Below are 57671 nucleotides of genomic sequence, written 5' to 3' on the forward strand. Positions count from 1 at the left end.
CGGCCAGAAAGCGCCGTTACGCGGCACTACGCGGTAATGACCACTGAAAATGCGCGTATCCCTGAAGCTGCCATCCGGCTTGGCAGGAATATTATAGGGCGCGGGCGTGCTGCTCCAGCTGAGTTCTTCCAGCTGTACCTGGAAGCCGCCGGTTTCCGTGAGCAGATTTTTGCCCGTTACGCTGTTGATAAGGTTCCCGGAGAAAGTCGCATCCGGCCCTGCATAATTGTCCTTTTTGGAACAGGACGTTGCCATACAGCACATGGCTGCAACGAGGAGGCCGTTTATTAATCGTTTCATAATGCTAAAGTTTAAAAATTAGTAACCGGGGTTATTGGGATAGAGGTTAGGATTCTTACCCAACTCGCCTCCCGGCAGCGGCTCGTAATACCATTTCTTTTCAAAAAAGAAGCTGCGGTGCCCCATCTCTTCCTGCTTCAGCAGGATGTACTTGTTTTCGTTTTCTATCCAATAAGGGTAGATGCCATAGAAACGGGTATTATCCAGCACCTTGTCGGCTATACGCCATCTGCGGAGGTCCCACCAGCTATGGTGTTCAAACGCGAGTTCTTTCATGCGCTCGTTACGCACCGTATCAATGGTGATGTTGGCGCCTGCCGGCGCAGCGCCGGCGCGGTCCCGCAGCTGGTTGATCACATTGAGCGCGTCCGCCGTCTTGTCCGCCGTGCCCAGCTCCATCGCCGCTTCCGCCCTGTTGAGCAGCACCTCGGCATAACGCATGTCTATCCAGCTTTGCACGCTTTGGTATAATCCGCAGGTAGCCTGGTCCGCCTTATAGTTGATATACTTTCTAACGTAGAAGCCTGTACGCGTTCGGCTATCGTTGCCGGCAGTGGCAAACATACCGGCCAGGCCCATCACGCGGCGGCCATTGTACAGCTGGTTGATATCGCCGGACACGATGAGGTTATCCGGCTGGTCCCATACGGAAGTATTGTTGTTGGCCAGTTCCTCCGCGGCGGTGCCATTGAATTTTTTATAAATACCCCGCTGGATATCGAACTCCTTACCACGGAGCGTAGCGCCCGGGAAATAGATGCTGGCCAGCAAACGCGGCTCCAGCCCCTGTTTGAGGGCAGCGCGGTCGTCAAATCGTTTAGGCGTGCCATCGGGATTGGTGATCGGTAAAGGACCGGTGAATTTTTCCACCAGGTCCAGCGTGGGGTAACAGGCAGCGTCACCGTCCGCCGTCATGTACCGGCAGGTCATGGTCGCGTCCCAGCTATGCGCCGTACCGGTAGACATCGAGTAGTCCTTCACGTACATGGATTCCGGGCTGCTCTGGTCCAGGAACAGGTCCACATAATTCTGCTCCTTGTTATCGTTTTTACGATACAGGCTGTAATGCCCTTCCACCAGCTTCGCCGCGTCATACGCTGCCTGGAAGTAGCGGGTAGCCTGGTCCGCCGGGATGCCGGCCAGCCCTTTCTGCCGCGCTTCCCCGTCTACATAATTCGTTGCGCCGTATTTGGCAATAGTGCCGGCATACAGCATGGCGCGGGATTTATAACCGGCCGCTACATACTTATTTGCCCGCGCGCGGATGTTGGCGTCGCCCATCAAAGCAATGGCGCTGTCGAGGTCGGAACCAATGAAATCATAGACTTCCTGCTCCTTGTTGCGCGGCACGCTCAAATCGGTTATACTTTGCTCCGGGTAGCTTTGCAGCGTTTTCACAATGGGCACGCCGCCATAACGCTTCACCAGCGCAAAGTAGAAGTAGGCGCGGCAGAAGTAGGCCTCCCCCAGTAACTGGTTGAATTTATCCTGCGTAAAAGCCCCGGCATATTTCGGGAAGTTGACGATCATGTAATTGATCGTACGGATTTTGTCGTACGGCCAGAAGCCGAAGCCCTGCGCCGCATCGCCCACGTTGTACCGCCCCACCATTTCGCCGGTGAGGTTACCCGGCTGCATGAAGTTCTGCCACCTTTCCCCGTCGCCATTCATGAAACCTCTCTCCGGGCGGTAGATGAAATCCTCTATTGGCATGCTGCCGTAGATGCTGGCCAGGTAGGCATTCACTCCTGTTTCGCTGGTGAAGATGTCCTGGTCCTTGATGATATTGAGCGGCGCTACATCCAGCTTATTACAGGCGCCAAAGGCAAGCCCTGTAAGGATCAGCACCAAGTATTTCAGTTTCATATTGAAGTAGTTTAGAAGGTTACGGAAGCGCCTACACTATAAGTCCTGTTCTGCGGATAGAGGTAACCAGCCTGGCCATAGTCCCAGTTTTGGTTGCCGCCGGATTTACCGGGATGCTCCGGATCTGAATATTTCAAGCCCGTGATGGTAGCCAAATTATAGCTGTTGCCGTAGATGCGCAGGTTTTGCACCCCTACCCTTTTCAGCAGTTGATGCGGCAGGTTATAACCGATCTCCAGTGATTTCACCCGCAGGTAGCTGGCGTTCTGCACCGCCTTATCGCCCTGGGCCCGCGGCCTGCCCGTGATCGGGTAATTGCCGGCCACCCATTCCGTTTTCGGATCAAATACATTGGCCTTCGGGTCCGCCGGATGCCACCTGTCCAGGAACTGCACCAGCGCGCTGCGGCCAAACATCAACGGCTCCGCATACTGTTCGTCGTACTCCACGTGGAAGTTCGCCGCGCCCTGCAACAGGACGTTCAGGTCAAAGCCTTTCCAGCTGGCGCCAATGGTCATACCGAAGTTCACCATCGGCTTATCACGGATCGCGATAGGTACCTGGTCCTTATCATCAATCACCCCATCCTCGTTGATATCCTGGTAGTAGTAGTCGCCCGGCAATACCGCCTGGTTGCCGCCACCGGTATTTATGGGATAATTGTATATCTGGTCGTAACTGGTGAATTGCCCGCCGTATAAAGGCCCCCACCACATGTTGGCAATGCGGTTGTTCAGGTTGTTCTTATAATTCAGGTAGGAATTGCCCTGGCGGGTTTGCTCCGCATAAATATTTTTTGCGCGGGTAAAGGCCACATTACCGGAGATGTTGTATTGTATCCCTGCCACCTTGCTGCGATGCCCCAGCACGATTTCAAAACTCGTATTCTGATCGCTGTTGAGGTTTTCCAGCGGCAGCGGCAAGCCCACGGTGCCCGGCACCTGCGCGCTCTTTGCGGCCGGCAGGCCGGTCCTGTTGCGGACGAAGTAGTCCACCGAGCCGGACAATAAACCATTCCAGAGGTCCATATCCAAACCCACGTTGAAGGTTTTTGATTTCAACCAGGTGAACTGCTGGTTGGTCACGCCCTGGGAGTTGATCCCGTTTACATAGGTACCGCCCAGTATAGCTCCCTGGCCCGGGTAGTTATACCCTGCCACCCACTGGTAATTGATGTTCGCATCATCCCCGAGAATACCGTAGGATCCACGTACTTTCAGGTTGGAGAGGATGCGCGGATCTATGATGCGCTGCACGAATGGCTCCTCGCTGATGCGCCATGCGCCGAGTACCGCAGGGAACAGGCCCCATCTTGCGGCCGGACTGAAGCGGCTGCTGCCGTCATTCCTCACCGTCATTTCCAGGATATACCTGCCCAGGTAATCATACCCTACCCTGCCTATCAAACTTTTCATCACAGTTTCATACAGGCCGTTGCCATCCATGGAGCCGCGCTGATCCGCATTATCGCCTGCAAACAAATAAGGAATGCCGAGGGAGTAGTTGCGCTGCGCCTGGAAGTTGTCCCCTTTCTGATGATTTTCTTCATAGAGGAACATCGCATTTACATTGTGCCGTTTGGCAAATGTGCGTTTGTAGTTCAGGGAGAGCTGCATCACCGTGGTGGTAGAGGTATAGTAACCACGGTTTACCCAGGAAGGCGAATTCACGGCAGAAGGTATGTACAGGTCGTTTTGCGCATCGTACAAATAGAGGTTGTATGTTTTTTTACCGGTGGTGTTATCCGCCATGCCCATGCCGTAGTTGTACACGCCCCTGGCATAAAGGCCTTCCACGCCGGGGATGTCATATTCCAGGTAGGCCTGGCCCTGGAAGTTCTTGTTCTTATAACTGCTGTTGCCCACGAGGTTATTATCGATCAGCGCCACGGGGTTCCCGTTTTCGTCCGTCACGCCGGGGTAGAGCGGGTTGTTGTTGGCGTAGATGGGCACGGTGGGCTGGTAGTTCATCGCATACTTGAGGATTTCCCAAACGGACCTTCCCTGCGGCGTATTCTTGTTATCCACGTAACCGGATACATTCACGCCGCCGCGTAAACGTTTGGTAAGCGTAACGTCCACGTTGGAGCGGAAGTTATATTTATCGTAATTGATGGCGTTGGTTTTGAAGATGCTGCCCTGGTTCAGGTAGCCGAAGCCGAAGTAGTACCGCACTTTATCCGTACCGCCGTTTAAGGATACGTTGTGCTGCGTTTGCGGGGCGGATTTGCGGGTGATAGCGCCCATCCAGTCGGAGCCCTGCTTGTTGCCGCTCAGGTATTCGCTGATGTTGGCATCGGAGTAGGTGGGCGACCGCAGCGCGAAGAAGTTATTGAATCCGGAATAATCTCTTTCGTTGGTGAGCAACATGAAGTCCACCGCTCCCACGCCCTGCGGTACGCTGAGGAATTGCTGCCAGCTTTGGTTAATGGAATAGTTGAGATTGAATTTGCCATTGTCGTTTTTTGCGCCCCGTTTGGTGGTGACCACTATTACGCCGTTGGCGGACTTAACGCCATAAATGGCCGCAGCAGCGTCTTTCAGGACGGACAGGCTTTCGATTTCGTCCGGGTTCATGCGGCTCAAATCCCCGGAGCTGCGGGGAATGCCGTCGATGATGATCAGCGGCGTGCCGCCCATCCCGCGGATGTCGTACTGGGTGTTGAAGGAACCTGGTTCGGCGCTCAGCTGCACGGTGCGCACGCCGGCAATTTTACCGGAGAGCATGTTCACCACGTTTTCATTTTTGGTAACGGTGAGTTCCTTTGCGCTCAGCGTAGCAACGGAACCCGCTACGGTGGCCTTCTTCTGGTTGCCGTACCCTACGACCACCACATCGTTTAAACTGGAATTGGACAGCTGCAATACAAAATCGATGGTACTGCGGCCGTTGATAAGTTGCGTTTCAGCTTTGTAGCCTACAAAGGAAACCGTCACCTTTGTAGCAGTGGAACCGGCATGCACGGTATATTCACCGTTTTCGTTGGTGTAACCGCCGCCCAGGCGTTTGGCGTCGTTCTCCAGCACAACGTTGGCTCCAAACACCGGCGCCCCTTTTTCATCTGTTACCCGCCCTTTGACGGCCACCTGCTGGGCCATCAGGTATAGGGGAAGCAGGCAGAGTAACAATACGTAATAGACTTTTTTCATGATGTAAATAGTTTAAAGAGCATTCTAACAGCGGGGATAGTGGAATTTGAATCAGTTAATCTGTCATTGATAGTAGCTTGATGTTCATTTTTTCATTTTTTATCTGCGTTTTGGTTGTTGTGCGGAATAGCCTTTTTTGCCGTGGAACCAGCCCGCCGCCTGCCCTGCGAGCCAGAGGTAGTAATCGCTGCCCAGGTCGTCTTCAATACCTGCAAACACGCCGCCGGGGTGCAGCGGCAACTGGCTGACGGTGGCGCATTTAAAAATGGAAGTGCCCTCATTCATTTCATCGAACATGGCGATGTAAAGCATTTCAGCGCCGGCGGCCTTAGCGCCGGCCACCTGCTGCCAGAAGAAGGCGCCCCTGTTGCGCGCGATGGTGCGGGCGCCGGGGCCGTTCATATTCCGCCAGGAAAATCCCGGGAATGCCAGCGGTACGTAGTCCACATTATTGGCCTTACACCATTGGATATCTTTTGCGATCTGCGGTTGGAACGCAGGATAGGTCGACTGCTCATACCTCCCTACAAACCAGGGCGCCACGATGTCCGCCTGTTTGATAATATCGTGCAGGGCTTCATCGTGCAGGGCGTCGTTGCCGAACGCCCGCCACCAGGTGGGCACGCCGACCATGACGCTGAATCCACGCTGCTTCAGCCCCGCTACAATCGTGGCCGCCTCGCCGAAGCCATATTCGCGGTTGTCGTTAAAGCCCACGCCCCACACCGCTACCAGCGGCTTCTTGTGATGATGCAGATAGGTTGGGGAAGTTTTACCGTCCTTTTCCAGGAGGCCATAGACCTGCGCCAGCGTGTCAATATCGCGGAGGAGCAGCTGCTCCTCCCCGGGGTGCATCCCGCTGAGGTCATACATGATACAAATGGCACGGTCGTTCCGGCGTGCAGCCGCCATGGCGCTTTTCAGTACCGTGTTAAAATGCTGCCGGCCGCTGGCGTTCCGGATCTCCGCTACAAATCTTTGCATAAACACCCCATCGATACCATAGTCCTTCATCCATTTAAAATGCAGGTCCACCGTGGAGGTATCATACGGACTAAATACCCGGGCCACGCTGCCGTCCGCAAAACGAAACGGCGTGGGGTATTGCTTTTCATATTCCCGCATATCCGGCCAGCAGTCTATCTCGCAGGAGCCGGGAGCAAACCTGCCGCGGCGCTCATAATGATGCCACCCACGGCCAGCGCCGTCGCCAGGGGTGTTAAACCAGCCCTGGTAGCCCGCCATCACCAGCCCTTTGTAAGAGGGGTAACGGAACGTACTTTCCTGCAGAACGGGAGAAGCCGGGATTACACCCGGGGAAGTAACAAAGCGGCGGGAGGTCATCCGGCCAGGGAGGTCTTTTACGCGGACCTCCGCCGGCAGGGATGCATTTACAGCAGGCAGCTGACAAAATGCGCTGCCTGCAAACGTGGAATAAAATAGCGTAAACAATAGCTGTCTGAGCACCTTCATGGCTGAAATAATCTGATTACGGTGAATTGACTTTGGCCTAACGTGGAGTACAAAGAAACTCCCGGACCATTAACAAACCCTATAAAATCAGATTAATGAAGGCATTAATGAGAAAAAAAATCCTATTTCACCACTTCCGGGAAGGCAATGGGGTAATCTTCCCCGTAGACTTTTGCATATTCCTTCGCAAAACGTTCATAGGCGTTTTTAGCGAGGGAGTGGCGGCCGAGGGCAATCAGGGCATGACATTTTAACCGGAGCGCCTCCTCGCTGAGGGGATCGAATTGGAGAATACAGTTGGCGGTTTCCACGAGGGCGTCGGCATCCTGCTGGGGATCCACATGCCGGGATTCTTCCAGCAGCCTGTCTATGATCTTGTTCGTATAGTCGGACTTGATATCATCCAGCCACGCGTATTCCGTTTGTTTGAGGAACGCGCCGCGGGATGCCACATACAGGAGGTAGCCCAGCTTTTGCCGGCCATGCTCCGGGTACTGCGCTTTCAGGGCCATGAAATCGGACAGGTCGATGCTCACTTCCTCCGGGTTATAATCCAGCATCCAGCGCTCCCCTTCCTTCTTAATTGAAAGCTCCCCGGTTTTGGCCAGTATGCCTTTCAGGCGCACCATATTTACGGAGAGATTATTTTTTGCATGCTTCCCCGCCTTATCACCCCAGAAGATGTCATTGAGTTTTTCGGAGGAAATGCCTTTCCCGTTTTTGAGGGTATATAATAATACCACCAGGAACAGTTCTTTCAATAACGGGGAGAAGTGAAGGCTGTATTCCGCTCCGCCGGCATCCAGTATTTCAAAATTGCCGAAGAGGAAAATACGGATACCGGCCTTACGGTCCCGGATAAACGGCGCCGGCTCCATCAACGCTTTGTCTTGCGGCGCCTCTGCCACAGCGGCGCTGCGGGGAACAGGCGTATGCGGTACGCTTGCTACATAGGGCAAGGTTGCAGGCGCTTCAACAGGCGTATGCGGTACGTTTATCCGTTTACGTTGGGTCCTCCGCCAGCGCCACAGCCCAATAGGAATGAGCAGCAACGCCAGCCACCACCAGGAAGGGCGCCAGCCTCCCTCCTTTGCTGCCGGCGCAGGCGGCAATGGCGGAAACCCGATGCTGTAAATTTTCACGGTGGTTTGTTTGCCGAGGTCCGCCAGCAGGGTTACCGCCAGCAGTTGCCGGGAGCGCGGGCAATAGAACAGGTCCGCATCGGAAATCACATCCTGGAAAGCATAGGGAATCTCATCCCCCACGAATTCGTATTGCGGGGCATAAAGGGAGCCTTTGATCATCTTCAGCCGGGTATCGTAGCGGCTCTCATCGTAGCAGAGGCCGTAGTAGGCGCGATGGATGGTATCTATAATAATAGAGGAAGCAAATACGAACGGGGTTCCGTTGTTTTCGAGGGTAAAGAGTTTTTTGAAGGTACGGGTACGGGTATCGAACCGGAGGAAATCGTAGAGGTGCTGGGGGCGCAGCACCTGGTCGCCGCTGCGGCTGCCGTAGCCGCCGAGGATGTAGATGCTGTCGTTCCACTGCCCGCCGGCGGACATATACCTGGGCGTAAAGTAATCCCCGGTGGCCTGAACGTCCGTCCACTCCTGCGTGTTGAAATCGTACCGCTGCACCTGGTTCTTATATTTCAGCTGGCCGTAGCCGCCGAAGATATACAGGGCGTTTTCCTTCCGGGAAAACACCTTGCTGGTATGCCCGTACTCCGTGTTAGCCACGGTATCGAAACTGCGGGACCAGCGGTTGGTATTATCCTGGTAGGCGGAGATGCCGCGTATGTCGATATAAAAATTATAGAGCTTACGATCGTTGGGATTGTAGAGGGATTGATTGGCCTGGAAGAGGTGATAGCCGATGGAAGGGTGTGTTACTTCCGTCGTCATTTCATCATCTACCGGTAATTCATACACGGTATCTTCCGAAACGAGGTACACGCGTTCCCGCTCCTGGTCAAAGCTGACGCTTGCATTGCCCCGGACGGTAGCGGATTTGAGGAGGCGCCAGTGCTGATGCACGTCGTCAGACCAGAGTGGATTAGTGGCAATGGCCTGCCTGCCGGCAATAGTATCTTCCAGGTGGTTGGCGCCAGGCTTGCCCAGCGGCCAGAAGTAGCGCAGCTTGCCGGATTCCGCATAGCCAACGTTGCGGATCACCATGGGCGGCACATCGGTGGTAATGAAATCCCTGAGCCGGGACGCGCCGAAAGAAATCCGGAAACAATGATCCTTCAGTTGGATGGGGGCGGTTTTATACAACTGATGATTGATGTAGCAGCTGATGGTACTGGCCGTGATGCGGTACCGGATGTTCGTCCATTTGTTATAGAGGATGGATTTATCCAGTTTGAAATCAATCCCGCAGAACGATTCCCCCACGATGGTATTAAACACTTCATCCTTCTGGTTGTACACCAGGTCAATATTCTGTCCGCCGGGGCTGATCATCCGGAAGAGGTAGCCAAAATAAATGGACCTGTTGGGGAGGAAGGAAAAGTCGAAAGAGAGGTCGAAACTATCGTCAAAACAAAGTTCTTTTTCGGAGAGCGCCAGGGCAGTTCTTTTTTCCTGGGGGGCGTTGAAGGAGTAAAATGTGAGGCCATAATTTTCCTGGCCTTTTGTGGAATAAAATGCAGCGAATAGTAATACTAACGTGGTGGCAAAAGTGCTGATGGCCGTCTTCATAACGCTGCTAAATATATAATTATTCCTGAAATTTCCGGGACATTAATAATATACGGCATAACGCAATAGCACGTGTGTATGTGAACGGAACCATACAGCAAAACAGCGCTGATTTTTCCCCCCAAAAAAACAAACCATACCCCTTGCAAACAGGCCCGTAAAATTGATGGACCGATCCGGGAATTTTGACATTTTTTCCCTTATATTACATGCCCGTGTATTGGCTACACGAGGTTTTCATGTTGGCACAACTCAATACAACTGAAAGCATATCAAGGTTTTACAAATTATCATTACTATTCCATGAACCAATATTATAGCGGTGAAGCGCTGCATGGCGACGACTTTACCGAAGCGGAAATCACCCAGTGGTATAACGACGAAAAGGAGGGTTATGCAGGGCTGGTATCGGGGTACAAAAGTTATGAGTACGGTTACCACGACATCAATAAGATCTACGGCTTTAAATACCTGCCTAAAAAAACTTTTAAAAGAGTGCTGGGCATCGGGTCCGCCTATGGGCATGAGTTTGTGCCTATCGCGGGGCAGATTGAAAACCTGTACATCCTGGAACCGTCGGACAACCTCGTTTCCGACGCCATCGGCGGGGTGAAAACCAATTACAAAAAACCGAATATCGACGGGACCATTGATTTCCCGACGGATCAATTTGACCTGATCATTTGCTTTGATACGCTGCATCATATTCCGAACGTCAGGCACGTACTGTCTGAAATGCACCGCTGCCTGGCGCCCGGCGGCTTCCTGCTGCTGAAGGAACCTATCAACAGTATGGGCGACTGGACCAAACCACGCGCGGGCCTCACCAAATGGGAAAGGGGTATTCCTTATCAATACTTCAAAAAGCACCTGCCGGAAATAGGATTTAAAGTGGTGAAGAAGCATCATTTTTTTACCATGACCTCCTTCCTGCTGCGCAAGACAGGCAAGCTGTTCAGCAAGCCTATCTATCGCTACAAATGGTATCTGTGGATGGATAAGTATTTGTCCAAACTCTTCTCCTTCAATACGCCGTATCACCCGGTGAACATCTGGCAGCGCATCGGGCCTACGGAGATTTTTTACATTCTTACCAAATAACGCCGCATCGCCTTTTTACCACCTGTAATATTTTTTCAGCAATTTCCGCCGGCCTGTTTTATTTTGGCCCTGCATCTCCCGGAAATAACTATACGCCAGTCAAACTAACCAATTAAATGGCGTACATACATGAAGCATTGTAAAAAGGTATTGCTGGTAACCGGCCTGCTGCTCGGTTGCCTGTTCCACGTTGACGGGCAGTTTAAACCCGGAAAATCATTTTATACGCAACAGCCGGACGACCCGGCAGCCGTATATTTCACCGCAAAAAATTTCGGCGTCAGGGCAGATGGCAGCATGGACGTTTCCGAACAGCTGCAACAGGCCATCAATCAGCTGAAGAAGGACCGCAACTTCGGCACCCTGCTGATCCCGGAAGGGACCTACAAAATTTCCAGGACGATTTATATTCCCGGCGCTATCCGCGTGATCGGCTATGGCAAACATCGCCCGCTGATTGTGCTGGCCAAAAATTCCCCCGGCTTCCAGGAGGAAAAGCCCACCGATAAAGGCAAGGCCGCGTATATGTTCTGGTTTACCAGCAGCATTGCGGAACCCGGCGGCAGTATTGCCGATGCGGGCGCGGGCACGTTTTACAGCGGACTCTCCAACATTGACCTGAAGATAGAAGACGGCAACCCGCATGCCGTAGCGCTGCGCACACACTACGCGCAGCATAGCTTTGTGGCGCATGTAAACATCCATACCGGCAACGGCAAAGCAGGGCTCTTTGAAGTAGGCAACTTCATGGAAGATGTGCAGTTCTACGGCGGAGAATACGGCATCTATACCACCAAAGCCTCACCGGGATGGCAGTTCATGATGATGGACACCTATTTCGAAGGGCAGCGCCGCAGCGCCATCAAAACGCAGGAAGCCGGCTTCACCATCGTGCGCATGCAGGTGAAAAATGCGCCCGCCGCCATCCAGGTGGAACGCAACTACTGGGAAAAAATTTATATCGAAGATAGCAGGTTCGAAAACATCAGTGGCCCGGCAATCACCGTCAGCAATGAAGGCAATGCCAACATGCAGCTGAACATCCGCCAGCTCGCCTGCAGCAAAGTGCCGGTGCTGCTGCACTTCCCGCAGGGCGACAGCTCTGCCAAAGCGCCGGCAGCAGTGTATGCCGTGCGTTCCCTGACCTACGGCCTCCAGCAGGACGACCTGGACCAGGAACCGGTATTCCGTTACAACGTAGATGCGTCCCCGTTAGACAGGCTGCCGGCCCCCGCAGCAACGGACATCCCCCCGCTGCCGGACATGGCTGCCTGGTATAACCTGAAGGAGGCCGGCGCTGTGGGCGACGGTGTTACGGACGACACGAAAGCGATTCAACGCGCGATCGACACGCACCCGGTTATATTTGTACCGCAGGGCTCTTACCGCATTTCCGAAACAATACGGCTGAAACCCCATACCATCCTGATTGGCCTGCACCCGATGGCTACCAACTTTGCGCTGGCCGAAAACAGCCCTGCCTTTGGCGGCTTCGGCGCGCCGAAAGCCATGGTGGAAGCGCCCGCCGGCGGTACCAACATCATCACCGGCATCGGCCTGTACACCGGCACGAGCAACTACCGCGCCGTGGCCTGCAAATGGATGGCCGGCGAAAAATCGATGGTGGATGACGTAAAATTTATTGGCGGGCATGGCACCATGCGCCCCGGCCCAACAGTAAACTGGAAATGGGAAGAGCGGCAGGCCATGGGGGAACGCCGCTCCTACGGCGGATTTGACCCTACCTGGGATACACAGTACTGGAGCATGTGGGTGACGAACAACGGGGGCGGCATTTTTAAAAACATCTGGTCAGCCGATACGTATGCGACCAATGGTTTTTATGCGGACAATACCAGCACCCGCGGCCGCATCTACGCCCTGTCCGTAGAACACCACGTGCGCAACGAAGTGCGCTTCAACAAAGTAGCCAACTGGAAAGTATTTGCGTTGCAGCTGGAAGAGGAAAGCGTGGAAAGCTCCGAATGCCAGCCGCTGGAACTGACGGACTGCCAGGACATGGTGTTTGCCAATCTTTACCTATTCCGCGTGATCCGCGTTAAAGTGCCCTACCCCTACAGCATCCGTACGTGGAACTGCCGGCAGCTGGAACTCCTCAACGTGCATAACTACAGCCAGGTTAAATACACGACGGACAACCCCTTGTACGACATCAATACCAATACGGAAGTACGCCCAACGGAAATGGCTAAACTGACTATCAGCGGCCATACGCCGCTGAACGCTGCCGCCGCTCCTGCAAACAAAGTGCAGCAGCTGGCCAAAGGCTTTGAGTTTGCCGTGGGATTATGCGCGGATTCAAAAGGGAACGCGTACTTCGCAGAGCAGCGCATGAAGCGGATTTATAAATGGAATGCCGCCACGCAATCCCTGCAGCTGCTGGCGGATTTCCCCTGGGAGCCCCTCTCCCTCGGGTGCGACTCGCAGGATAACCTCCTCGTGGTATTCCGCTACAACCCGCAGCCGGGGCTGCTGGTCAACGGAGCGCCGGAGCGGTTCGAAAACCCCGCTGATGCCAGGGGCACTTCGTTTAGTGGTTGGGGTAATTCAGGATTCGGAACGCTGGTGTACAGTATCAATCCCGATGCGCCGGAGCAAAGTATCCAACTGTTGCAACAGGTAAAAATGGGCAGCATCCCCAACATACATAAAGCGTTGTACCCTGCTAACCGCTGGCGGGATTTTCATGATTTCAATACCGTGTCCGTCAACAAAAACGAATACTGCTGGGTAGCGCCGGATGGTAAAACCATTATTCCCGCAGCTTACGACCTTGCCCGCGCCTGCGCGCTGGTGGAGGCCTTCCCCGGGAAGCCGCTGTATGCAACGGATGAATACGACAAACGGACGGTGCGGTGTAAGGTAGATGCGCAGGGCTATCTGTCGGACCTGACTTACTTCGTTGAAAAAGGAGATTTCCATTCCATTCCTGACCCGGCGGGCAATGTTTGGGTAGCGGATGGAGAGCTGTCCCGGTTTGATGCTGCCGGCAAGCAGGCGGAAATGGTGAAAGTGCCGGAACGCCCGTCGTCACTGGCGATTACGGATAACGGGAAGCAGTTGTTTGTAACGGGGCGGAGCGGATTGTACCGGGTTAAATTGTAACAAGCATAAAAATGCGCCGTTATTTTTCCAGCGCCTTAACACTATAAAAAAAGCACCGGTAATGCCTGCCGGTGCTTTTTCATTTATTCCCCTGTTTGTATCTCAAAATCATCTGCCAGCCCATACTCATACAGGTCAAACTCCTCTCCCGGCGGCTGGGTCTTGATATTATACCATTTACCCGGGTCTACCAATCCCGGTACCGGCTTGTTATAGAACGGCCCTAAGGTATTTTTCAGGCTGCCGTACACCACCACGCTGACTTTATTTTCTCCTTTTTTGATGTACCGGCTGATGTCCAAAGTATTGGGTTCACCGATGATGGTACCCGCCACCGAGTCATTGACTTTGACTGCTGCCACCGTGCCTTTCCACTGGCCCAGGCGCACGGCATATGCTTTTGCAGGAGTGGCCACCGTGAAGGTTTTTGTGTATGCCACGCCCTGCCCGTATTCCGGCAGCCCCTGTTTGTTCCAGTAGCCGCGTTGCAGGGGCTTGGGCGGGGTGATGCGCCAGCCATGCGGGGCGGATTCCAGGTTAAAATCTCCCAGGATATACACCGGTTCTATTTCCGCGAAAACGCGCATAGGCGTTACCGTTATAGCGATGGTATTATCTCCCGGTTTAATGTAGCGGCCAATGTTGTACACGCCGAAAGTGCGGTCCAGCCACCATTTGCCGGGTTCGTTCTTCACCGTTACGCCGTTGATCCGGACGGACTGCCACAGCCCCGGCTGCTCCGCCACCGCTTTGAACCCGCTTGCATCCACGCCATCTGCAACGGTAAAGTGATAAGTTGCCGTATAGCCGGTACCGTTACTAAACGTATCCCTGCGCACAATCGCATCCTTATACTGGGTACGGTTGTTCCAGGGGTTGCCTACGCCATCCGTAAAGCCGTGCTGCCTAAAGGCGGTGTTGGAAGCCACGCCGGTATGCAGTTGCAGGTAGGTGGTATCGGCCTGCAGGAGATGCAGGTCGCAGAAATCGAGCGTGAGCGAGTTATCCGCCAGGCGGGCTGCCACGGAGGCCGGCGTGTTAAGGACGGTCCATGCCTGCGGTTTATTCACCGCCCGATAGCCGTTTAACTGATTGTCCGCAATAAACAGCATGCTGCTGCCCGCGGGCGGAATCGTTACCGCTATGCGCACCTGCCCTCCCTGCTGCGTATAGGCGATCCGGTGAATATCCCCCGTGTGCAAATCCAGTTCCAGCACATCTTTCCCTTGCAGGGTTACAGCCGCTTCGGCGGCGCTGGTCATGCTCGCATTGGCAAGCAGCAGCAGCTGGCCGTTGGCCAGCCGGCGGCGCTGGTGGTAAATATTACCACCCGTATTGTTATTTTTTAGGGGGGTGAGAGTTAAGCCCTTGTTGTGAAAGAGCGACGTAATCACAGCGGGAGTTGCTTCGCTTTGTGCCGGTAGCAGCCTTAGTTTTGAAAGGCGGGCATCCGGCATACCGTCCACCAACTGTAGTTGCCCGAAGTGGACTACCCTGCCGCCGTTGGCCACATATTGCTGCAGCAGCCGGAACGTGGCGCCGTTAATGCTTTCCATGCCGGGCGGTAGGACTACGGTATGGTACGCCCGCTGCCCGATTACAAAAGCCTTTCCGTTTACGCGGCCATGGTCCCTGATGATGTTTTCCGAACCGAGGTCATATTCCAGGAAGGCCCGCTGCAACATAGTGACAAAGTCGTTAAAGCTTTTGGCAATCTCGAAGAAGCGCTTGTTTTCCGCATCGCGGGCGTAGTACATCCAGGCGGAGGTGGTGGGCTCCAGCACGAGGATGTCGTTGTATTGCTGCCCGGTTGACAGCAGGTAGGACAAGCGCGTGTAATAATGGTTCATCGACTTGTAAAACGGCCACCATGGCTCATGGTAGGAGAAGCTTGGCGGGTAGTCATATTTTCGTGCACCCGTTAACGTCATAAACGAGAGGTGCTGGTTGAGGAAGTTGACGCCGAGCACAAACTCCCAGTCCGCCAGGCGCTTCATATCCTTAAAGGTCAGCTCCCAGCCCGCGCCGCCGTAGGTTTCAGAGAGCGTGCGCGTTTTGCCCAGCTGGTTGGCCACGCTGCTCAGCTCCTTCACTGCGCGGATGTTGCCAAACTGCACGGGTTTATCTTCATTGAACTGGTTAAAGAGCATATCGATGCCGGGCATCTGGTGCCAGGCGTACATGGCCATGTTATCCGGCCCGTGGTAAGGGCTGGGCCAGCCGTGCTCCCAGTAGTGGCCCGTCCAGGTGAGCTGGTGTTGCTGCATGTAGCTGGCTACCGGTTTGGACCAGCGGTCCACAAACAATTGCAGCAGCACTTCAAAGTAATTGTGGCGCACGCGCTTCCAATCCCCCGTTTCCCGGAAGAGGGACGGCAGGTGCAGGCGCAGGTCGTAATGCCACCTTTCGTAAAACTTATCGAAGAGGTCGGGCGTCCACCGCACGCAGTCACGCCCTTCGTTGATGATGGTAGGCTCGTCCGAAAAAACGCCTTTGATCGTTTTGCCAAACTCCTGCCCGATGCGCTTTTCGTAGCTTTTGTAGGAAATATCGATGAACTTTTCCGTGACGCCGCCGGCCATGAGGTCCACATAGGACACGCCGATAGGGCCGGCCACAGAGCCGCGGTTGGACCTTTGGTAGTTCACCTTGCGGAACAGCACATAATGCCCGCTTTGCCCCTGCTCATTTGCAGCGTTGGCGCTGATATTTTTATAGCTGCCGCCTTCAGCTTTCAGGCATAAAAAATAAGGGGAGAGATCAGCCGGCAACCGGGTAGTATCCAGCATGTATAACATCTGCCCCTGGTCGTATGCCGACGGCATCTGGTCGCCTACGAGGCCGCCCGCAAACCCTGTAGGGTACGAGTTTTCATCATATATCCAGATATTGAGGCCCAGCTGTTTGCCCCGTTCTACGGCGTAGGTAAAGAGGTCGAACCACTCCTCTGATAAAAACTCCGTGATGAGGCCGGGGCGCGCGTGGATGATGACGCCGCCAAAATCGTTCTGCCGGTAGTCCTGCAGCATGGAATCGATTTGGCTGCGGGTGACTTTCGTATTCCATACCCAGAAAGGCACGGTACCGTAGTCCCGGCCGGGTTGCTTCAGCCGGGCGGCCACAGTTTCAAAACGTGGCAATTGCTGCTGGGCCTGCACCTGCGCCGCTGTTGTTACCAGCAGGATGCAACAGGCCCATCTGAAAATCTTATGCTGCATAGTATCTATTTTTCCGGGTTCGTCAATACAGTTTTGGTGATAATGCTTCTATGCCCTGCCGGTGTGATGACCACTGTTTTCAGGGTAATGGTTTTGCCTTTGGGCACCGGGATGGTGAGGGGCGCCTGGTAGCGGTGATCATAATCGCCCGGCGGCCGGTTGTTCAACGTAAAGTACACTTTCGCGCCCGGTACAGGCGGTTGCGCTATTTCAAAATGATAGGAAGCGGTGGTAATCGTCGTATCCGTATAACTAAACCCGGTGGGTACACGATAATTCATGCCCAGGCGGTCGAACCGCGCGAGGTGCATGGGCAGCGCCGTATCCGCAAAGCGGGAATAGTTTTTGGCGGCGAGGTCCGTCCACCCGGTTTCCGCGAGTGCCAGCATACGAGGCAGCAGCATGTATTGCAGTTTGGATACGTCCGGGATATGCTCCGTCCATACGCAACCTTCCACGCCTAAGATAGCGGCATGTTCCCGTGCTGACAACGCAGGGTACAACGGATCAAAGGCATAGGCTTTCCACGCCGGCGCATCGCCGCCATGGCTGGCGGGCTCCTGGTCCGAGGCAGATTGCGCATAGTCAAAATACAGTCCGTTGCCTCCCGGCGCCAGGATGATTTGCATGCCTTTTTTAAGCTGCGTGACGGCTTCTTTTTCACCGAAGCGGTTCATGATCGTGATGGGCTCTTTCATGCCGCCGGTGGCGGCTTCGTCCCAGGCGATCATCTTCTTGCCTTTGGAAGTGATGATCTTATTCAGCCGGGTAATGAACCAGGCTTGCAGGGCGTGCGCGTCCTTCAGGCGATGCTGCCGCATGAACTGCTGCACGCGTTTATCCTTCTCCCAAAAGCCTTTATAGCATTCGTCCCCGCCGATGTGAATGTAGGGATAGGGAAACAGGGCGGCGATTTCGGTGAACACGCCGTCGAGGAAAGTATAGGTTGATTCCTGAACAGGATTCAGGGAATTGTCCACATACATTTCAAAGCCGCCGGTGGTGAACCATTTGGCGAAACTGCTGCCGGGATTCACTTTTATGCTGGTATCGCCGGTGACGCAGAGCCATGGACAGGAGGCGATGGCCGCCATGGAATGGCCCGGCACATCTATTTCCGGCAGTATTTCGATATGCCGTGCGGCGGCGTAGCGAACGATGTCCTTTATTTCCTCCTGGGTGTAAAACCCGCCGTCCGTGGCAGGTTCGCCGGGTTGCGGCGGCAAGGTATTACCGCTGAAATCAATGCGCGGCACGCGCCAGGCGCCTACGTCCGTCAGTTGCGGATAACGCTTAATCTCCACCCGCCAGCCCTGGTCATCCGTGAGGTGCCAGTGGAAGCGGTTCAGCTTATAATACGCCATGAGGTCCAGCAGGTCTTTTACCTGCTGCACGGTAAAGAAGTGGCGGCTTACATCCAGCATGAGGCCGCGGTAGCCAAAGCGGGGCGCATCTTCGATGCGGAGGCAGGGCAGCGCGGCCGTGTCGCCGGTGGAGGCATCCATGAGTTGCAGCAGGGTTTGCAGGCCGTAAAATAGTCCGGCATCCTTACCAATTAAAGTGATGCCCTGCTGTTCAATGCGGAGGCTGTAACCTTCCGCCGGCAGCTGCGCTGCGCCGGCGGAGGTGATGAAGATTTCCGGCGATCCGCCGGCGTTGCCGCCGGCTACCACCTGGTTATTAAAGTTGCGCTGCAGCAGCTGTTTTATGAAATAGTCCACCGCGGGGCTTGGGCCGGCATCAGTTCTAATGAGGGTACTACCCGTGAAGCGAAATGTGCCCTGTTCCGATTTCACCATGCGGGGCGCGGGTATTAACGCGGGCGTATGCTGCTGCGCAAATAAATCTTTCCCTCCCCCCCATAAAAAAACTATTGCAAACGTGAACCGTAAAAAATTTTTGCTACCAATCATTACTGATAATTATCGTACACTACTTTTACTTTATAGAAACAAGCGCCGTTGACCACGCGGGAGCCTTGCCACTGGCCGCCGGCGGTATAGAAATCCACCGTGCTGGTAGACCAGTCATTTAAGCTACAGCTCACCTTAGGCCGCGGATTGCGGTTGGCATCCGGGCGAACCAGCACAATTTGCCCGCTTGGCTGGTTGCCGATGCCCTTTACAAAAGTCAGGTTGTTCGTAGGAGCGTTGGAAAACGTTTTGGAGGTTTTATTGAAAATATATTCGCCACCGTTAGTCGTGATCCATAACAGGTTTGTATTGCCGTAGTAGGCGCTCACTTCGTGGCCCCATGCCGTAGGCAGCGTGGCGCGGTACTGCGTCATCTCCGTCAGCGTGGGGCTGGCATCGGTACCGCTCACCTGCAAGGCCGTGAGGATATGCGCTTTGGTACCAACGTCCTGGCCGATCACCCAGAGGCCGTTGATGCCGGGGTCCCACAGTACGGCATGGGCCTGCGACAGCGGGAACTCCGCATAGGTATTGTTATCCGCGCCCTGCGAGGCCGCATACACCCGCACCCAGTTACCGTCGGACGCTGCCAGCGCGATGTTGCCGTTGGGCAGTAACTCTGCCGAATGCACGTTGCCGGGGATCACCTGCGACCAGATGCGCTTGCCCGTTGGGTAAGCGATGAGGGCGGCCATGCTGTTATCGCACAGGGCGGCCACGGTGGTGTCCTTCGTGCGGCGGAGTTTAAAGTCCGTACCGCCGCCCCAGGTCTTGATTTCAGCAGCGCTGAAGTCCAGCGTTGTAGTAGGCGTCCATCTCCATTTTCTAGCGGCATCCGTATTCCAGTCAATCACCGCGGGATCATAGAGGACGAGTTCCTTGGTGGCATCGTTGGTGAGCGCCAGCAGCTGGCCCGGATAGGGCTCCGGCGATGGCGTAACCGGAGGCGTCACGGGTGGGGCAGTATCTTTGGATTTGCCGCCGCAGGCAGCGAGGAAGGCTACCGTAGCGATCAGTAACAATTGCTTTATACCGGCTCCGGAAACCTGGGGCGCCCATGCCGTCCACCGCGCAATAGCAGCCCGAAAGCGGGCAATGCCCGCTTTACTGGTTTGATGTTTCATGCAGTTCAGTTTTTTATGTTAGTATCCCGGGTTGGGCGTTAGTTTATCATTGAGCAACATCTCCGCATTCGGGATCGGGAACAGCAAGCGCGTTTCCGTTACGTTGTAGCTGCCGGCAGGCAGATAGCTGTAGCGCGCTTTTTGCTCGATGCCGAAGGCCGTCATCACGCGGATGGCGTTGCCGGTGCGCACGAGGTCCAGCCAGCGTTTGTTTTCAAAGGCCAGCTCCACTCTCCGCTCATGCAGCAGGATGGCCTGCAGGGCCGTTTGATCCGTAGTGGCGACGTTATGCGTTGCATCCCCGAAAGCCCTTGCCCTTACCTGGTTGAGGTAGGTCAGCGCCTCCCCTCCTTTGCCCTGCTGGTTCAGCGCTTCCGCCAGCAGCAGCAATACTTCCGCATAGCGGTACACCGGCCAGTTATCGTTGGTCTGGTTGCCGATGCTGTGCGCATGGAGGAATTTCTTCGGGAACGGACGGCCTACCTTACCGGCAGGCGCTACGTAGTTCACTGCTGATTTAACTGCCGTGGCCGTGAAATCATCCGTAGCGTTGAAAGTGCCTTCCGCAATGCCGATGGAGGCGTCCAGCCTTTTATCTCCTGCTTCATAATCGTTGATCAGGTTTTGGGTAGGCGTGTTATAGCCGCCCACCGAGGTGATGTTGTTATAGTTCACCCCCGTGACCACCGTGGTATTGGCCATACGCGGCAGGAAGTTGTAGATGGAAGCATCGGTATTGGCCTGCGGCACCGCCAGGGCAGTGTTGAACTGGATTTCAAATACAGATTCGCGGCCGTTTTTGTTACCTAACTGGAACGCATCTCCGTAGTTGGGGAACAAGGCGTAACCCATGGCGGTTACCTGTTTCAGGGCGTTCTCCGCGAGGTCGTATTTTTTCAGCGTGAGGTACACATCTCCCAGCAGCGTGAGGGCCGCGCCCTTAGTGGCGCGGCCGGACTGTGGAAATACAGGCGCGTCCAGCTTTTCAGCGGCTTCAGTGGCATCGGCTATGATCAGGTTATATACTTCCTCAGCGCTGGAACGCGGAATGTAGGTTTCCTCACGGGTGAGCGGCGCGCGCTTATAGATCGGCAGGCCGCCGTAATAACGCACCAGGTCGAAATACGCGAGGGCGCGGATAAATTTCGCCTGCCCCAAAATAGCGTTGCGGCTGGCATCAGAGAGTTTGATGTCATCGATATGATCCACGATGATGTTGGCGGCGGAGATGGCGTTGAAGCCGGCGTTCCATTTAGCCGGCGTCTGGTTGTTGTATTTATCATCCAGGAAATCCGCCACGGCGCAGCGGTTGGTGGTAGCCACCGCCTGGTCGGAGGATTTGTAGTCGTAATGCGTATTGTCCGACCGCATCTCCCCCATCGTCCACGCGCTCTTGTTGTTATAGAGGCCGCGCAGCTGGTTATAGGCGCCATTGACTGCCAGGTCAAAATCGTTTTGCGTTTTGAAGAAATTCTTCAGGTTGACATTATTGGGATTGGTTTCGTCGAGGAATTTTTTACAGGAAATTCCCATCAGACTTATCGCCACGAGTATTAAACAGGAGATCTTTTTCATTTTTCGCATGATTTTTAAAGTCCAAGGTTAACGCCGAAGATGAAGGTCCTTTGCAGCGGATAGGCGCCAAGGTCCTGCCCCTGCTGCGTTACAAGCGCCAGTCCGCCCGCGCTTACTTCCGGGTTGCCGGGGTAGCTGGTGAAGATGTAGACATTTTGCGCGGAGGCATATACGCGCAGGCTTTTGATATAAGGCGTCCTGAACTTCCTGAGCGTATAGCCCAGGCTGATGTTGTTGATGGTGAGATGGGAAGCGTCGTGGATGAACAGGGTATTATCCGTACGATATGCGACCGTGGTACCTGCCAGCGTACGCGCTACCCTGCCGTTGCCCGGATCTTCCGGGGAGCGCCAGCGGCCCAGCAGCTCCGGCGGACCGTTAAACACGCCGTCGAGGTTGTAGGTGCTTTCCTGCATCCCGTTTTTCAGCTTGTTGCCATAGGTGCCGGACATGGCGATATTCAGGTCAAAGTTTTTATACTGGAAGTTGTTGCTGAAGCCGAAGATGAATTTCGGGTTCGGATCGCCGATCACCGTCTGATCATCCGGGAAGGTGATTTTGCCATCGCCGTTCAGGTCCCTGAAGCGCACGGTACCTGCCTGGGAAGTAGTGGTGGTGCCGGTGCCGTAGTATTTGGGGCCGGCATCCGCTTCCGCCTGGTTTTTGAAGATACCGTCAAAGATATAACCGTAGAACTGCCCGATAGGCTTGCCAACCAGCGTGCGGTAGTCTGTAAATTCGGACAGCGTCGTGGTAGGATTATCTGCGAAAGGAATGTTGTTTAAGCCGATGCGTTTAACGAGGTTCCTGTTAAATGCGATATTGAAATTGGTGTTCCATTTCAGCGCGCCGGTAAGGTTCCTGGTGCTGAGGATGATTTCGTGGCCCCACTGGCTGATGTCGCCCAGGTTATCCTGCACGGTGGAGAAGCCGGAAGACTGCGGCACCGGCACCACGAACAGTAAGCCGGTGGTGAGTTTGTTGTAATATTCGTAGGTGATGTTCAGGCGATCGTCGAAGAGGTGGAGGTCCACGCCGAGGTCCAGCTGGCGGTTACGTTCCCAGGCCAGGCTTTGGTTGCCGAGGGAGGACTGGACTTTACCGCCTGCCAGCGTGCCGGAGAAGGTATAGTTTGCATTACCGATGCTGGCGGCGGTGGTATAGTTCCCGATTTCGGCCATACCGGTTAAACCGTAGGAGCCGCGTATTTTCAGGAAGCTGACAGGCTTCACCTCTTTCAGGAAGGGTTCATCGCTCAGGATCCAGCCCAGGCCGACGGAGGGGAATGTGCCCCACTTGTTCTGGTCGCCGAAGCGGGAGGAGCCATCGCGGCGGAGGGTGGCCTGGAGGAGGTAGCGGTCTTTATAGCTATAGTTCACACGCCCGAGGAACGACATGATGGACCATGCGTTGAAGCTGCTGGTATTGGTAGTGATACGGGTGGCGGCGCTGAGGTAAGGCACGCTGTTATCCGGGTAATCGCGGCCGACCATATCGCTGGAGAAACCGGTGGAACGCTGCATGGTAAAGCCTCCCATAACGTTCAGGGAATGCCTGCCGAAGTCCTGCTGGTAGTTCAGCGTATTTTCGTTGAGCCAGGTGTAATCGTTGTTCTGGGAAGTTTCGCCCAGGGCGGAGTTGTTGCCTGGCGGCGGGTTTTCGATAGGCACGGCGTTGAACCCGCCCATGGAAGTGGACGGGATGAAGCGGTTGCGGCTCATACCGCCGAGGTCCGCATTGCCGGAGGTCCGGAAGGTCAGGTGGTCCGTGATTTTGAAATCAGCGTACACGTTGGCGAGCACGCGCAGGCGGTTGGCATCGTCCTTTACTTCCAGCAGCTGGCGTAACGGGTTCGCCCATACGAACTGGTTGGTGAAGCCGGTAATGCCCAGGGCCAGGGTGCCGTCCGGGTTATAGGGCGAGCCCATGGTAGGTATCATGGAGGCGGAGGCGAAGATGGCGCGCTGCCCGTCCACATTAAAACCGGTACCCTGGCGGATGTTATGTTCCAGCTGCAGGGACGGGGCTACGCCGAATCCCATTTTAAAGCGTTTCCCGGGCGTAAAATCGCCGTTTAAGCGCAGGGAGAAGCGTTTGTACCCGGTGTTCACCAGGATGCCCTGTTGGTCAAAATAACCGCCTACAATGCTGTAGGCAGCTTTATCGTTGCCGGTGTTCACCCCTATGCTGTAGCTCTGCACGGGCGCGTTCCTGGTAAGCACGTCAAACCAGTCCGTCCCCTCGCCGTATTGATCCGGGTTTTGGTACACGGCGGGGATGCCGCCGGTATAGCCTTCGTACTTGATTTTATCTTCATAGAATCCTTTCATGTAGGTGGCCAGTTCCCGGGCGTTCATCACCGGCGGGATCAGCTCTTTCATCAGCGAGGCGCTGCCGTAGAAGGAGTTAACGCTGATCTGCGTGCCTTCCTGCTTACCTCTTTTGGTGGTGATGAGGATAACGCCGTTGGCTGCACGGGAGCCGTAAAGGGCGCTGGAGGCAGCGTCCTTCAGGACGGTGAAGGTTTCTATTTCATCCGGGTTGATGTTGTTGAGGTTATCCGGGGTACCGACCATCGGTTGCCCATCGATCACCACGAGGGGGCGCACGCTGGAGGTGAGGGAGGCGGCGCCGCGGATGCGGAGGTCCATCCCCTGGCCGGGGCGGCCGGTGGTAGCGGCTACCTGTACGCCCGGCAGGCTGCCCTGTATCCGCTCGGCGAAGGTACCTGTAGGCTGGTCCTTCACGGAGGAAGCGGAGAGGGTGGACATAGATCCTACCACATCGCGGTTGCGTTGTTTACCGTAGGCCACTACAATTTCCGTGAGCTGGGAGGAGGTCCGTTCCAGGTGTACGTTAAAGACCGTTTGCCCGTTGATGGGCACTTCCTTCGGCGTATAGCCGATGTATTGAAAGAGGAGTATGCCGCTGGCTTCCGGGATGCTCAGCGTAAAGCTGCCATCCGGCTGCGTAGCCGTGCCTAGCTGCGTGCCTTTGAGTCTGACGGACACGCCGGGTAAAGGCTGATTATTGACGTCTGTAACCACGCCTTTGATAATTACCGCTGCGGCAGCGGCGGCCGGCTCCGGGAGGCGGGTCACTACAATGGTATTTTGGCGGATGGTATAGGTAAAAGGTTTGTTGGCAAAAGTTTTAGCCAGCACTTCTTCAATAGAGGCATTCTTTACATCGAGTGCGAGGGGCCGGGTACCTTCCAGTATGGCGACGTCCCACAGCACGTTGTAGCCGGTTTGTTTGCGGATCTGGTGAAATACTTCCTCCAGGGTGATATTTTTATCGGACAAGGTAACCTTCTGAGCATAGCTGGAGGCGCTGACTTCCATTAACGCTGCGATCATTAAAACAATAGTTAGTTTCATAATCAACAGGATTTTTTTGCGCGTAGTGCCGGTCCTTACCAGGCACACGTCTGGTATGTAAAATTTCATTACATTTGGATGTTTGAGTTTGAAAATCGATAACTGTGGATAGAATAGCTTTAGCAACTTGATTTCACAGGGTAAGCTCAAATACGACCGGCAGCGTTCCCGCGCTTCCGGTTATTTTTTTGCCATACCGCAGGGTGCAGAATTTTATGGCATAACAATGATCCTCCTTCCTTCAATTTTAAAGTGAACAGTTTTAGTTAATTCCAGCATGCTTAATACTTCTGTAACATCTTTTGAACGCGGCAGGCTACCGGCCAGGGCTTTGCCCGATACATCGGCCTGGTAGCGGATATCTACATTGTACCAGCGGCTGATTTGCCGCATGATACTTTCCAAACTTTCATTATCGAAGAAGAAGTTGCCGTTTTTCCAGGCAATGGCTGCTTCCGTATCGGTGGTTTTGGTGCGTATGCGACCGGTGGTTTTATTCACGATGGCCACTTTGCCGGGTACCAGCAGGGCGTCGGAGTTGCTGCAGTTGACTTTCACGGAGCCTTCCAGGAGGGTGACTTTATGCTGCGCTTCGTCCGGGTAGGCGTTGACGTTAAAATGCGTGCCGAGTACGCTAATGGTCATGGGCATGCCTGCCGTATCGCGCACGCTTACAAAAAACGGCTTATTCGCATCGGGCGCTACTTCAAAGTACGCTTCCCCGCTCAGGGAAACGGTCCTGTCTCCCGAAGGGAAAGCCGTAGGATAATGCAGGGTGGAGCCGGCGTTCATCCATACCCGTGTGCCATCCGGCAGGGTCACTTTAAACTGGCCGCCATAGGGCGTATGCAGGGTATTGTACACGATAGCGCCGTTGGCGGCGCCCTGGCCTGCCAGGTATTGCAAACTGCCGCTGTCAGCTTTATTTACGGTGGCGTTGCCCTGTTGGGAAATGGTACCGTTGTCTACTTCTTCCAGCACCACCTGCTGCCCGTTGCCGAGGGTCAGGATGGCTTTGTTGCTGCCCCGCACAATGGTATTGCTGGCTACGGCGAGTTGTTTGACGGCCGTATGCGGGCGTTGCAAAGCAGGGTAATACAGCCAGGCGGCGCCGGCCAGGATGAGCAGGAATACGGCGGCTGCGGCCGCGTAGTACCAGCGGCGGTTTCCACCGACGGGCGACAATCCAGGCGGCGCGATCTGCTGCTGGATATGCTGCAACATGCGCAGGCGCACCTCCTCCTCTTCGTTAATGGCAGTGGATTGCCATTCCACCGTGGTATTGTTTTCCGCCTCATACCAATCCATCAGCTGCTGCTCTTCCTGAGGCGTGATCGTACCATCCAGGTATTTATCGATCAGTTGCTGTATATAGTCTTTCAAGCTATAAAATTTAGGTGTTAAACGCGGATGCCCTTAGCGCGGTACAAGCTTTCGGCTCGCCGGCTATACAGATATGTACCGCAACTGTTGCGTTACCCTTAGTGACTGTAAAAATTTTTTTTAGCGATGGAAAATATCGAGCAGGATGGCTGCCCAAAGGTAAGGGCGGTTTAGTTTCACCCGGAGTTCCCGGAGGGCTTTGGTGAGGTGCGCTTCGGCCGTTTTTTCGGCGATGCCCAGCTTCTGGGCTATTTCAGGAATGGAGAGGCCTTCCTCCCGGCTGAGCCTGAAAACGAGGCGGCATTTTTCCGGCAGTTGTTCTACGATGCCTTGTATGTATTGCTGTTGAAAGCGACTGTAAATTTTTTCTTCATCCCAGCTGCTGAGGACGGGGTCTGTTACCGCGGCCTTGATTTCCGCGCGGCGTTTTTCCCGGGCGTATTGTTTGAACACGGCAAGGCGCACCGCGGTGGCCAGGTAGGCTGCCACATGGTCGATATACAGCTCCTGGCGCCGGTTCCAGAGGCCAATGAATACTTCCTGTACTATCTCCTCTGCAATGGTCTTATCACCGCTGTGATGATAAGCGATGGCCAGCAACTTTTTCCAGTAGCGGTTGTAGATTTCTGTGAACGCCGTATTGTCGCCCTCGCGCAAGGACATCATTAATTGAGCGTCTGGTAAATGCAGGTACCGGTTCATGCGATTCGCGATAGTGTACAAGGATATGAAAATAATCCGAAGTTTTGATTCTGCATATAAAAAGATAACAAAAGCACAATACACGCGGGGATGGCAGGGATTATATATTTATACTTTCTTTTATTAGTGAAAAACGGGCTTGGCCTCCTGCCCTGAAAAACGTACCTTTGACGTTCATTTTTTCCACGACAGGCGGCCTGCTGTGTTAACTGGATCGCAGGTTTCAAATTCCCCGCCGATAATGACTGACATGGTGAACAAATTACAGACGACGCAAGCCACAACAGAAAATTCCATTACCCACCCTCCTTTCCGCGAGGCCTTACGCTTTTGGTTCAGGCTCGGCTGGATCAGCTTTGGCGGCACCACCGGCCACATTGCCATCATGCACGATTACCTGGTAGAAAAGCGCAGGTGGATCAGCAACCAGAAATTCCTGCAGGCGCTGAACAGCTGTATGATCCTGCCGGGGCCGGAAGCCCAGCAGCTGGCCATTTACATTGGCTGGAAGCTGCATGGCAAAAAAGGAGGCATTACGGCGGGCACTTTATTCGTACTGCCGTCCATGCTGATCCTGCTGGCGCTGAGCATCGTGTATGTAACGTATGGCAACAGCCCGCTGCTGGAAAGTATTTTCAACGGGCTCAAACCCAGCGTGCTGGCCATTATACTCGTAGCTACGTGGAAGGTGGGGAAAAAGGCGCTGCACAGCAGGGTGCATTACCTGGTGGCGCTGGCTACGTTTGCCCTCTCCTACCTGCTGCATGTGGCCATGCCATTGATCATCGGGGGGATCATCCTTTTTTCCGTGATCATGGACAAGCTGTTTCCAAAGCTGGCGGGGATTGCGAAAAGCGGTATGCCGGCGGTGGATGCGGCCACGGAAAATGGTTACGTCATTAACCTGCAACAGGTGGATGCGCCGCTTACCCGCAAGACGGTTATACGCACGCTGGCGGCCTTCCTGGCCTTGTGGGCACTGCCTTTGGGCTTGTTGCTCGTTTATGGGAAGGACGCTGCTTTCTGGAACAAACTCGTTTTATTTTTCACCCAAACGGCCTGTATCACCATCGGGGGTTCTTACACGGTGATCCCGTATGTGGCGCAGCTGGTGGTAGTGAAATATTATTGGCTTTCCAGGCTGCAGATGCTGGATGGGTTCGCGCTGGCGGAAACAACGCCGGGGCCGCTGATCATTGTACTGTCGTTCGTGGGTTTCATGGCGGGCTACAATCATTTTGACCATGCGGTGGGCTATGGGGTGGCAGGCCTCCTGGTTACCACGTATTATACCTTCCTGCCGAATTTCCTGTTTATATTTCTCGGCGCGCCGCTGGCGGACCGCTATAAGGATCATCACCTGGTACAAACTACCTTATCCCTGGTAACGGCGGCAGTGGTGGGCGTGATACTGAACCTCACCTTTTTCCTCGGGCGCAGCATCGTATTTCCCGGTGCGGTAACGCTGGCGGGCATTGACTATGTGTCCGTAATCTGGGTGGCCGTAGTGTTGTTTTTGTTGGTGAGATATAATACCAACGTATTGTATATTGTATTGTTGAGTATCACATTCGGGCTAGGCAAATTCCTGATCAGTTAAATGGCGCTATTGGGCTATATCTCATCCTGAGGCCTTTTTCCCGAAAAAGCGATAAAGGATTGCGATTAATACAACGATGATGGTAACAATGATGCCGCTTTGCATAGTAGATCGGTTTATGGGTTATCAATACCTAAATTTAATATTTTTTGGGTTACTGCCTAACTGTCTTTTGAAAAAAGCAGCCGCAAATGCGGCTGCTTTTTTTTTGGTTATTGCGTGATCTTAAAGACCACAGCGATATCGTTGGGAACGGTTTGCGGTTTATTGATTACCAGCTCCGTTGCGTGTTGGGTCCATTTCAACTTTTCATGACTACCCAGCAGGGAAATGCTTTTGATCTTCTCTGCATTTTTACCCAGGGATTTTACCACTACGTCCGCAGCCGGCGCGCCGAGTACGGTCACGTATAATACGTTGCCTTTTTTGTTAAAGCGGATATCCTGGTTGCCGTAGCTGAGCTTCCCTTCATTGAAGCCTTGCGCATTCACGGGGTTGGCGGTGGATGCGGTAGGGCCTTCCCCGTATATCTTCCAGGGGCGGGTACCGAAGATGCTTTCCCGGTTGATGTTCATCCAGGAGGCGATGCCTTCCAGTACGCGGATTTCCTTATCATCGATCGTTCCGTCGCCACGCACGGGGATGTTGAGCAGGAGGTTCCCGTTTTTGCTCACGATGTCCACCAGCATATGGATCACATCTTTGGCGGATTTATAGCGGTTCTGATCGTAGACGTTGCGGTTGTAATGCCAGTCACCGATGCAGCTGCAGGTTTGCCAGGCGAGGTCCTGTATCTGATCCGGCGCGCCTCTTTCCACGTCCCATACGAGGGCTTTTTTCTGATCCGGCGTCAGTACTTTACCAAACATAACGGCACTGAACTTACCCGGGTGGGTAGCCAGGTTATGGTTGTAGAAATGCGCCGCAATTTTCAAACCTGCATCGCTCACAGGGTACAAGGGCAGCGCGGTATCGTCAAAATACAGCAGGTCAGGGTTGTAGCGGTTGATCAGGTCAGCGGTGCGGTTATAGAACTTATCGCAGTAAGCCTGGGAAGGCGTGCTGGCGCCGTTATGCCAGTCCCACTGCGCAAAGAGCGCGCTGTTGGCCCAGCTGCCGGCGCTGAGGGGATGTTGCTGGGCGTACAGCTCCTGCGGGTCCAGGCCTTCCCACCAGGTACCTTTTCCTTTTTCCGCCGTGATATTGCCATCGTAAGGCACGGTGGCCATTTTGCCCTGGAGGTCGTACCGCTGGGATGGCTCATACCAGGTCCACGCGTGGGAGGCGTGTACGCTGAGGCCAAAGGGCAGGTTATTTTTTTTGGCCGCCTTGTACCATCCGTCCAGGATATCTTTTTTTGGACCTACGCGTACGGTATTCCATTGCTGGTACTTGCTGTCCCACATGTCCAGGTTATCGTGGTGGTTGGCCATGGCCATGAAGTATTGCGCCCCTGCCCTTTTGTACAGCTCCACCAGTTTTTCAGGGTCCCATTTTTCTGCTTTCCAGTCATGGATCACTTCTTTGAAGCCCGCCGTGGAGGGATGGCCGTAGTGTGCTACATGCCACTTGTATTGGTCTGAGCCTTCCATGTACATGCCGCGGGCATACCAATCTCCTTGCTCCGGCTGGCATTGCGGCCCCCAGTGCGCCCAGATGCCGAACTTGGCATCGCGGAACCATTCCGGCACTTTATACTGGCTGAGGGACTGCCAGTCCGCCGTGTATTTTCCGGCCGCTACCGGCTCTGCGCTGGTGTTTACCACCACGCGATAGTTTTCCTGCGCCTGCAAACCGGCCGTCAGCAATAGGTGGCTTGCCAATAATAAGCCCGATAATTTTTTCATATGCGTATTCAACTTTTATTTCGTATAGACGTTTATGTTAGTACCTGTTTGATCCGCCTGCGGCGCTCCTTTTACCCGCCTTCCAGATGAGCAGGCACAGCGCCTGCAACCAGTGCAGGCGCGGCTCAGCCCCGGGGTTTTCAATCAGGATCCAAGTGTTAACGTGGCACTTTAGTCTGCTTATAATTTAATAATATTTACCAGGAATACATCGTTTTCCCGCAGGTCAATATCTTCCGTATAAGGCGTATGCGCTTTGACGCTGATCATCTTTTTTAGAAAGGGCGATCCGTCGTGCTGACTTTTAATCTGCGCTACCTGCTGTTGGGTCAGGTAGTTTGGTTTGCCGAGGGAGAGCCAGCCGGCATAGGCATCGTTGGATTTATAACCTGTCCGGTACAGCTCTACGGCATAATTGCCGGCAGGCAGGTTGGAAAGGTGGAGCTGCAGTTTTCCTTTCGGTTTTGACGGCAGGTCCTGTATGTAATATTTCTGGTTATGCATGCTATCGCCCGGGTGGGTGTTGGTGAAATCCCACAGCAACGCCTGTACGTTGCCGGAGGAGTCCTTACAAACCCAGGAGGCAGGATCGGTATTTTTCAACTCCACAGGACCCAGTTTGTTCAGCCACTGGTATGCATAAAACACGGGCTTGTTGATGCCCTGGATGGTCAGCATACCAAAGCCGCCGTGGAAAGGCGTGAAACGCGGGCCCGGCTCTTCGAAAATATCAGTGAACACCCAGTACGACATAGAGTTGGCCGCATTGCCCACCTGTTTTAATTTTTGTAAAACGTATGCCGCTTCATGATAGCTGTCATGAATAGGGTCCGCGGGGGTGTAGGAGGCGCTCCATTCGGTATAATGCAGTTCGAGGCCCGGTTTTTTGGAGGCGGCAATTTCCGCCCGGGATTGTATGACGTCACCGCTAACGCTCATCGGGTTTTTATCCAGCACGGTGCCGCCGTTTCCAAACTCGTCCAGGAAGCCCTGCTTCACGCCGTAGGCGTGGGTGCTGATGAAGTCGATGGGTACGTTGTTTTTATAGCAATAATCAATCATCTCCGGCTCCCATGCAGCGCCGGCAGTACCGGGGCCGCCTACACGAAAATCTTTATTCACGGCTTTGATGGCCCTGGCGGCGTGGGTGTACAGTTTAAAGTAATCCGCCTGGCTGCCCGCCCAGAAGCCTTCCAGGTTAGGTTCGTTCCATACTTCGAAGTACCAGCTCTTCACCTCTTCCTCCCCGTAACGCTCCGCGAAGTGCGCTACCAGCTGTTGCACCAGCTGCTCCCATTTGTTGTAATCGCTGGGCGGCGTTACGTTGCCCTTCCACCAGAAAATAGTTTTGGAACCGCTGGCCAGCTGCGATGGCATGAAGCCCAGTTCCACAAAAGGTTTCATGCCTATGCTGTGCAGGAAGTCGAACAGCGCATCCACGTACATGAAGCTCAGTTGCGGGTTGCCTTTGCTGTCCTGCGTGTAAATGGCCATTTCATCGTTGAGGAGACCGTGCATGCGGATGTACCGGAAGCCGCACTCCCTGCGGACGTAGGCCAGCTGCTGCTGCCAGTCTGCCCGGAGGCCTTCGGCGGCGCGGCCTGCGCCCACGCAGGCATTAAACATTTTATTCAGCGGGCCGGCCGCCTGGTTGAAATCCACGTTGATGGCCCTCACCGGGGCGGTGGCTGGTTGCTTTTTGCTTTGCGCTGCGCCGTTGCTGATCATAACAGCAGCCAGGGCTACTGACCAGCAGAATCCTTTTATTCGTTTCATGAATGCTATGTTGCTTACTTTTATTCTTTCCATACCAATACGCCGGCGGGTTTAATGCGTTTTTCTCCAATCAGTATCCGCGCGCGATCGCTCATGTTCATCGTATAGTCCTCCGAGGAGTAGTTGACGGCGATGTACATGCCATCCCGCCAGTACACGAAGATGCCCGGCGGATAATCTTCCGTGGTGGCGCCGGCGCTGGTGTAGATATCCCGCAGGATGTCCTTTTCCAGCCTGGCATCGTCCGTATCCACACCGATGTAAGTGACAGCGCCTTTGCCCAGCTGCCGTTTTATCACGGCCGGCGTGCCTTTGTAAAACTGGTTATCGTATTGCGCCAGCACGGCGGTATTGGCCGCGGGCCGCAGGAGATCGCCCCAGTTATTCCAGTGATAATGCTGTTGTTTCATCAGCACGTCCCCCTTGTAGTAATCCGGCAGCATGTCGAAGGAGGTGATATCAGCGCCGATGAGTTTGCGGAGCGGGGCTGCCCAGCCGGCTTCCCAAAGGTGGCCGTTGCGGTTTTTGGCGGCAGTGCGGCAGGTAATCACCAGCTGGCCGCCGTTGCGGGCGTAGGCTTCCCATTTGCTGACCAGCGCGCTGTCCGCCATTTCATAAGCCGGCACGATCAGGAATTTGTATTTGGACCAATCCGCCTTTTCGCTCAACACTTCCACCGGCGCGCCGAGGGATTTCCCGATCTGCATGAATTTGACAGGATAATTCCAGGTATCCCACTGGCGGGTCTGTTGCTGATAATCTAAAGTCCAGAAATTTTCGAGGTTCCAAAGGATGGCTGTGGATCGATTTACCAGCGCTGCAGGTACAGCGGCGGACGTATCGGCTTGCTGACGCAGCTTTTTTATCTCTCCCATAAACTCTTTATAGTCCTCCCCGCCCTGCGATAACGTGACCCCATCCGTTTGCATTACTGCCCCGTGGTATTGCTCAGCGCTGTAGTTGATCTGCCGGTAGCGGTAGGAACAGGCGAGCCGGCCGCCGGTGGCAAAGCTGTGGTATAACCACATGCGCACCGTGCCCGGAAAAAGCAGGGGGTTAAAGCTGCCCCAGTTCACGGGGCCGGGCTGGATTTCCATCACGCCGGTAACGCCGCCGGGGTCTTTGAAATACTCCCCTGCAAACAATAGCAATTTAGGGTTGCCCAGGCGGAAGCCGGATTCCCCGATGTTGCTGCTGCCGCCGTTCGGGTAAGCCGTGTAGGTAGCGAGGTCCAACAGGCGGGTGCGCCGGGGATCGGCCCCCGGCGACACAGCCGTGTAATTGGTGGTAATAAACTGTTCTTTCGCAATGAATTTTCTCAGCGTTTTAGCCTGGAAGTCCAGGAAGGCCGCCTGTGCGTCCGCAGCGTACCGTTTAAAATCCAGCAGGGCATGCGGGTTAGTGCCCCACCAGCCTACCAGCTGAACGTTGGGGATCGTGATCTGCTCAAAGCTGCTGTACCACTGGCTCCAAAAGGCCGTACCCCAGGCGGCGTTGAGGGAGTCTACCGACTTATATTTTTCCTGCAGCCACTGGCGGAAGGCCGCCTGCGAAGCCGGACTGAAATCCGGTTTCGCATCGGGCTCATTATCCAGCTGCCAGCCGATCACGCTGTGCCGGCGTCCATAACGTGTAGCCATTTCCGTTACCACGCGTTCTACGAACTGCTGGTATTTGGTATTCACAATGCAACCCTGGCCGCGGGTACCATGCTCGCCACGGATATACTGGCTGTTCATGATAAAAGTTTCGGGATACCTGGTACGCATCCACACGGGCGTGGTAGCCGAAGGCGTGCACATGATCACTTTCAGGCGGTATTTCTCGCAGAGTTTCACCACCTTGTCGAGCCAGGCGAAGTTAAACCGTCCTTCCTCCGGCTCCATCCTGAACCACGCAAATTCAGCCAGGTGTACAAATTCAAAACCCATGTCGGCAATATGCCGGATATCCCGCTCCCACAGCTTTTCATCCCAATGTTCGGGATAATAATAGATACCGGTCGTAATCAGGTCCCCCGCGGGGAAAAACGTTTTTCCCCGCTGTGCTGCACCCCGTAATGCCGGCAACAACAACGGCAGTAACAGCAGCAGAATACTTTTTCTCATCTAAATACTACAATGGTTTTATTCCACGCCGTGGCATCATTTGATCTTCACGACGCGGATGTTATCAATAGCCGCGTAAAAGCCTGTTGGCGTTGGCGTAGCGGCAAAGTTGGCAGTTTGAATATTGATCGGGCTGTGGGCGGTACTGCCCAGTAATTCCGTCAGGCTGGCCGGACTGGTGCCCTTACCGGAATTCGTACGGAACTCGGTGAACGGAATGGTCACGGTGCGCCATCCTTTGGTGGAGTAAGCCTTTGCCGTGCCGTCCGTTTGCAGCCAGGGTTCATAGCGGGCCAGTAATGCCATATCGTAGTTCCTCACTACGTACAGGCTGGTGCCATTCCAATCGTTGGGCGCGTTGATTTCGAATTTTACCGCGTAATCTTCAACCGGGTCGGACAGTCTTTCTACCGGTAACCACTGTACGTCGTTGGTATTGATACTGCGTTGGCTGCCCCACCAGCTACCTTCGCCGCCGGGCAGCACATCGTTTTTCAGCACGGCATAAGCCCCGTGGTTACCGGGAAAATCTGCGCTGTTATTTTCAATATTGGCGCCCCAGCTAAAGGTGTTCACCTGGTCAAAATCACAGAGCATGCCGGTAGCGAGGTCCTGCACGTTATATACCGTGGTGTCAGCGCCTGATTTGGTGGCTACGATCACATTTCCCGGACCGGGGATATGCGGCTGTATAAACCCAATGCTGGTACCATCGTCCGTAGCCTTGAATTTATCTACCTGTACGCCGGCAAAGGACAATTTTTCTACGAAAAAGAAGTTGGTACCGTACACAAAAACGGAATCTCCTTCCTGCGCATTTTCATTGGAGATGCTGGTGATGGCCGGCGGCGGCGCTACGATATTGAACGTAAAATTGGCCGTCCCATTGGTGGTGATAAATTGGATCACATTGAGCTTGTCCGCCGGTACGGATGGGAAAGGTATGACCGCCGGCACCTGCACTACGGCGCTGGTATCGGAAAACATCTGGCTTTTGATGCTTGCGCTCACGCCGTTGAAAGTAACGGCTACGGCATTTTCCAGGTTGCGGCCCACCAGCACGATCCATTGCCCGGGAATGACCGCCTGCACGAGGGAGTCATCGGGCGAAGCCGCATAGTTGCGCACATGCGTGATAACCGGCGCTGCGCCGTCATTGTCTTTTTTACAGGCGTATTGCGCCAGCAGGAAGAGGCAGGAAAAGAGCAGCACAGGCCACCTGCCGATCGTATTTACAGCTAATTTTTTCACGGAAATAATTTTTGTTGCTTAGAAATAAGGCACCGGCGCTTCCAGTAATTTCGGATTGGCAGTGATCTCCGAGGAGGGGATCGGGAATGTGAAACTTTGGATAGTGGCAGGCGTAATCACGCCATACGGACTAGCCGGCGTTATCACTCCCCCGCTGTAGGTGAAGGTCACCCTTTGCTCCCCGTTCAGTTTTCCGATCGCCTTGGCGGGATTGTAGTAGGAAAGCCGCACCAGGTCCGTCCAGTACTGCCCTTCCGCGGCCAGCTCGATTCTGCGCTCAATCATGATAGAATCAGCATCCAGCATGGGCGCGGGCATGAGGCCTGCCCTTTCGCGCACCTTATTGAAATACAACAGGGCATCCGCATCGGTAGTGGTGCCGTGATTACCCAGTAACGCTTCCGCATATACGAGGTACACATCTGCGAGGCGCAGCAGGGCGTTATGTTCCGTGGAGGAATTCTGCGTCATGGTAGGCGCGTTGTTATCCTTGTTGGTACCGATGATATGCTTCTTGATGGCGCAGTTGCCGGTATATTTGAAACCGCCGCCCGCAGCGTTCAGCTCAGGGTAATAATCGCCGTTGAGCATGAAGGTTGCTTTGCGGCGGATGCTGTCTTTTGCGGAGTAGAGTTTGATCATATCCACGGTAGGGCCGATGCCGAACCAGCCTGCCGAGCCGTTGGCGGAGATTTCAGGCGATGTGGAATAAATCTGCAGCATATTGCCTTCCAGCCAGCCGCCTCCCGGCGCCCATTGCAGGGCAAACAGGGATTCCGGGTTATCGTTGTACTGGGTTTTAAACAGGTTGGCATAGTTCGGCAGCAATGCCAGGCCGCTCTTCTTGCACACATTGCCGGCGTATTTGGCGGCACTGTCCAGCAAGGCCTGGTTGCGGCTGCCCTGTTGGTTGTAGCCGGAAAATGCCAGGTACACTTTTGCGAGCATTCCCTGGGCGGACCAGGTGGTGAGTCGCCCTGCGGCATCCGCCGCCGGGAGGTGTTCCGCTGCATACGTGAGGTCGTTGATGGCAAATTTGTAAACGTCTTCCGTCTTCACCCGGTTCACCAGCGGAGAGGTCACCAGCTTACCGTTGTCTTCAATCACGGGTACGGCGCCCCAGTGGATAGCGAGGTTGAAATACGCATAGCCGCGGATAAAACGCGCTTCTGCGGTGGCCGCGTTCCTGGCCTGTAAGGGGATGGAGTCCGGCGCCCGGTCCTTAATGGCGTTGATGGTGATATTACATTGAGCGATGATGTTGTACATGGATTTCCAGTTGGATACCATGATGGCGTTCTGCCCGGTGATGCTGAAGGTATTCAGCTGTACGGCATCACCCCAGTAACCAACGGCCATATTGCCGCTGAGCACATCGCCTACGGGCAGGTAGCAGGTATAGTTCCAGTCGCCCCAGGGAGAGCCGCCATAGAGCGCTGCCGTAGCGAGGCGAAGGTCGTTGGTGGATTTATAAAAGTTTTCAGCGCTGATCTGCGAGAGTGGCGGCCTGTCCAGGAAGCTGCGGGAACAACCTGTCAGCAGCCCCAAAGCCAGTATCTGACAGCAAAGTATTTTTATAACAGATTTCATAGCAATCATATGAGTAGATGAAGAACCTATTTTGTCAGTTTAATATTCGCACCAATGGTGTACACGCGGGGTTGCGGGTAGAAGCCATTGTCAATGCCTGCGTTCAGCGGATCCCATGAACCGATTTCAGGGTCCATACCGGAGTATTTGGAGATGATGAACGCGTTGGATACGTTCACGTATAAACGCAGGTAGTGGATGTGCAGCACATTGAGCAGTTTATCCGGCAGGGAATATCCCAGGGAGATGTTCTTACAGCGGAGGAAGTCGCCGTCTTCCACGTATTTATTGGATACGCGGTTATTATCATTCGTATTATCGTTCCTCAAACCGGGGATGAATGTGCCGGGATTTTTCACGTACACGTTTTTGATATCCGTGGCTGAGCCGGAGGAGTCGATCAGGGCCAGCTGCGCATAATTCATAAGGTTGCGCATGTAGCCGGAGCTGGTGCCGGGGTATTCCCCGGTTATCCTGAGTTGGTTGAATACCTTGTTGCCGATGTTGGCGCTGAAGAAAATATTCAGGTCGAAATTTTTATAGGAAATCGTATTGTTCAGGCCCAGCTGGTACTTTGGAATGGGCGATCCCAGGTAGGTTTGATCCAGCTCATTGATGATACCATCTCCGTTCAGGTCTTTAAACTTGAGATCCCCGTACCAGATGCTGCCCCCTGCAGGGCCTACCGGCAATGGTTCCCCGTTTTTTACGGGCAGTGCATGCGTTTCAAAATCCTTCGCGGTGGCAAACACGCCGCCATCTATCACATAGCCATAGAACTCGCCGATGGAGCGGCCCACCACGGTGCGGGTGTACGGCCTGCTGAGCGAAGCGCCGTCCGTATTGAGTTTGATTACTTCGTTGATATTGCGGGAAACGGTGAAATCCGTTTTCCAGCTGAAATGCTTACGCTGGATGTTGGTGGAGCTGATCCGGAAATCGAATCCTTTGTTGTTGACGATACCGATGTTGACATACGGCGCGTCCAGGGAGCCGGGCGCCCATCCGATGGCAGTGCCGGCGTAGAGCGGCAGCGGGATTTGCATCACCAGCCCGTCCGTTCTGCGATTGTAGAAGTTCAGCTCGAAGTTCAACCGCCAGTTAAAGAAGGTACCATCCAGGCCGATGTTGGTGTACTTGGTTTTTTCCCATTGCACGTAGGGGTTGCCTACGTTTACCGTCAGCTGTGCAATGCCGGTCAGGCCGGTGGCCACCGTCATTAAAGTGGAGGTATAGGCAAAGTCGCGGATGTTCTGGTTGTTGGTAAGGCCGTAGCCGAGGCGGAGTTTCAGCTCGTTGACCTGTTTTACCTGGCGCAGGAACGCTTCATTATTCAGCTTCCAGGCGAAGGCGCCGGACCAGGTGGTTACCCAGCGGTTATCTGCCGCAAACTTGGAAGAGCCGTCTGCGCGCACGTTACCGGTGAACAGGTATTTATCGTTGAGGCCAAAGTTGATCCTGCCGAAGTAGGATTCCTGCGCATTCTGGCCTTTGATACCGGTGTTGGTAGCCGTGGTAGGGTCCCCGCTGCTGATCACCTGCACGTTGTTGGACGGGAAGTTGTCGCGGGCGGCGCTGGCGCCTTCGCTGGTGCTCAGCTGCGCTTCGTGGCCCACTACCGCATTCACATTGTATTTCTTGTCAAATACATGCTGGTAGGTGAAATAATTGCGGATGGTTTTAAAGAGGTTTTGGTTGTATAAAAAAGCGCCGCTGTTGTTGGTGCGTTTTACAAGGCCAAAAGTATAGGTGGGATTGAAGCGGTCTTCCCTGGCGGTGCTGTAGCTGAAGGTAACCTCGTTGCGCAGGCTGAGGTCCTTGTAGAAGGCGACATCCGCATAGAGGTTGGCAAACAGCTGGTACCGGTTGATGTCATCCTTGTTGATGAGCGCCATGGCATAGGGGTTCACAATATTGTTATTCACCCAGCCATCCGGGTTATAGTTACCGCCCCAGCTGCCATCGGGATTTCTGATGGCGATATCGGGCGTTTGGGTGAGCGCGGAGTGGATCACACTGTTGCCGGTGGTGTTCACGCTTTCCTTGATATTAGCCAGTTGCAGGCTGGTACCTATTTTCAGCCAGTCGGTGGTTTTATTATCCAGGTTGAGGCGTACCGATACGCGTTCGAAATCAGAACCCAGCGCAATACCTTCCTGCTTAAAGTAGGAACCGGATAAGAGGTATTGGGTTCTCACATCCCCGCCGTTCACCGTCAGGGAGTGGTTGGTCATGGGCGCATTCCGGAAGAGTTCTTTCTGCCAGTCCGTACCCTTTCCCAGGTATTTGGGGTTGGCGAAGTCCTCACGGGTATCAAAGCCCCATCCCAGCGCCTTGTTCCTTTCATTGATGAAGGTGGCGTATTCCTGCAGGTCCATCAGCGGCATGCGTTTAGGCAGCTGCTGGTAGCCGGTGTACATATCGTAACTGATGGCGGGCGGCGCTACCAGGCCTCTTTTGGTGGTGATTACAATCACCCCGTTGGTGGCCTGCGAGCCATAGATGGCGGTGGCGGAGGCATCTTTCAGTACGTCGATGGATTCGATTTCGGAGGGGTTGATACCGGCCAGGGGGTTGGTACCTTCGCCCAGGCTGGCGGTACCGCCGATGATGATCCCGTCGATCACGTACATGGGGCCGCTGGAGCCAAAGGATGAAAGGCCGCGGATTTGTACGGACACGGCGCCGCCGGGCTGGCCGGACACCTGTTGTACTACCAGGCCGGGCACCTTTCCCTGCAGGGCCTGGTCGAAGGTGGTAGGCTGCGTTTTCCGGATTTCATCGCCGCTGACGGAGGAGATGGCGCCTGTCACATCCTTGCGTTTCGTTTTACCGTAACCGATTACCACCACATCGTCCAGCTGGGAGACGTTCTCCACCAGTTGGATGGTGATGTTATTCGTTTTGCCGACCGTTACCTCCTGCTTTTCAAATCCCATCATGGATACGAGCAGGGTATTGCCGGCGGTTGTTTCCAGGGTGAATTTGCCGGCGGCGTCGCTGATGGCGTGGCGATTGGAGTTTTTCACCACGATGGCCACTCCCGGCACGGGGGCGTTTGTTTTTTTATTTACAACAGTACCTGTAAGGGTAATGGATTGTGCGAAGCTACTGGCGCAAAACAGGACTCCGATAAGGAGCCAGGCAGGCAGCATCAGCATAGGGAAGTTCTTTTTGGCTGATATCATGTCAAAATGCTTTAAATGATGATTGTTACCGGGTGATTACACCACTGGCACCACATAGGACAAAAGCTGCCGGATAGACATCCGGGGTGCTGTATTGTATGCGGTGAATGTGAGTCACCATGAGCTGAAACTTTTGCTTTTTGGAATCTTTGTTACCATCGGGGGCAAGCCGGTTCATTCCATCCGGCGTAGCCGGTGATGCCGTTGCTCCGATCCATAAATGACAAGGTTGCATGTACAGGTAAGTGGCCCCGCGCCGTAGGACTGACGGGGAATAGTTTTTGCACGCCGGTGGGCGACCACAGGCTAAGGTGATAGAACAGTCGTGATTTCATATACGTGGATTAAGTCTTGTAAAACTATGCTAACGTTTTAGCAAACAGCATCCACGATTGTTTCAAATAGGGGTTCAATTTGTATCAAACCCCTGATTTTCAATTTGCATCAGGGCGACGGGGAAGAAGTATTTTTAAACCCGGCCGCGTATTGGGAAGGCGTGTCGTTGAATTCCTGTTTAAAGAATTTCCGGAAAACCTTCGGGTCGTTGAAGCCTACCTGGTAGGCGATTTCCGAAACGGACAAGCCGCTGGATTGCAGGAGCCGGGCGGCGCGTTTGAGGCGGATGGACCGGATGAAGTCCAGGGGCGCTTTGCCCGTGAGGGACATGATTTTGCGGTACAGGGTAACGCGGCTCATGCACATTTCGCTGCTGAACTCCTCTACGGAAAAATCCGGGTTGTCCATATTCCGCTCCACGATGGCCAGGGCCTGTTTCATGAACTGTTCATCCACCGGCGTGATGGTCACCTCTTCCGGGCTGACGTCAATTTGCTTCTGGAAGCGCTTCTGCATATAGAGCTGGTGGGCCAGCAGGTTTTTGATACGGGATTCCAGCACTTCGTAGGTAAATGGTTTGGTGATATAATCATTAATACCGGCATCCAGGGCTTCCAGCTGTTTTTGCTCGCTGCCCATAGCGGTGAGTAAAATAACCGGGATATGCGCCGTTGCCATTTCGTTACGGATCTTTTTCGCCATGGTGACGCCATCCATTACCGGCATCATCACATCGCTGACCACCAGGTCCGGCAGCAGCTGCTTTACCTTTTCCCAGCCTTCCTTACCGTTGGTGGCTTCTTCCACATGGTACATGCCCTTCAGGTTGTCCTTCAGGTAAAAGCGGAGGTCCTCGTTATCTTCCACGACCAGCACCGTTTTTTGCTTATTGCCTTTCTCTCTGGGCTGCAATTCTTCCGGCAGTTGCTCCGTGGCGGCGGCAGCCGGCGGCTCGTAGATCTTTTTTGCCGGCAGGGTGACGGTGAAGCAGGAGCCTTTGCCCTGTTCACTTTTCACGGCTATGGTACCGCCGTGCAGCCTTACAAACTCCCGGGTGATGGCCAGGCCGATGCCCGTGCCCTGGTTGACCATACTCTCCGGCACTTCCGACTGGAAGTAGCGTTCAAAGATCCGGTCCTGCTGATCCTGCGGGATGCCGATGCCCGTATCGCGGACTTTCAGCACCACGCTCCCCTCCCCGCTGCCGGTTTCAGGAGCCTGGTAATGCAGTTCTATGGTCACATCGCCATTGTCCGGCGTGTATTTGAAAGCGTTAGAAACGAGGTTCAGCAGTATCTTCTCTACTTTATCGCGGTCAAAGTAAATTTCCAGGAGGTCCACATCCGAAGTGAAGGACAGGTTGATGTGCTTCTTTTCCGCAATGTCCGAAAAGGACAGGCTGATTTCCCGGCAGAACCGCACGATGTCGCCCACGGAGGGATAGAGTTTAATTTCCTGGACTTCCATCTTACGGAAATCCAGCAACTGGTTGACGAGGTTGAGGAGCCGCCTTGCATTCCGTTGCACCAGCGCCAGCTGCTGTTGCTGCTCTTCGCTGGTGGCCTGTTTGATCAGGCGGTCCAGCGGCGCGATGATGAGGCTGAGCGGGGTACGGAACTCGTGGCTTACGTTGGTGAAGAATTTGGTTTTTATCTGGTCCACTGCATGTGCGCGCTCCGCTTCGCGGCGCTGCTGCTGCATTTTAAAGCGCATATGCACCCTGTCGAGCATGATCTGCCGGGCCAGCAGCAGGATGCTCACGGCAATCAGCACATACAGCACATAGGCCAGCCAGGTATGCCAGAACGGCGGCGCAATGTTGATCACGAGGCTTTTCACGGGGCTCCAGGAACCGTTGTGGTTCATCACCTTCACTTCAAACACATAATGCCCCGGATCGAGGTTGGTGTAGGTAGCGCGGCGGCGGCTTTCGTCCGCATAGATCCAGTGCTGATCAAAGCCATTCAGCCGGTAGGCATATTTGTCGTATTTGCCGGAAGCGAAATCCAGCGCGGCAAATTCGATGGAGAAAACATTTTCGTTGTATTTCAGGTTCAGCTCTTTCAGCAGGGAAATGGAGGCCGGCAGGGGAATCCTGTTATTCATGCGCTGCCCCGGCAGGATGGGTTTATTCAATAACTCTATGCCGGTAAACGTGAGGTTTACGGAATCGTTATGGTGTACGATGCTTTCCGGCTGAATGATGTTAAATCCGGCCGGGCCGCCAAAGACCATCTCTCCCGCTCTTGTGCGCAGGGCGGCATTCTTGTTGAACTCGCGGCCCTGCAGGTTGTTGGACTCATCGTATTTTATAACGGAAATGGTTGTACGATCTTTCTGGTAATGCGGGATGACATTGCACAAACCATTCGGCGTGGTTAACCAGAGCGTATGCTGTTTATCTTCGAGGATATTCAGCATCAGGTTGTCCGGCAGGCCGTCCGCGAGGGTGAACACTTCAATTTTACCGGTTTTGCGGTTGATGAGGTTGAGCCCTTCCCGCGTACCTACCCAGATGTTGCCGTTACTGTCTTCCAGTAAACAATTAATGTTATCGTGGCTGATGCTGTTTTTGCCGGGTTGTGTGCGGTAGGTCTGCAATACTTTTCCGTCACTGCCGTTCACGGAAATACCGGCATCTGTACCGATCCAGATGTTTCCTTTACTATCCTCTATCATCACGGATACGCGGTTGGAGAGCAGGGCGCCGGGTTTGTTGGCGAGATGCTCAAACTTGCCGGTGGCGGGGTCAAAGCGGTCCACCCCGCCGGAGAGCATGCCTATCCAGAGCGTATGGTTTTTATCTTCCAGTATCTCCCAAACGCTGTCGTCATACAGGGAGGTGGTATCCTTATCATCATGGCGCCAGGTCGTGAATTTATTACCGTCAAAGCTGCTGAGGCCTCCGGTATAGGTACCAATCCAGAGGACGTTGTTATGATCGATGTATAAGCTCACGATCACGTTGCTACCGGGGCCGGTATTTTTATCCGCATCATGGAGGTATTGCCGGAAAGTTTTTTGCTGGCGGTTGAAGTAGATGAGTCCACCGCCGTTGGTGCCGATCCAGAGGTTGCCCTGTTTATCTTCCACGAAGCGGTTCACATCATCGTACGGGAGGCCGCCGGGGCCGCCTTCCTTGCGGTGGTAGTAAGGGAACTGCACGATGCCGCTGTTATAGTAGTTGACTCCCATTTTATAGGTGCCGAGCCAGATGATGCCCTTATCGTCCTTATAGATGGTGGTGATGGTATTTTGGCTGATGCTTTTGGGATCATCGGGGATATTGACGAGGGTTTCAGACCGGAAGCCGTCTTTTTTATCGACGATGGTAACGCCGCCATGGTCTGTACCTAGCCATATCAGGCCACGGTCGTCCTGTATAACGCAGGACACAATATCCGCTTTGATCCTGGCTGGGGAGGAATGCTTATCGATCCTGCGGATGGCGCTGTCGGTAGTATTAAAAAAGAGTACGCCGGTATTGTAACTCCATAGCCAGAGGTCCCCGTCGTTATCGATGTAAAAATTATCCGGTTTGTGCCGCTCCTGCTGCAACATCCTGCTGGTAAAAAGGAGCTGGTTATCCTTGTATTTTTTGAGTGTACCATCCGCCAGGAGTATCCATACGATGCCGTTGGCGGCTTCCTGCACGGCGGCGATCCTGTCCGCCGGCTGTGGATGGCGTTCAGGGTTGAACAGCCGGGCATTTTTGCTGCCGGCGGCATATTGGTACAACTCCCCGGTATCAAACAGGAACCAGTAGCGGTCGTGCGTTCCTTTGACGATGGTCCGGATCCTGCCGGCGGGCAGGCCGAGCAGGCGCAGGTAGTTGTCGCTGTTGCGGTTGAAGGATTCCGTGGCCGGGTCGTATATACAGGACCCGCCATTGGAGTTCAACCAGATCTTATTTTCCGGCAGGGGTAATATGGCGTTGATATTATTGTCCCGCAGGGAATTGGTATCGTTGGGCGTTACGCGGTACACCTTGCAACTGTATCCGTCGTACCTGTTCAGGCCGGACATGGTGGCGATCCACAGGTAGCCGTTCACATCCTTATAGATAGCGTTGACCTGGTTGTGGGAAAGCCCTGACTGTATATCTACTTTACGGAAGTTATAGAAGCTACGCTGGGCAAAGGTTGCAATTGAATGTAATAATAATACTGTCCAAAAAAAATAACGCATTGGCGACTGGTTTAACGCGGCTGTTATCGTGTAATCCGGAACCCGGATGCCGGTGACCGCTCACAGGGCGCCGTCCTCTCGGAAGCGCCCGTTGACACTACTTTTTCAAATGTACCTATCGTTTATTTTCAAGACTTGACAGATATCGATAAAAAATTGCACTTTATCGACATTTATTGCTTAGATTTACTCCGTATGAGTCAAGTAACTGTGCAGCCGAAGTTTATCTTGCTGAATATTGGCCGGGCTGTCCACCTGGCGGACTGGAACTGGAGAAACATTTGCAGCCCTTTCATCCGATTGCATTTTGTCGAGAGTGGAACGGCGCAACTCATCCGGGAGGATAAAACCTATGATTTGAAAAAAGATCATCTTTACCTCACTCCTGCGTACACCAATCACGGTTATAATTGCGAGGGCCCGCTTACGTTATATTACATTCATATTTACGAGGAGGTCAACAATCAGCCCGGCATTTTTGAGCTGCTGGACTTCCCCGTGGAAGTCAGGGCCGATCCGCTGGTGCTGCGGCTGATCAAGCGCCTGGTGGAGATCAACCCTGACCGCAGCCTGCAGCAGTTTGATCCCTGGTCTTACGACAACCTGCCCACGCTGGTGAAAAACATTGCCGCGCAGAAGAGCATGCCGCCGGGGTATGACATGGAAGTGCAGGGCATCCTGAACCAGCTCCTCTCCCGCTTTCTCGTGCATGCGTCGGACAAGAAAGCGAATATCGATCAGCGCATCCTGCGTTCGTTGCAATACATCCGAACGCACCTGCACAAGCCTATCAGCCTGGAAGTCCTTGCGGAGAGCTGCTTCCTGACGAAGGATCATTTCATCCGCCTGTTTAAAAAACACATGGGTTGCACGCCGGGGAAATACATCCAGGAGCGCAAGATCGAAAGGGCCCAGCATATCATGATGACGCAGGATGTTACCATCAAGGACCTTGCGTACAGCCTCGGCTTCGAGAATAATTCCTATTTCAACCGCTTCTTCCGGAAGATGACGGGAGAGAATCCCGGCATGCGGAGGAAGAAAATACGGACGATGGCGGATGTTAAATCATAAGGCAAACCCGCGTTATCAGCAAACCGCATACCAGCCCATTGCTTCCCTGCCCTAAGGCGAAAGCCCGCTTTTTATCGCGGGCTTTTGTATCAATGCTGTGTACGTCCTTTAAACTGATCCGTCCTGAAAGGTACGGCGGGCAGTCCTTCTGCATTTATGAGGTTACAGATGGGGGAATCCGCCCAGGCATATCTCACTGCTACGGGGTCCGGTACTTCTGCGGCTTCTACCACCACCTGCTTACCGGCAATTGTCGCTTTGGCCCAGTGGAATACGCCGTCTTTTCCTGCGATGGCAAAACCGGTTAACTCCTTGCCATCCCGCGTGCGCAGGCCTGATCCCGTATGCAAGAAGTTGATCTTTATTTTACTGCCTTCCTTTTGGAAGCCGTTGTACATAGGCCCGGAGGCTACGATATTTCGTTTGTAGACCTGTTTTTCCGCGAGCAACGCGAGCCGGCGGCCTACTTCCTGTTTATTGGCAGGATGGATGTTATTCGGATCGCCGATGTCGATGGTGCAGGCCATAGCTGTATTCGGCAGGGATAAGGTCAGCGTTTGCGCTTCTCTCAGCTCGGCCCATTCGCTTTCTGCCGGCGTGGGCACAATTTTCTGGAAGCTGGCCAGCTGCACAAAGAGGAAGGGGAAGTTGCCCTGCTGCCAGCGTTCCCGCCAATCGTTGATCAGCATAGGGAACAGCGTGCGGTAGTCGTATGCCATGTAAGCGTTGGACTCGCCCTGGTACCAGATCACGCCTTTGATGCCAAAAGGAATCAGCGGGTGGATCATGGCGTTATACAATAAGCCGGGCTGGTATTGGAAATTTCGTATAACCGGAAGCGGTGGTTCTATTTTTTTTTAGGTAATTATATACTTTACGCACCTTAGTGCAATTTTACTGTAACAAATCGGAATAACCATTTCTTACTCCCGCCCTTCGGCGGACTTTTGGTATATTTATTCATGCTAGTAACGATTTTAAACATTGCAGGTCTATCTGTTAATTTTGCAGGAGTGTACATGATGTTTCGTGCAAATCCTAAAGTTGGTAGTTCCAATTTTTACCTGTTAGATAATGATGACGAGTTCAAAGAAGTTATAGACGCCCCTAAAAAGAATCGTTTATATAGATGGGGTATGTTTGTCCTTGTCTTTGGGTTTCTTATACAGCTTTCTGCTATTCTTCTCTCTTTTTCCGCCGTTAAGGTATAGGCTTATGCAATAATGAGTAATTGCCCATATAGCAGTAATGGCAATGACAGTAAATAGAATTGACTGAATACTTGGCATATCTTATAGCTTTTTTATGTAAATAAAGAAGCCTGTCGTTTTTGACAGGCTTTGTTTCATTTTAAGATTCTCTTCTTTTTCTTCGATAGCAAGTGATAGATAAGGTTTGTTATTCCTAGTGTGAACCAAAACGTAAACAGGAAAATCAAGAAATGTACCCCCTTGCTGGCCTCATTCCGTGTTAATAGAAAAAATTCAGGGGTTTCTTCCTTTAAATCCCATCCATTTGCAATGAATAGTTTTACATCTTGTAACGCTTTTTCGCGTTTTTCTTCATGAGTAAGGGCATTGGTGTACATTGTCGGGAAGTTTGATTATTGAGCGAATATAAACAAATATTTGCTCTATAAAGCTAGCTCTTCATAGCTAGTCTTATTATGCATACCAATTATATATTGTGTCCGTGGAAAAGGACTTGGCAATAAGAAAGAAATTTGGCGCTAATCTGAAAAGGTTAAGGGAGGGCAAAGGTATGACACAAACCGATCTGGCTTTTGAGGCTGACATTGAACCAAGTCATATCAGTCGCATAGAGCGTGGCACTACAAATACTTCCCTTACTACTATTGTGACCTTAGCGGATGCATTGAAAGTACACCCTAGCGAACTAATGAAGTTTTAGACTTATTCTGCGTCTTTTTCCTTGTCGTCCGGCTTTTCGGCTTGTTTAGCTGCTTTCTTCTTTGGTGATTTAGGTGCTTTTTTCTTGATCGGCGGTGTATTTAAAGCCAAAAAAAGCATCGTATCGAAGTCTTTTCCCTCCGGTACAATTGTAACATCTGGCATGTCAGGTTTCTTTTTTGTTCTTTTTGGCATAACACTCTGATTTTTCAACCACAATAACTATCCATCCCGCTTCCGCCGGTATAGACAAAAATAGGACAATATACTGTATTTGAAAACCCTAGCCTGTACGCCTAATATCAATATGTTTGAGCCTGATTTTGGAACATTTCATCAGTTCCGTAAAACGCATTTCAATGCACTTTTTCCGTGTATTGTATCGAAATTCAAATTCTCCCCAATAATTATCTAGGTATTTCCGGCTGGGGCGGTGATAAATGCCCCGGATTGATCTTTTCAGAAGTGACCAAGCCCCTTCCAATGAGTTTACATGTGCATCGCCGTTTACATATTCCTTTATCCCGTGCTGTACTACCTTGTGGATATAAAACTTGCTTAATCCGTTGTACGCTTTAAACTCGTATGACATGATCGTAGTTCCTCGTACGACATTACCACTAATTAGCCCTTTTAACGTTTTCCCGTTTACTTTCTCTACCGGCATAATACGGAGTGTTCCGTTTCTTTCTAACATCCCGAAAACGGGTGTTTTATGCTCTGCTCCCCGGCCTCGCTTGGAACCGCGGCGTTTTCCGCCTACATATGTTTCATCAACCTCAACAACCCCGCGTAATTTCTTTAGAGCAGCTTTATTGTTCAGCATTTCCCTGATCTTATGCGCAAGATACCAAGCCGATTTCTGTGTAATCTTCAATTCCCTTGCTAATTGCATGGAGGAAATACCTTTCTTATTGGAGGAAAGAAGGTACATAGCAAGGAACCACTTTCGGAGCGGTAGATTGCTGCTCTCAAATATAGTTCCAGTAGTTACGCGGAACTGCTTATTACAATCCCGGCATTTGTATATAGGCCGGGATTGATATTCGTAAACTTTCTTGCTTTTGCAGTGTGGACATTCCGGTACTCCCCGCCACCTCATTTGAACCAAATACTCCCTACAATCGTCATCGTCCTTAAACCGCTCTAAAAACTCTATTAAAGAGGTAAATTTTTGCGTCAAAAATAGCCGGTTTTAAGGCTAAAAAATACACAAAAAAGAGCAATGGTCAAAGATATTTTTCGATTTAAGTATTTGATAATCAGTTATTTGGCATCTCCGGATAATGCTTTTTCATAACTTCTATTAGTTCTTCGGTGGTAAAGCCATTTTTGAACAATTTTAGAGCATCTTCTATCCGTTTCTTTTCCTCGTCTTGGTCATAGGGAAACCCCTTTAAAATACATTCCGTTCTATATTGTTGCTGTAAAATGGCCGGGTAAAAATCCTCGTATAATGCTTTTTGTACGGCCATTCCCTGATTGTATGTCTGCTTTTTCAGCCTGTTGTGACTTCGTACAACAATAAAAAACAAACCGCATACGATAATGTATTCCCAATTAATATGTGAAAATATATTTATATCCGTCATGTTGCCCGTGAATATACCCTTAATGTCTCTAGGAACATCCTTAAAACCGTAAAGGGTGCTTAGTAATACTAGGTACTGATTGTTATTTATCTTCTTTAGAAATTTACTACCCATAAAGAACTATTTTAATTAAAAGTAAGAAAGCACACCATTTCTGATGTGCTTATTTATGGGTAATTTATAAATTTTAGTTTATTCCGCCGTTAGGTGCGGATTGTATATAATTGCGTAGATTTATTCAAAGCAACATCCAAATATTATTGCAGCGGGGTAAGCACGGCCGCAAATCCGCCACGGCGCAGGAGTTTCACGTCCAGGGCGCCGGAGCCGTCCACCACTTCGTAACGCGTGTCCAGCGCTTTGTCATGCGCGCCGTCGCTGATCAGCATCAGCCGGTACTTCGTGCCCTGTGGCAGAAAATCCAGGCGGATGGTTTTCTTTTCCTCTCCCAGGCCGGCGCTGATGCCGCCGATATACCAGCTGTTGCCTTTGCGGCGGGCCAGCGTAATTCCCTTGCCGGGGTAACCGTCCAGCATCTTCGTATCATCCCAGGTTACAGGTAGGTTTTTGAGGAGAGATTTAGCTGCGTCCGGCAGTTGCCGGTAGCCTTCCGGACGGTCCGCCAGGTGCTGTATGCCGGATTCAAAAACGATCCCTAATGCCAGCTCGTGGCCGTAGGAGGTGATATGGGGAAACTGCGAATTTGTAAAAGTGACCGGCGTGTAATCCATGGAGCCCACCACGTTGCGGGTAAAGGGCAGGACTGTATTGTGCACCGGCGCGGCGGTGGTAAAGCCAGGATCGTAGTTATACCATTCCGCTCCCCGCACCGCTTCGTAGGTCATGAGGTGGGGATAGGTGCGGTTCCAGCCGCGGGGCACGAGGCAGCCATGAAAATATACCATCAGTTTAAACTCAGCCGCATCCTGCAGGATACCCTGGTAGTATTGGATCATTTGCTGCTTTTCGCTTTCGAAAAAATCCACTTTGATACCGGCCACGCCCAGCTGCTTCAGCCAGGTGAATTCCTTTACCCGGCTTTCGTGCGTAAGGAGCCTGTCCCGCGGGGTGGAAGCCACATCCGTATGCGGCCCGCCGGAATTATACCACATCAGGGGTTGCAGGCCTTTGGAATGAATATAACGAATGGCGTCTTCCAGCTTACCGCCGTTGCCCATGGCGTCCCACTCCCAGTCAAGCAGCGTGTAGGGCCAGTTCATTTCCGCTGCGAGGTCCGCAAAGGAACAAACGATTTGATAGTCCATGGTGCCATGGTTACTGGACCAGTAGTTCCAGGAGGCGATGCCTGGTTTTATCCAGGAAGTATCTTTTATGACGGATGGGGCAGATACATCATTGATCAGCGTAGAGGCGACGACGTTAGGCAGCGCGCCAATGATGGCCACGCGCCAGGGCGACTTCCAGGGAAGCGTGATCACGGGCTGGGCAGCGCCGGTACCCTTGCCATCCTTAGGATCGGGGAACTGGAGCTTGTAGGCGCCGGCATCGCCGGTGTTGGACAGTTTGGTACCGCAATAGGTACCGTTCAGGTCAGCCTCGTGCAGCAGCACCCAGCAGGATTCGTTTTGGGATTGGAACAGCGCCGGATAGCACCATTCCCCCTGTTTGCCGAGCGTGTCATAATAGCTTTCGTTGGGCGTGTTCCATGGTTGCAGCCAGCGTTTGTCCTCTTTCGGGAGCTGGTAAGCGGTGAGCTCATCCTGGATGGTAAAGGAACCCTGGCCCCCGGGGAATTCGTAGCGGAAAGCCACGCCGTCGTTATACGCCCGAACAACGAGGTTCATGACTGCGCCGGATGGGTTGGCGAAGGTATAAGTCGCTTCATTGGCCGTATTAGTGCAGAGGGACCTTTTCCCAATCAGGGCCGTGTATTGTTCCCGGATCAAGCGGGGCCTGGCGGCTTTCACCAATTTCAGCTGCCGGGAAAATTCCTGGTCGTTCCGCTGCAAGCCCAGTTCAATACGCGGGATGACGGTGGCCGTATGCCCGTTATGGTTATAGCTCACGCCCAAATACCAGCCGCCTGACGGACCAGGCTGCGCCGGATGAAGGGTTACAGTTATCTCCTGGTTGGGAGAAGGCAGTGTGGCCTGCTGGGCTACTGCCGGCAAAACGCAAAAAAGGGAAATCAGCGATGCAAACATCCGGGAATTACGTTTCGCCTTGTATTGGCGGAAAGGAGAAGACAGCTTTGAATAAAGTGGCAGCAATAAAAATTTCATAAACGTGGATTAAATGAATCAGGAAAACGGGGTCCGTTATGTTGCATTCATCAAACCCTGTTACCATGAAGGGCCAACCCCGCTCCTGATTTTATAATTATGCGATACAAAACTGGATGACCTGGTGATCAGCCGGTAGCTGCAAAACTATTATTAAACGGGGGGAATGCGGGGTATGGAATGATACAACTTTGGTAGGGAAATGTTGCAGATGGGTGCGGAGATAATGAAAGCATTTCGTTTTCCGGGTACGCGCCATTTCTCCCCGGTTAAAATGCCGGCCTCGCCACCGAATTTGTCCGGTTCGGCAGGTTACGTATCGATGGCTAATGGCATGGGCGGTAGTTTTACATCATGATCAGCGACAGACGCTATACATCGATTGCTAAAAATATAAAACATACACTCATGAACAGAAACGCTTTATTCATTGCTCTTGGCATTTTTACCGGAAATGTAGTACTGGCAGGTAACGGTAACCCTGAAAAAAATAAATTGACGACAGTGGCTGGTAACGGCGATACGCAAAGGAATCAGCCTGCAGGCAATACCCCATTGGCTGGCAACGGCGCTCCCGGTACTTCCATCCCTGTCTATTCTTTCCCTGACAATCCTGTAGCCATCCGCCCTTTCAAAGCACGCATCTCCGATAAGGACATCGCGGACCTGAAACAACGCATCAAAGCCACCCGCTGGCCCAGCAAAGAAACCGTGAAAGACCGCTCCCAGGGCGTGAACCTCGCGAAGTTCCAGGAGCTGGTGAAGTACTGGGAAACCCGGTACGATTGGCGGAAGGCAGAGGCCAAACTCAATGCGCTCCCGCAGTACATCACCAATATTGACGGACTGGATATTCATTTCATACACGTCCGCTCCAAACATCCGAACGCCATGCCTATTATCATTACGCACGGCTGGCCCGGATCTGTATTTGAGCAATTGAAAATTATAGGCCCTCTCACGGACCCTACGGCCTATGGTGGCAAAGCGGAAGATGCCTTTGACGTTGTCATCCCATCCATGCCGGGATACGGCTTCTCCGGCAAACCGACGGAAGCAGGCTGGGGGCCGGAACGCATCGGCAAAGCGTGGGACACGCTGATGCACCGCCTCGGCTATCATAAATACGTGTCACAGGGGGGCGACTGGGGCGCAGTCATCTCCGACGCCATGGGCCGGCAGGCGCCTAAAGGGTTGCTGGGCATCCATGTAAACATGCCGGCCACCGTTCCCGCGGATATCGCCAAAGCGTTGAAAGCCGGCGAACCGGCGCCAGCAGGCTTGTCCGACAAAGAAAGGAAAGCTTACGAATCCATGAACAGCCTGTACACCAAAGGCGGCGCATACGCCGGCATTATGGTGACCCGCCCGGAAACGATCGGTTTCAGCCTGGCGGACAGCCCCGCAGGACTGGCGGCATTCTACTTCGATAAGTTTAACGACTGGACCTACAGCGGCGGCGATGCGGAAAAAGTACTGTCAAAAGATGATATGCTGGATGATATTACGTTGTACTGGTTGACCAATACCGGCGCCTCCTCTTCCCAACTCTACTGGGAGAACAACAATAATAATTTCAACGCCGTGGAGCAGCGCACCGCGGAGATCAAAGTGCCGGTAGCCATCACCGTATTCCCCGGGGAAATTTACCAGGCGCCGAAAACATGGGCGGAGAAAGCGTATCCAACCCTGAAATATTTTAATGAAGTAACGAAAGGCGGGCATTTTGCAGCATGGGAGGAACCACAGGTATTTGCAGCGGAATTAAGAGCGGCGTTTAGATCGTTGAGGAAGGATTTGTAAGGTTGGAATGAGTGAAAGGGCCCGCGGTGACGCGGGCTTTTTTTGTTACCGGGGGAACGGTGCAGTAACATGGCCTGCGTTTTTTATTACAAGGCCGCGCTTATTCCAACTTTTGTATAACCCTTACTTCCCAAACGCCCGCTGCGCAAAGTAATACAAATTACTATCCCACTCCTTATTATCATGCCCATTCCCATCCACTCTCCAAACATGCGGGAAACCAATTTCACTAAGATACTGATGCACTTGCTCACTAATGCGGAAAAGCCCGTCCTTATCACCACAGCCTACCCACAGCAGCCGCAATTTCTTGCGCGCAGCGGCAATATCAGGTATAAAAGCAACATCCGTGTACATACCGCCAAACGTATGCGTATTAGGCGCTGCGGAAAATCCACCCACATAGCCAAAAACATCCGGATGATACAACCCGATATTAAACGATTGCCCTCCTCCCATCGACAAACCAGCCAGGGCTCTGTGAGCCGGGTCCGCCTTCGTGGCGTAATGCTGATCCACGTATGGAATAATGTCTTTTAACAAATCCTCTTCAAACGGCTTTCCATAACCTTCATAATTATCCGCTTTGCCGGAGCGGTTGGCCACTGCGGTATCCGTTACCGTTAGCCTGGTATCGCAGTTCGGGAACACGAGGATCACCGGGCGGATTTTACCGGCTGCAATGAGGTTGTCTATTACATTATCCGCCTGGCACCATTCCGTCCATTGGCGGTAATCCTGCCCGAGGCCATGCAATAGATAAATCACGGGATACTTTTGCTTTGCGGAATAACCTGGCGGCGTGTACACGTTCATTTCCCTGCGGGTACCCAGCGTTTTGGAATCGTACTGCACCAAGGTCAGCTTTCCGTGGGGCGCCGTTGCGTGCTGCGCATTATACCCCTCCGGCGGATCAGGAAAGGCAGCCGTAGCAGCTGCCTTTCCTTCCGTATTACCTGTTTGCGCCTGGCTGAGTTCAGCGGAGAGCAGCAGCGCAACGATAATGAAATTTCGTTTTCTCATGGTGATATGCCTTATTTAACCGCAATACTTACGGATGAAACCATATTGCGGGATGAATTACCGATTTGTAACAGGAAGTCGCCCGCCTCTACATTCCAGGCTTTCCTGCTTTCGTCGTAAAATGCCAGGTCGGCTACTTTCACCTTTAATTCCACCGTCTTCGCTTCCCCTGGTTGCAGGTACACCTTGGCGAAATCCTTCAGCTCTTTTTCAGGGCGCAGCACTGTACATACCGGGTCGCTGGCATACAACTGCACTACTTCTGCGCCGGCGCGGGCGCCGGTATTTTTTATGGTGCATTTTGCGAAGATGGTATCGCCGCTGTTGTACTGTTTCCGGTTAGTTGTAAAGCCATCTATGGAAAATTCCGTATAGGATAAACCGTAGCCAAATGGAAATTGCGGGGTAATTTTCTTCGTATCAAACCAGCGGTATCCCACCAGGATATCTTCTTCATAATTGACCTCCAGCTCTCTTCCCGGGAAGTTGCCCAGGGCATGCGCCGGCGACTGATCCAGGGAAACAGGCAGGGTAAACGGTAATTTGCCGGAAGGATTCACTTTGCCACTGAGGAGGTCAGCTACTACGTTCCCTGCTTCCATACCGCCGTACCAGGACCATAATATAGCCGGTACGCGTTGCACAATACCGGATAATTTTACCGGGGAGCCGGCAATGATCACCACTACGGTTTTAGGGTTGGCCTTTGCAACTTCGCGGATCAAGACCTCCTGGCCATACGGCAGGTCCATATGCTGCTTATCGAAGGATTCGGTGTCGAAATCATGGTTGAGTCCTCCCACGATAACTACTACATCAGCAGCTTTTGCCACTTTAACCGCTTCATCAATCAGTTTCCAATCCACTTTATCCGCGGTTAACTGGCCGGTATTGTTGCCTTCCTTAAATGTAGAAGTTTTTTCATAGCCTTGTGCAAAGTTAATTTGCACGTTTGCGCCGAATTTTTTCCGGATCGCTTCCAGCGGCGTGATTTCGTACAAGGCTTTGATCTCGGAGCTAAGGCCACCATTGCAGTGCTTTCTGGTAGCATTGTCGCCGATGACGGCAACGGATTTTATTTTACTGAAATCAATGGGCAGTAAATGGCCTTCGTTCTGTAACAGCACTGCCGCTTCCGCCGCATCGTTGTATGCCGCCTGCTGATGTTCCGGCGTATTCATAGCGCCTTTGGCCCGGTTATTCTCTTCAAACATTTTCGTTGCCATCATCACGCGGAGTACGTTGGCTACTTTTTCATCCACCACCGCCATTGGCACTTTCCCTTCCTTTACTGCGCTGATCAAAGGATCGGCAAAATACCACTGGTTATAATCCGCTTTATCCGTCCCCATTTCCAGGTCCAGGCCTGCCATAGCCGCTTTGACGGTGGAATGCGCGGCTGCCCAGTCGGTCATTAACACGCCTTTGAATCCAAACTCTTTGCGGAGGATATCGCGGTTGAGATAGATATTTTCAGAACACCAGTCGCCCCGGAATTTATTATAGGCCGCCATAACGGTATAGGCGCCGCCTTCCGTTATCGCCGCTTTAAATCCAGGCAGGTAAATCTCCCGCAGGGCTCTTTCGCTCATGTGTACATTCACGGAATCCCGGTGGGTTTCCTGGTTATTGGCCAGCCAGTGTTTAACGCTGGCCGCTACATCTTTGGATTGCAGTCCTTTGATGTAGGCAACGGCCATCTTAGAGATCAGCAGGGGATCTTCGCTCAGGTACTCAAAATTCCTTCCGCAGAGCGGGGAGCGGATGATGTTGATGCCGGGGCCGAGCAATACATCCTTCTTTCGGAAACGTGCTTCCTCTCCGAGTACAATCCCGCGGCGGTAGGCCAGCTCCGGGTTCCAGGTGGCCGCCAGGGCGGTTCCCGGCGGAAAGCAGGTGGCGGAATCGTTCGTCCACCCGGCATAAGCCCAATCATGCCGGTTTATTTCGGCGCGTACGCCATGCGGACCATCGCTCAACGCCCATTCCTTTATGCCCAATCGCCCGATGCCTGCTACATAGAATTTGGAATTACCATGCAGGAGGCTCACTTTTTCTGCCAGCGTCATCTGCCGGATCAGGGATTGGATCTTCTTTTCCTGGTTACTATTCACTGCGGACAATTGCGCCTTTACAGTACTTCCGATCAAAAGGCCTGTCATGCACAGCACAATTTGCCTGACGATTATTTTCATTTTTACGTGTAATATGAGTGTGTTTACATAAATGGGTTACGGCGGCCGGTAATTAATTCCCTCCGGCCAGCAGCGCGTTAATTGTACGTTGGTCCAACACCGTGTTATTCCGCCTGTCCAGCGCGCCGCCGGTATCCCAGTAGAAAGGTTTCACGCCGTTGGCAACAGCGGCCCTGGTTACATAGGTCAGCCAGTAGTCCACCGCATCGTTATGCGTAGCCAGGTCCTTAGGCACATACTTACTTTTATCGCGCCTGTAAGCGCCGTATTCGCCCAGGATTACAGGAATCTGTTTGTCGGTGAACTGGGTTTTCATTTTCGCAAAGAGCCGGTCTACTTCGCTTTCTTCGCCCCAGGTAGCATTCCTCTCGGGCTCAATGGTGGAATGATGGCCGGCGCCCCAGTAGTAAAACATTTTGCCCCAGGAAGCGTCGCCATCGAGCAACAGGCAGAACTGGGAAGGCGTGTAATAATGCACCTCCACCATCAACCGGTCTTTGACGGCATCGGTAGGCAGGGAGGTCATCAGCACGCTGGTTTTTTCGATATCAGTAGCAGGCCCCTGGATGATGAGTACCCGGTAGCTGTTGCGGCCGCCGGTGGAGCGTACGGCATTAATAAAAGTCTGGTGATAGCTTTTGAGGATCTCCATTTTTTCCGCATTGTCTACCGGCGGCTCATTGGCGCTGGCAAACATCAGGTGTTCATCAAAATCCCGCATGGTGGTGGCTATCTGTTCCCAGAAGGCTTTTTGCTTTGCGTTTACCTCATCCTGTTTGGCTTTGGTGATATTATCGTCCAGCCAGCCTCCATCCCAGTGGATGTTGAGCATCACATACATGTCGTTGTTGACGCAATACTGTACGACCTGTTTTACCCGCTCCAACCAGGCGTCCTGTATTTTCCCGGTCGTTTTATCAGCATGCTGGTTC

At 53.1% G+C, this 57671-nt stretch carries 35 protein-coding genes (2 of these 35 cut by a window edge); 6 read left to right on the forward strand and 29 right to left on the reverse strand.

Annotated features, from left to right (window positions below; all coding sequences use genetic code 11):
• From BOC67_RS07765 to BOC67_RS07785, 5 genes are all read right to left on the reverse strand, one after another.
• Window positions 1-300, reverse strand: the beginning of a protein-coding gene (locus BOC67_RS07765) for a DUF3823 domain-containing protein (protein WP_291909009.1). The gene continues 411 nt to the left of window position 1, outside the view; 300 of the gene's 711 nt are visible here — the first part of the coding sequence; its start codon is at window positions 298-300; its stop codon lies off the left edge, out of view.
• A gap of 18 nt (window positions 301-318) precedes the next feature.
• Window positions 319-2166, reverse strand: coding sequence for a RagB/SusD family nutrient uptake outer membrane protein (locus tag BOC67_RS07770; protein WP_291909012.1), 1848 nt, complete (start codon window positions 2164-2166; stop codon window positions 319-321).
• Between the two features lie 11 nt (window positions 2167-2177).
• A complete protein-coding gene (locus BOC67_RS07775) occupies window positions 2178-5315 on the reverse strand; it encodes a TonB-dependent receptor (RefSeq protein ID WP_291909013.1) in 3138 nt (1045 codons plus the stop codon).
• Window positions 5316-5414: 99 nt separating this feature from the next.
• The gene (locus BOC67_RS07780) at window positions 5415-6788 is read right to left on the reverse strand and encodes a glycoside hydrolase family 71/99-like protein (RefSeq protein ID WP_291909017.1); all 1374 of its coding nucleotides are present in this window, start codon (window positions 6786-6788) and stop codon (window positions 5415-5417) included.
• A gap of 122 nt (window positions 6789-6910) precedes the next feature.
• Window positions 6911-9493: a kelch repeat-containing protein gene (locus BOC67_RS07785; protein ID WP_291909019.1), complete on the reverse strand. Its 2583-nt coding sequence runs from the start codon at window positions 9491-9493 to the stop codon at window positions 6911-6913.
• Between the two features lie 303 nt (window positions 9494-9796).
• Between BOC67_RS07785 and BOC67_RS07790 the strand changes: the two genes are divergently transcribed.
• Together BOC67_RS07790 and BOC67_RS07795 are read left to right on the forward strand one after the other, a co-directional pair.
• Window positions 9797-10594 carry a class I SAM-dependent methyltransferase gene (locus BOC67_RS07790; protein ID WP_291909021.1) on the forward strand — a complete coding sequence of 266 codons (798 nt, stop codon included), beginning with the start codon at window positions 9797-9799 and terminating at the stop codon, window positions 10592-10594.
• Between the two features lie 129 nt (window positions 10595-10723).
• On the forward strand, window positions 10724-13720 hold the full coding sequence (locus tag BOC67_RS07795) for a glycosyl hydrolase family 28-related protein (RefSeq protein WP_291909024.1): 2997 nt from the start codon (window positions 10724-10726) through the stop codon (window positions 13718-13720).
• 83 nt (window positions 13721-13803) lie between these two features.
• On the opposite strand, the gene BOC67_RS07800 is transcribed toward BOC67_RS07795, so the two are convergent.
• From BOC67_RS07800 to BOC67_RS07830, 7 genes are all read right to left on the reverse strand, one after another.
• Entirely contained in the window at window positions 13804-16938 is a 3135-nt protein-coding gene (locus tag BOC67_RS07800; RefSeq protein ID WP_291909026.1) for a glycosyl hydrolase, read from the reverse strand.
• A 5-nt stretch (window positions 16939-16943) separates the two neighbouring features.
• Complete coding sequence (locus tag BOC67_RS07805) at window positions 16944-18851, reverse strand: family 20 glycosylhydrolase (RefSeq protein WP_291909029.1); 1908 nt, start codon at window positions 18849-18851, stop codon at window positions 16944-16946.
• Window positions 18851-19975: a DUF6528 family protein gene (locus tag BOC67_RS07810; RefSeq protein ID WP_291909031.1), complete on the reverse strand. Its 1125-nt coding sequence runs from the start codon at window positions 19973-19975 to the stop codon at window positions 18851-18853. Before BOC67_RS07810 ends, BOC67_RS07805 begins: the two co-directional genes overlap by 1 nt.
• An 18-nt stretch (window positions 19976-19993) precedes the next feature.
• Window positions 19994-21550: a RagB/SusD family nutrient uptake outer membrane protein gene (locus tag BOC67_RS07815; protein WP_291909034.1), complete on the reverse strand. Its 1557-nt coding sequence runs from the start codon at window positions 21548-21550 to the stop codon at window positions 19994-19996.
• Between the two features lie 14 nt (window positions 21551-21564).
• On the reverse strand, window positions 21565-24930 hold the full coding sequence (locus BOC67_RS07820; protein ID WP_291909036.1) for a TonB-dependent receptor: 3366 nt from the start codon (window positions 24928-24930) through the stop codon (window positions 21565-21567).
• Between the two features lie 213 nt (window positions 24931-25143).
• Entirely contained in the window at window positions 25144-26313 is a 1170-nt protein-coding gene (locus BOC67_RS07825) for a FecR domain-containing protein (protein WP_291909038.1), read from the reverse strand.
• A gap of 120 nt (window positions 26314-26433) precedes the next feature.
• Window positions 26434-26979, reverse strand: a complete 546-nt coding sequence (locus tag BOC67_RS07830; RefSeq protein WP_291909041.1) for an RNA polymerase sigma-70 factor — start codon at window positions 26977-26979, stop codon at window positions 26434-26436.
• Between the two features lie 286 nt (window positions 26980-27265).
• On the opposite strand from BOC67_RS07830, the gene chrA reads away from it, so the two are divergent.
• Complete coding sequence (gene chrA, locus BOC67_RS07835; protein WP_291909044.1) at window positions 27266-28615, forward strand: chromate efflux transporter; 1350 nt, start codon at window positions 27266-27268, stop codon at window positions 28613-28615.
• 212 nt (window positions 28616-28827) lie between these two features.
• On the opposite strand, the gene BOC67_RS07840 is transcribed toward chrA, so the two are convergent.
• The 8 genes from BOC67_RS07840 to BOC67_RS07875 form a co-directional block, all read right to left on the reverse strand.
• Window positions 28828-30462 carry an alpha-L-fucosidase gene (locus BOC67_RS07840; protein WP_291909047.1) on the reverse strand — a complete coding sequence of 545 codons (1635 nt, stop codon included), beginning with the start codon at window positions 30460-30462 and terminating at the stop codon, window positions 28828-28830.
• Between the two features lie 180 nt (window positions 30463-30642).
• Window positions 30643-32238 carry a glycoside hydrolase gene (locus tag BOC67_RS07845; protein ID WP_291909050.1) on the reverse strand — a complete coding sequence of 532 codons (1596 nt, stop codon included), beginning with the start codon at window positions 32236-32238 and terminating at the stop codon, window positions 30643-30645.
• 20 nt (window positions 32239-32258) lie between these two features.
• Complete coding sequence (locus tag BOC67_RS07850; RefSeq protein ID WP_291909052.1) at window positions 32259-34346, reverse strand: beta-galactosidase; 2088 nt, start codon at window positions 34344-34346, stop codon at window positions 32259-32261.
• A gap of 36 nt (window positions 34347-34382) precedes the next feature.
• Entirely contained in the window at window positions 34383-35597 is a 1215-nt protein-coding gene (locus tag BOC67_RS07855; RefSeq protein WP_291909054.1) for a glycan-binding surface protein, read from the reverse strand.
• A gap of 18 nt (window positions 35598-35615) precedes the next feature.
• On the reverse strand, window positions 35616-37187 hold the full coding sequence (locus tag BOC67_RS07860) for a RagB/SusD family nutrient uptake outer membrane protein (RefSeq protein ID WP_291909057.1): 1572 nt from the start codon (window positions 37185-37187) through the stop codon (window positions 35616-35618).
• Between the two features lie 26 nt (window positions 37188-37213).
• Entirely contained in the window at window positions 37214-40375 is a 3162-nt protein-coding gene (locus BOC67_RS07865) for a TonB-dependent receptor (RefSeq protein WP_291909060.1), read from the reverse strand.
• 152 nt (window positions 40376-40527) lie between these two features.
• The gene (locus tag BOC67_RS07870; protein ID WP_291909062.1) at window positions 40528-40710 is read right to left on the reverse strand and encodes a hypothetical protein; all 183 of its coding nucleotides are present in this window, start codon (window positions 40708-40710) and stop codon (window positions 40528-40530) included.
• 109 nt (window positions 40711-40819) lie between these two features.
• Window positions 40820-44899 (reverse strand): hybrid sensor histidine kinase/response regulator transcription factor, encoded by a 4080-nt coding sequence (locus BOC67_RS07875; RefSeq protein WP_291909065.1) that lies wholly within the window; start codon window positions 44897-44899, stop codon window positions 40820-40822.
• A 195-nt stretch (window positions 44900-45094) separates the two neighbouring features.
• Between BOC67_RS07875 and BOC67_RS07880 the strand changes: the two genes are divergently transcribed.
• On the forward strand, window positions 45095-45973 hold the full coding sequence (locus BOC67_RS07880; protein ID WP_291909067.1) for an AraC family transcriptional regulator: 879 nt from the start codon (window positions 45095-45097) through the stop codon (window positions 45971-45973).
• A gap of 89 nt (window positions 45974-46062) precedes the next feature.
• On the opposite strand, the gene BOC67_RS07885 is transcribed toward BOC67_RS07880, so the two are convergent.
• Together BOC67_RS07885 and BOC67_RS07890 are read right to left on the reverse strand one after the other, a co-directional pair.
• Window positions 46063-46773: a sialate O-acetylesterase gene (locus tag BOC67_RS07885; protein WP_291909070.1), complete on the reverse strand. Its 711-nt coding sequence runs from the start codon at window positions 46771-46773 to the stop codon at window positions 46063-46065.
• A 545-nt stretch (window positions 46774-47318) separates the two neighbouring features.
• Window positions 47319-47561: a hypothetical protein gene (locus BOC67_RS07890; RefSeq protein WP_291909073.1), complete on the reverse strand. Its 243-nt coding sequence runs from the start codon at window positions 47559-47561 to the stop codon at window positions 47319-47321.
• Between the two features lie 104 nt (window positions 47562-47665).
• Here BOC67_RS07890 and BOC67_RS25385 point away from each other — a divergent pair, with 104 nt between their 5' ends.
• A complete protein-coding gene (locus BOC67_RS25385) occupies window positions 47666-47884 on the forward strand; it encodes a helix-turn-helix transcriptional regulator (RefSeq protein ID WP_222614333.1) in 219 nt (72 codons plus the stop codon).
• Window positions 47885-47886: 2 nt separating this feature from the next.
• On the opposite strand, the gene BOC67_RS07895 is transcribed toward BOC67_RS25385, so the two are convergent.
• The 4 genes from BOC67_RS07895 to BOC67_RS07910 all read right to left on the reverse strand — a co-directional run bounded on the left by BOC67_RS07895 (window position 47887) and on the right by BOC67_RS07910 (window position 51718).
• Window positions 47887-48078, reverse strand: a complete 192-nt coding sequence (locus BOC67_RS07895; protein ID WP_291909076.1) for a hypothetical protein — start codon at window positions 48076-48078, stop codon at window positions 47887-47889.
• An 88-nt stretch (window positions 48079-48166) separates the two neighbouring features.
• On the reverse strand, window positions 48167-49066 hold the full coding sequence (locus BOC67_RS07900; protein WP_291909078.1) for an IS1595 family transposase: 900 nt from the start codon (window positions 49064-49066) through the stop codon (window positions 48167-48169).
• 79 nt (window positions 49067-49145) lie between these two features.
• Window positions 49146-49589 carry a hypothetical protein gene (locus BOC67_RS07905; protein ID WP_291909080.1) on the reverse strand — a complete coding sequence of 148 codons (444 nt, stop codon included), beginning with the start codon at window positions 49587-49589 and terminating at the stop codon, window positions 49146-49148.
• 143 nt (window positions 49590-49732) lie between these two features.
• Entirely contained in the window at window positions 49733-51718 is a 1986-nt protein-coding gene (locus BOC67_RS07910; RefSeq protein ID WP_291909082.1) for a glycoside hydrolase family 97 protein, read from the reverse strand.
• 408 nt (window positions 51719-52126) lie between these two features.
• Here BOC67_RS07910 and BOC67_RS07915 point away from each other — a divergent pair, with 408 nt between their 5' ends.
• The gene (locus BOC67_RS07915) at window positions 52127-53521 is read left to right on the forward strand and encodes an epoxide hydrolase family protein (RefSeq protein WP_291909085.1); all 1395 of its coding nucleotides are present in this window, start codon (window positions 52127-52129) and stop codon (window positions 53519-53521) included.
• Between the two features lie 123 nt (window positions 53522-53644).
• Here BOC67_RS07915 and BOC67_RS07920 read toward each other — a convergent pair whose 3' ends face one another.
• The 3 genes from BOC67_RS07920 to BOC67_RS07930 all read right to left on the reverse strand — a co-directional run.
• Window positions 53645-54544 carry an alpha/beta hydrolase-fold protein gene (locus tag BOC67_RS07920; RefSeq protein ID WP_291909088.1) on the reverse strand — a complete coding sequence of 300 codons (900 nt, stop codon included), beginning with the start codon at window positions 54542-54544 and terminating at the stop codon, window positions 53645-53647.
• An 11-nt stretch (window positions 54545-54555) separates the two neighbouring features.
• The gene (locus BOC67_RS07925; RefSeq protein WP_291909092.1) at window positions 54556-56706 is read right to left on the reverse strand and encodes a glycoside hydrolase family 3 C-terminal domain-containing protein; all 2151 of its coding nucleotides are present in this window, start codon (window positions 56704-56706) and stop codon (window positions 54556-54558) included.
• Between the two features lie 85 nt (window positions 56707-56791).
• Window positions 56792-57671, reverse strand: partial view of a cellulase family glycosylhydrolase gene (locus BOC67_RS07930; protein ID WP_291909096.1) — the 3' portion only. 569 nt of this gene lie beyond the right edge of the window; 880 of the gene's 1449 nt are visible here — the last part of the coding sequence; its start codon lies beyond the right edge, outside the window; the stop codon is at window positions 56792-56794.

Origin of the sequence: Chitinophaga sp. CB10 (genome assembly GCA_001870995.2) — a bacterium.
GTDB lineage: Bacteria > Bacteroidota > Bacteroidia > Chitinophagales > Chitinophagaceae > Chitinophaga.

What these genes read in the sequence shown, in the direction of transcription:
- BOC67_RS07890 (WP_291909073.1), bottom strand. Translation starts at nt 47,561, where the DNA reads ATGTACACCAATGCCCTTACTCATGAAGAAAAACGCGAAAAAGCGTTA.
- BOC67_RS07820 (WP_291909036.1), bottom strand. Translation starts at nt 24,930, where the DNA reads ATGAAACTAACTATTGTTTTAATGATCGCAGCGTTAATGGAAGTCAGC.
- BOC67_RS07870 (WP_291909062.1), bottom strand. Translation starts at nt 40,710, where the DNA reads ATGAAATCACGACTGTTCTATCACCTTAGCCTGTGGTCGCCCACCGGC.
- BOC67_RS07780 (WP_291909017.1), bottom strand. Translation starts at nt 6,788, where the DNA reads ATGAAGGTGCTCAGACAGCTATTGTTTACGCTATTTTATTCCACGTTT.
- BOC67_RS07850 (WP_291909052.1), bottom strand. Translation starts at nt 34,346, where the DNA reads ATGAGAAAAAGTATTCTGCTGCTGTTACTGCCGTTGTTGTTGCCGGCA.
- BOC67_RS07860 (WP_291909057.1), bottom strand. Translation starts at nt 37,187, where the DNA reads ATGAAATCTGTTATAAAAATACTTTGCTGTCAGATACTGGCTTTGGGG.
- BOC67_RS07790 (WP_291909021.1), top strand. Translation starts at nt 9,797, where the DNA reads ATGAACCAATATTATAGCGGTGAAGCGCTGCATGGCGACGACTTTACC.
- BOC67_RS07905 (WP_291909080.1), bottom strand. Translation starts at nt 49,589, where the DNA reads ATGGGTAGTAAATTTCTAAAGAAGATAAATAACAATCAGTACCTAGTA.
- BOC67_RS07920 (WP_291909088.1), bottom strand. Translation starts at nt 54,544, where the DNA reads ATGAGAAAACGAAATTTCATTATCGTTGCGCTGCTGCTCTCCGCTGAA.
- BOC67_RS07800 (WP_291909026.1), bottom strand. Translation starts at nt 16,938, where the DNA reads ATGCAGCATAAGATTTTCAGATGGGCCTGTTGCATCCTGCTGGTAACA.
- BOC67_RS07810 (WP_291909031.1), bottom strand. Translation starts at nt 19,975, where the DNA reads ATGAAACATCAAACCAGTAAAGCGGGCATTGCCCGCTTTCGGGCTGCT.
- BOC67_RS07865 (WP_291909060.1), bottom strand. Translation starts at nt 40,375, where the DNA reads ATGATATCAGCCAAAAAGAACTTCCCTATGCTGATGCTGCCTGCCTGG.
- BOC67_RS07895 (WP_291909076.1), bottom strand. Translation starts at nt 48,078, where the DNA reads ATGCCAAAAAGAACAAAAAAGAAACCTGACATGCCAGATGTTACAATT.
- BOC67_RS07880 (WP_291909067.1), top strand. Translation starts at nt 45,095, where the DNA reads ATGAGTCAAGTAACTGTGCAGCCGAAGTTTATCTTGCTGAATATTGGC.
- BOC67_RS07840 (WP_291909047.1), bottom strand. Translation starts at nt 30,462, where the DNA reads ATGAAAAAATTATCGGGCTTATTATTGGCAAGCCACCTATTGCTGACG.
- BOC67_RS07915 (WP_291909085.1), top strand. Translation starts at nt 52,127, where the DNA reads ATGAACAGAAACGCTTTATTCATTGCTCTTGGCATTTTTACCGGAAAT.
- BOC67_RS07770 (WP_291909012.1), bottom strand. Translation starts at nt 2,166, where the DNA reads ATGAAACTGAAATACTTGGTGCTGATCCTTACAGGGCTTGCCTTTGGC.
- BOC67_RS07795 (WP_291909024.1), top strand. Translation starts at nt 10,724, where the DNA reads ATGAAGCATTGTAAAAAGGTATTGCTGGTAACCGGCCTGCTGCTCGGT.
- BOC67_RS07925 (WP_291909092.1), bottom strand. Translation starts at nt 56,706, where the DNA reads ATGACAGGCCTTTTGATCGGAAGTACTGTAAAGGCGCAATTGTCCGCA.
- chrA (WP_291909044.1), top strand. Translation starts at nt 27,266, where the DNA reads ATGGTGAACAAATTACAGACGACGCAAGCCACAACAGAAAATTCCATT.
- BOC67_RS07875 (WP_291909065.1), bottom strand. Translation starts at nt 44,899, where the DNA reads ATGCGTTATTTTTTTTGGACAGTATTATTATTACATTCAATTGCAACC.
- BOC67_RS07830 (WP_291909041.1), bottom strand. Translation starts at nt 26,979, where the DNA reads ATGATGTCCTTGCGCGAGGGCGACAATACGGCGTTCACAGAAATCTAC.
- BOC67_RS07805 (WP_291909029.1), bottom strand. Translation starts at nt 18,851, where the DNA reads ATGATTGGTAGCAAAAATTTTTTACGGTTCACGTTTGCAATAGTTTTT.
- BOC67_RS07785 (WP_291909019.1), bottom strand. Translation starts at nt 9,493, where the DNA reads ATGAAGACGGCCATCAGCACTTTTGCCACCACGTTAGTATTACTATTC.
- BOC67_RS07815 (WP_291909034.1), bottom strand. Translation starts at nt 21,550, where the DNA reads ATGAAAAAGATCTCCTGTTTAATACTCGTGGCGATAAGTCTGATGGGA.
- BOC67_RS07845 (WP_291909050.1), bottom strand. Translation starts at nt 32,238, where the DNA reads ATGAAACGAATAAAAGGATTCTGCTGGTCAGTAGCCCTGGCTGCTGTT.
- BOC67_RS07775 (WP_291909013.1), bottom strand. Translation starts at nt 5,315, where the DNA reads ATGAAAAAAGTCTATTACGTATTGTTACTCTGCCTGCTTCCCCTATAC.
- BOC67_RS07910 (WP_291909082.1), bottom strand. Translation starts at nt 51,718, where the DNA reads ATGAAATTTTTATTGCTGCCACTTTATTCAAAGCTGTCTTCTCCTTTC.